This is a genomic window from Enterococcus avium ATCC 14025, assembly GCF_000406965.1.
GTDB lineage: Bacteria > Bacillota > Bacilli > Lactobacillales > Enterococcaceae > Enterococcus_A > Enterococcus_A avium.
In genome coordinates this window covers 151090-208760 of the sequence record NZ_KE136367.1, presented here as the reverse complement: position 1 = coordinate 208760, position 57671 = coordinate 151090, and the positions used below count along the sequence as shown (strand labels likewise).

General features: G+C 39.1%; 54 protein-coding genes and 1 pseudogene (1 of these 55 running past the window's edge). 36 read left to right on the top strand and 19 right to left on the bottom strand.

Going from position 1 to position 57671, the window contains the following annotated elements; genetic code table 11:
• Window positions 1-259 carry the 5' portion of a hypothetical protein gene (locus OMU_RS20345; RefSeq protein ID WP_016181747.1) on the bottom strand. Its footprint begins 152 nt before the window's first position, so 259 of the gene's 411 nt are visible here — the first part of the coding sequence; the start codon lies at window positions 257-259; the stop codon falls past the left edge of the window.
• Window positions 244-696, bottom strand: coding sequence for a LytTR family DNA-binding domain-containing protein (locus OMU_RS20340; protein ID WP_016181746.1), 453 nt, complete (start codon window positions 694-696; stop codon window positions 244-246). The genes OMU_RS20345 and OMU_RS20340 overlap by 16 nt, the downstream gene beginning before the upstream one ends.
• Window positions 697-900: 204 nt before the next feature.
• On the opposite strand from OMU_RS20340, the gene OMU_RS20335 reads away from it, so the two are divergent.
• The 13 genes from OMU_RS20335 to OMU_RS20280 all read left to right on the top strand — a co-directional run bounded on the left by OMU_RS20335 (window position 901) and on the right by OMU_RS20280 (window position 14235).
• Window positions 901-1431, top strand: coding sequence for a helix-turn-helix domain-containing protein (locus tag OMU_RS20335; protein WP_016181745.1), 531 nt, complete (start codon window positions 901-903; stop codon window positions 1429-1431).
• 135 nt (window positions 1432-1566) lie between these two features.
• Window positions 1567-1998, top strand: a complete 432-nt coding sequence (locus OMU_RS20330; RefSeq protein ID WP_016181744.1) for an effector binding domain-containing protein — start codon at window positions 1567-1569, stop codon at window positions 1996-1998.
• A gap of 385 nt (window positions 1999-2383) precedes the next feature.
• A complete protein-coding gene (locus OMU_RS20325; protein ID WP_016181743.1) occupies window positions 2384-3661 on the top strand; it encodes an L-lactate MFS transporter in 1278 nt (425 codons plus the stop codon).
• A 934-nt stretch (window positions 3662-4595) separates the two neighbouring features.
• Window positions 4596-5033, top strand: a complete 438-nt coding sequence (locus OMU_RS20320) for a MarR family winged helix-turn-helix transcriptional regulator (RefSeq protein WP_016181742.1) — start codon at window positions 4596-4598, stop codon at window positions 5031-5033.
• On the top strand, window positions 5034-6413 hold the full coding sequence (locus tag OMU_RS20315) for an MATE family efflux transporter (protein ID WP_016181741.1): 1380 nt from the start codon (window positions 5034-5036) through the stop codon (window positions 6411-6413).
• Between the two features lie 133 nt (window positions 6414-6546).
• Complete coding sequence (locus tag OMU_RS20310) at window positions 6547-6888, top strand: hypothetical protein (protein WP_016181740.1); 342 nt, start codon at window positions 6547-6549, stop codon at window positions 6886-6888.
• A gap of 59 nt (window positions 6889-6947) precedes the next feature.
• Window positions 6948-7382 carry a MarR family winged helix-turn-helix transcriptional regulator gene (locus OMU_RS20305; protein WP_016181739.1) on the top strand — a complete coding sequence of 145 codons (435 nt, stop codon included), beginning with the start codon at window positions 6948-6950 and terminating at the stop codon, window positions 7380-7382.
• Window positions 7383-7512: 130 nt separating this feature from the next.
• On the top strand, window positions 7513-9279 hold the full coding sequence (locus tag OMU_RS20300) for an ABC transporter ATP-binding protein (RefSeq protein ID WP_016181738.1): 1767 nt from the start codon (window positions 7513-7515) through the stop codon (window positions 9277-9279).
• Complete coding sequence (locus OMU_RS20295; RefSeq protein ID WP_016181737.1) at window positions 9272-11056, top strand: ABC transporter ATP-binding protein; 1785 nt, start codon at window positions 9272-9274, stop codon at window positions 11054-11056. The genes OMU_RS20300 and OMU_RS20295 overlap by 8 nt, the downstream gene beginning before the upstream one ends.
• Window positions 11057-11392: 336 nt before the next feature.
• Entirely contained in the window at window positions 11393-12916 is a 1524-nt protein-coding gene (locus OMU_RS20290; RefSeq protein WP_016181736.1) for a metal ABC transporter solute-binding protein, Zn/Mn family, read from the top strand.
• Between the two features lie 15 nt (window positions 12917-12931).
• The gene (locus OMU_RS23215; protein ID WP_016181735.1) at window positions 12932-13036 is read left to right on the top strand and encodes a putative metal homeostasis protein; all 105 of its coding nucleotides are present in this window, start codon (window positions 12932-12934) and stop codon (window positions 13034-13036) included.
• Window positions 13037-13173: 137 nt separating this feature from the next.
• On the top strand, window positions 13174-13563 hold the full coding sequence (locus OMU_RS20285; RefSeq protein ID WP_016181734.1) for an RrF2 family transcriptional regulator: 390 nt from the start codon (window positions 13174-13176) through the stop codon (window positions 13561-13563).
• 78 nt (window positions 13564-13641) lie between these two features.
• Window positions 13642-14235 (top strand): class I SAM-dependent methyltransferase, encoded by a 594-nt coding sequence (locus OMU_RS20280; RefSeq protein WP_016181733.1) that lies wholly within the window; start codon window positions 13642-13644, stop codon window positions 14233-14235.
• Window positions 14236-14288: 53 nt separating this feature from the next.
• On the opposite strand, the gene OMU_RS20275 is transcribed toward OMU_RS20280, so the two are convergent.
• The gene (locus OMU_RS20275) at window positions 14289-15128 is read right to left on the bottom strand and encodes an aldo/keto reductase (RefSeq protein ID WP_016181732.1); all 840 of its coding nucleotides are present in this window, start codon (window positions 15126-15128) and stop codon (window positions 14289-14291) included.
• 228 nt (window positions 15129-15356) lie between these two features.
• Here OMU_RS20275 and OMU_RS20270 point away from each other — a divergent pair, with 228 nt between their 5' ends.
• The 3 genes from OMU_RS20270 (at window position 15357) to OMU_RS20260 (ending at window position 17450) form a co-directional block, all read left to right on the top strand.
• Window positions 15357-15950 (top strand): Crp/Fnr family transcriptional regulator, encoded by a 594-nt coding sequence (locus OMU_RS20270; RefSeq protein WP_016181731.1) that lies wholly within the window; start codon window positions 15357-15359, stop codon window positions 15948-15950.
• A gap of 17 nt (window positions 15951-15967) precedes the next feature.
• Window positions 15968-16519 carry a YbhB/YbcL family Raf kinase inhibitor-like protein gene (locus tag OMU_RS20265; protein ID WP_016181730.1) on the top strand — a complete coding sequence of 184 codons (552 nt, stop codon included), beginning with the start codon at window positions 15968-15970 and terminating at the stop codon, window positions 16517-16519.
• A gap of 79 nt (window positions 16520-16598) precedes the next feature.
• Window positions 16599-17450 carry an arginase family protein gene (locus OMU_RS20260; protein WP_016181729.1) on the top strand — a complete coding sequence of 284 codons (852 nt, stop codon included), beginning with the start codon at window positions 16599-16601 and terminating at the stop codon, window positions 17448-17450.
• Between the two features lie 32 nt (window positions 17451-17482).
• Here OMU_RS20260 and OMU_RS20255 read toward each other — a convergent pair whose 3' ends face one another.
• The 6 genes from OMU_RS20255 to OMU_RS20235 form a co-directional block, all read right to left on the bottom strand.
• Window positions 17483-18601: a family 8 glycosyl hydrolase gene (locus OMU_RS20255; protein WP_016181728.1), complete on the bottom strand. Its 1119-nt coding sequence runs from the start codon at window positions 18599-18601 to the stop codon at window positions 17483-17485.
• Window positions 18602-18612: 11 nt separating this feature from the next.
• The gene (locus OMU_RS20250) at window positions 18613-19926 is read right to left on the bottom strand and encodes a glycosyltransferase family 2 protein (RefSeq protein ID WP_016181727.1); all 1314 of its coding nucleotides are present in this window, start codon (window positions 19924-19926) and stop codon (window positions 18613-18615) included.
• On the bottom strand, window positions 19926-20066 hold the full coding sequence (locus tag OMU_RS23505) for a hypothetical protein (RefSeq protein ID WP_016181726.1): 141 nt from the start codon (window positions 20064-20066) through the stop codon (window positions 19926-19928). Before OMU_RS23505 ends, OMU_RS20250 begins: the two co-directional genes overlap by 1 nt.
• A 13-nt stretch (window positions 20067-20079) precedes the next feature.
• A complete protein-coding gene (locus OMU_RS20245) occupies window positions 20080-20946 on the bottom strand; it encodes a nucleotidyl cyclase domain-containing protein (RefSeq protein WP_016181725.1) in 867 nt (288 codons plus the stop codon).
• 1 nt (window position 20947) lies between these two features.
• Window positions 20948-22093 (bottom strand): non-hydrolyzing UDP-N-acetylglucosamine 2-epimerase, encoded by a 1146-nt coding sequence (gene wecB / locus OMU_RS20240; RefSeq protein WP_016181724.1) that lies wholly within the window; start codon window positions 22091-22093, stop codon window positions 20948-20950.
• Window positions 22094-22491: 398 nt separating this feature from the next.
• The gene (locus OMU_RS20235; protein ID WP_016181723.1) at window positions 22492-22884 is read right to left on the bottom strand and encodes a YbaN family protein; all 393 of its coding nucleotides are present in this window, start codon (window positions 22882-22884) and stop codon (window positions 22492-22494) included.
• Between the two features lie 274 nt (window positions 22885-23158).
• Here OMU_RS20235 and OMU_RS20230 point away from each other — a divergent pair, with 274 nt between their 5' ends.
• Together OMU_RS20230 and OMU_RS20225 are read left to right on the top strand one after the other, a co-directional pair.
• Complete coding sequence (locus OMU_RS20230; protein WP_016181722.1) at window positions 23159-24313, top strand: CapA family protein; 1155 nt, start codon at window positions 23159-23161, stop codon at window positions 24311-24313.
• Between the two features lie 65 nt (window positions 24314-24378).
• Window positions 24379-25344 carry a helix-turn-helix transcriptional regulator gene (locus OMU_RS20225; protein ID WP_016181721.1) on the top strand — a complete coding sequence of 322 codons (966 nt, stop codon included), beginning with the start codon at window positions 24379-24381 and terminating at the stop codon, window positions 25342-25344.
• 148 nt (window positions 25345-25492) lie between these two features.
• Here OMU_RS20225 and OMU_RS23035 read toward each other — a convergent pair.
• Window positions 25493-25860 (bottom strand): annotated as a pseudogene (locus OMU_RS23035) (winged helix-turn-helix transcriptional regulator).
• Window positions 25861-26133: 273 nt separating this feature from the next.
• Between OMU_RS23035 and OMU_RS20215 the strand changes: the two are divergent.
• From OMU_RS20215 to OMU_RS20205, 3 genes are read left to right on the top strand one after another with little or no spacing between them, the layout of a single operon-like run.
• Window positions 26134-27222 carry an L-dopachrome tautomerase-related protein gene (locus OMU_RS20215; protein ID WP_016181719.1) on the top strand — a complete coding sequence of 363 codons (1089 nt, stop codon included), beginning with the start codon at window positions 26134-26136 and terminating at the stop codon, window positions 27220-27222.
• A gap of 12 nt (window positions 27223-27234) precedes the next feature.
• Window positions 27235-27891, top strand: a complete 657-nt coding sequence (locus tag OMU_RS20210) for an NAD(P)H-dependent oxidoreductase (protein ID WP_016181718.1) — start codon at window positions 27235-27237, stop codon at window positions 27889-27891.
• Between the two features lie 26 nt (window positions 27892-27917).
• The gene (locus tag OMU_RS20205; RefSeq protein WP_016181717.1) at window positions 27918-28949 is read left to right on the top strand and encodes a zinc-binding alcohol dehydrogenase family protein; all 1032 of its coding nucleotides are present in this window, start codon (window positions 27918-27920) and stop codon (window positions 28947-28949) included.
• A gap of 54 nt (window positions 28950-29003) precedes the next feature.
• Here the strand turns inward: OMU_RS20205 and OMU_RS20200 are convergent, their stop codons facing one another.
• The 4 genes from OMU_RS20200 to OMU_RS20185 all read right to left on the bottom strand — a co-directional run bounded on the left by OMU_RS20200 (window position 29004) and on the right by OMU_RS20185 (window position 36234).
• Entirely contained in the window at window positions 29004-31832 is a 2829-nt protein-coding gene (locus OMU_RS20200; protein ID WP_016181716.1) for a VaFE repeat-containing surface-anchored protein, read from the bottom strand.
• A 793-nt stretch (window positions 31833-32625) separates the two neighbouring features.
• Window positions 32626-33840, bottom strand: coding sequence for a chloride channel protein (locus OMU_RS20195; RefSeq protein WP_016181715.1), 1215 nt, complete (start codon window positions 33838-33840; stop codon window positions 32626-32628).
• A gap of 205 nt (window positions 33841-34045) precedes the next feature.
• The gene (locus OMU_RS20190) at window positions 34046-34888 is read right to left on the bottom strand and encodes an aldo/keto reductase (protein ID WP_016181714.1); all 843 of its coding nucleotides are present in this window, start codon (window positions 34886-34888) and stop codon (window positions 34046-34048) included.
• A 320-nt stretch (window positions 34889-35208) separates the two neighbouring features.
• Entirely contained in the window at window positions 35209-36234 is a 1026-nt protein-coding gene (locus tag OMU_RS20185) for an LLM class flavin-dependent oxidoreductase (protein WP_016181713.1), read from the bottom strand.
• 408 nt (window positions 36235-36642) lie between these two features.
• Here OMU_RS20185 and OMU_RS20180 point away from each other — a divergent pair, with 408 nt between their 5' ends.
• The 6 genes from OMU_RS20180 (at window position 36643) to OMU_RS20155 (ending at window position 43594) form a co-directional block, all read left to right on the top strand.
• Complete coding sequence (locus OMU_RS20180) at window positions 36643-37893, top strand: IS110 family RNA-guided transposase (protein ID WP_016178086.1); 1251 nt, start codon at window positions 36643-36645, stop codon at window positions 37891-37893.
• A gap of 414 nt (window positions 37894-38307) precedes the next feature.
• The gene (locus OMU_RS20175; protein WP_016181712.1) at window positions 38308-40233 is read left to right on the top strand and encodes a hypothetical protein; all 1926 of its coding nucleotides are present in this window, start codon (window positions 38308-38310) and stop codon (window positions 40231-40233) included.
• Between the two features lie 5 nt (window positions 40234-40238).
• On the top strand, window positions 40239-40685 hold the full coding sequence (locus OMU_RS20170) for a hypothetical protein (protein ID WP_218064666.1): 447 nt from the start codon (window positions 40239-40241) through the stop codon (window positions 40683-40685).
• A 2-nt stretch (window positions 40686-40687) separates the two neighbouring features.
• Window positions 40688-41533 carry a hypothetical protein gene (locus OMU_RS20165; RefSeq protein WP_016181710.1) on the top strand — a complete coding sequence of 282 codons (846 nt, stop codon included), beginning with the start codon at window positions 40688-40690 and terminating at the stop codon, window positions 41531-41533.
• A 370-nt stretch (window positions 41534-41903) separates the two neighbouring features.
• Window positions 41904-43067, top strand: a complete 1164-nt coding sequence (locus tag OMU_RS20160; protein WP_016181709.1) for an ImmA/IrrE family metallo-endopeptidase — start codon at window positions 41904-41906, stop codon at window positions 43065-43067.
• Window positions 43067-43594, top strand: coding sequence for a DUF4411 family protein (locus OMU_RS20155; protein ID WP_016181708.1), 528 nt, complete (start codon window positions 43067-43069; stop codon window positions 43592-43594). The genes OMU_RS20160 and OMU_RS20155 overlap by 1 nt, the downstream gene beginning before the upstream one ends.
• 114 nt (window positions 43595-43708) lie before the next feature.
• On the opposite strand, the gene OMU_RS20150 is transcribed toward OMU_RS20155, so the two are convergent.
• Together OMU_RS20150 and OMU_RS20145 are read right to left on the bottom strand one after the other, a co-directional pair.
• The gene (locus tag OMU_RS20150; RefSeq protein WP_016181707.1) at window positions 43709-44041 is read right to left on the bottom strand and encodes a hypothetical protein; all 333 of its coding nucleotides are present in this window, start codon (window positions 44039-44041) and stop codon (window positions 43709-43711) included.
• A 121-nt stretch (window positions 44042-44162) separates the two neighbouring features.
• On the bottom strand, window positions 44163-44705 hold the full coding sequence (locus OMU_RS20145; protein ID WP_016181706.1) for a GNAT family N-acetyltransferase: 543 nt from the start codon (window positions 44703-44705) through the stop codon (window positions 44163-44165).
• A gap of 243 nt (window positions 44706-44948) precedes the next feature.
• Here OMU_RS20145 and OMU_RS20140 point away from each other — a divergent pair, with 243 nt between their 5' ends.
• Entirely contained in the window at window positions 44949-45923 is a 975-nt protein-coding gene (locus OMU_RS20140) for a MerR family transcriptional regulator (RefSeq protein WP_016181705.1), read from the top strand.
• A 250-nt stretch (window positions 45924-46173) separates the two neighbouring features.
• Here the strand turns inward: OMU_RS20140 and OMU_RS20135 are convergent, their stop codons facing one another.
• Complete coding sequence (locus OMU_RS20135; RefSeq protein ID WP_016181704.1) at window positions 46174-46812, bottom strand: DUF2922 family protein; 639 nt, start codon at window positions 46810-46812, stop codon at window positions 46174-46176.
• Window positions 46813-46854: 42 nt separating this feature from the next.
• Window positions 46855-47238: a hypothetical protein gene (locus OMU_RS20130; protein ID WP_016181703.1), complete on the bottom strand. Its 384-nt coding sequence runs from the start codon at window positions 47236-47238 to the stop codon at window positions 46855-46857.
• A gap of 781 nt (window positions 47239-48019) precedes the next feature.
• On the opposite strand from OMU_RS20130, the gene OMU_RS20125 reads away from it, so the two are divergent.
• The 3 genes from OMU_RS20125 (at window position 48020) to OMU_RS20115 (ending at window position 50273) form a co-directional block, all read left to right on the top strand.
• Window positions 48020-48952, top strand: coding sequence for a PLP-dependent cysteine synthase family protein (locus OMU_RS20125; RefSeq protein ID WP_016181702.1), 933 nt, complete (start codon window positions 48020-48022; stop codon window positions 48950-48952).
• A gap of 199 nt (window positions 48953-49151) precedes the next feature.
• Complete coding sequence (locus OMU_RS20120; RefSeq protein ID WP_016181701.1) at window positions 49152-49808, top strand: class I SAM-dependent DNA methyltransferase; 657 nt, start codon at window positions 49152-49154, stop codon at window positions 49806-49808.
• The gene (locus OMU_RS20115) at window positions 49809-50273 is read left to right on the top strand and encodes an S-ribosylhomocysteine lyase (RefSeq protein WP_016181700.1); all 465 of its coding nucleotides are present in this window, start codon (window positions 49809-49811) and stop codon (window positions 50271-50273) included. It begins immediately after the preceding gene.
• Window positions 50274-50773: 500 nt separating this feature from the next.
• Here OMU_RS20115 and OMU_RS20110 read toward each other — a convergent pair whose 3' ends face one another.
• Window positions 50774-51661, bottom strand: coding sequence for a VOC family protein (locus tag OMU_RS20110; RefSeq protein WP_016181699.1), 888 nt, complete (start codon window positions 51659-51661; stop codon window positions 50774-50776).
• A 923-nt stretch (window positions 51662-52584) separates the two neighbouring features.
• On the opposite strand from OMU_RS20110, the gene OMU_RS20105 reads away from it, so the two are divergent.
• From OMU_RS20105 to OMU_RS20085, 5 genes are read left to right on the top strand one after another with little or no spacing between them, the layout of a single operon-like run.
• On the top strand, window positions 52585-54861 hold the full coding sequence (locus tag OMU_RS20105) for a lectin-like domain-containing protein (RefSeq protein ID WP_016181698.1): 2277 nt from the start codon (window positions 52585-52587) through the stop codon (window positions 54859-54861).
• Window positions 54862-54877: 16 nt separating this feature from the next.
• The gene (locus OMU_RS20100; protein WP_016181697.1) at window positions 54878-55249 is read left to right on the top strand and encodes an EF2685/EF0750 family sortase-dependent surface protein; all 372 of its coding nucleotides are present in this window, start codon (window positions 54878-54880) and stop codon (window positions 55247-55249) included.
• Window positions 55246-55830 (top strand): WxL domain-containing protein, encoded by a 585-nt coding sequence (locus tag OMU_RS20095; protein ID WP_016181696.1) that lies wholly within the window; start codon window positions 55246-55248, stop codon window positions 55828-55830. The genes OMU_RS20100 and OMU_RS20095 overlap by 4 nt, the downstream gene beginning before the upstream one ends.
• A 59-nt stretch (window positions 55831-55889) precedes the next feature.
• The gene (locus tag OMU_RS20090) at window positions 55890-56603 is read left to right on the top strand and encodes a WxL domain-containing protein (RefSeq protein WP_016181695.1); all 714 of its coding nucleotides are present in this window, start codon (window positions 55890-55892) and stop codon (window positions 56601-56603) included.
• An 18-nt stretch (window positions 56604-56621) separates the two neighbouring features.
• Window positions 56622-57401: a WxL domain-containing protein gene (locus OMU_RS20085; protein ID WP_016181694.1), complete on the top strand. Its 780-nt coding sequence runs from the start codon at window positions 56622-56624 to the stop codon at window positions 57399-57401.
• Window positions 57402-57671: the final 270 nt, after the last annotated feature.

Sequence of the window (57671 nt, the reverse complement as noted above, 5' to 3'; positions counted from 1 at the left end):
ACACGCCTGTATAAGCGCAAAGCGTATTTAACACTGTACAGATGACAACATTGATTGAAGCTTTAAAGGTCGAATAGTTCCATAAAAAAGGATAGACGATCCCGAATAAAAGGCCGATTAGAACGCTGATTCCAACGAGATTCCAGATATAATGAAAAGGAATTTTTGAAGAGAAATCCGTGAGTGAGCAAAGAATAGTGATCCAAATAAATGATCCGAAGCCTGCTTGAAAGAAATTATTTTTTAATTGTTTGAACATGATAGTTCCTCCTTGATTTTCTTGGCATAGTGACGACTGACAATATAAGTAGAATCTGTTTTGGTGTGAACTTCTAAACGCGCGTGCTCTCCTAATTGGAAGGATTGAACACAGTTTAGATTTAAAATCTGCGAATTATTAATGCGATAAAAATTTTGACTCTCTAAAGTAACCAATTTCTTAAGCCGTTTTTGCATGAGATAGTTCTGCTGATTGATTAAATGAACGTTGACTAAATGCCCCATAGTTTCAAAAGAGACTATTTGGTCTAGCGGTAATTTGATTGAACGGTTATTTTTGGGATCAATTGCCACAATTTCCTGTTCTTGTTGCAGCTGTTTTTCAAGACGTTCAAGTTTGGCCCTGTTTTCAGGATTCGCAAAAATGTCAATTTCGTTTAAGGCTTTTTCTTTCACCCAGGTAAAGTTGATGTTCATATGTTTCCCCCTTCTGTGACTTAAGCATAGCAAGGATTGTCAGCAGAAAGAATCTTTTTTTCGTTTGTTGCAGGAAAAGAGAAGTTTGTTGCAAAAATTGGCAATGTCAAATAGTTCTTGCGTCACAAAAACAATAAGTAAGTGGTGCTTTCTAGTATAATTTAGTTAGAAATCCTATCATCAAGTTAGGAAGGAGAAATCATCATGATCGCTAAGATTTTAAAAGCGCAAAGAAAAGAGCGGGGACTTACACAGCAAGAGGCGGCAAAAATTTTTCACGTGACACGCCAAACGATTTCGAATTGGGAGAATGAGAAAAATTATCCCGACATTCCAACGCTAGTTGCCATCAGTGATTATTATGAAGTTTCTCTTGATTATTTGATGAAAGGGGATGTGAAGTATATGGCTAAGATAAAGCAAGAGGCAAAGCTGTTGCAGTCGATTCAAGTGGGTTTATTTTCTGTAATTTGTGCAGTTGCGCTGCTACTTTTTTCATTTGTTGGATTTGTAGCAGCGATCAATGGCGGAAGTCTGGTTGGAATCATTCCGATTCAGCTGTCGTTAACGATCGCTATGGGCTGGGTATGTGTGATCCACTTTAAAAACCTGAAGGATGTAATGACTCCTTCGGTTAAAAACACTGTTAGTATGTTTTTGCTGGTTACGTTGTTTCTCATAATTTTATGCACAACACTCTTGATCCTGGCTGCGCTGGGCTATATTCATTTTTAAACAGACGATGTTGGTTTCTACAGGCATCTTTATTGCATTGACTAGGTTAGGACTATATATTTAGCGTGTAACGGATGACTCCCTGTTTTTTTAGCGAAAAATGGAAAGAACTTCAAAGAGAGAAGGAATCTAGTCATGTTTAAGACTGTTGAAAGAGAGGCCGTGACAGTTTACGGTTGGATTACAACTTTGAATGCGCCGAATTCTGCGAATGGATTGGCAGAAATGAGTAAACAGAAGATGCGGTCAAAAGAAGAATATGCCTCAAAGGTTGAAGAGAATCTGTTAGCTGTAAACGCAGTTATCGATGGTGAACAATGTTATCTGATTGGAAATACCGAAATCACAGAAACTCGTCCATCTGAGTTTGAATTGCCTGCGGGAACGTATGCCTGTTTTAACCTAAACTATAAAGACCAAGTAGAGTTGGATCAACTGATCGGTCGCAGCTACGGTGAATTGGCTCAAAGTGAAGATTTTCAAATTGCCGGAAATTTTAATTTAGAAGAGTACACAGGCGTAGGTAAGGTATTATTTTATGTACCTATTCAAAAAATGAAGAAGTAAGAGTGAGAAAAGGGATTTATTCTGAGTCTAGGGACTATCAAGGGAAATTCGATTGATAGTCTTTTTTTCAAGGTTAAAAAGTGAAGAAAGAGTCAAATTTATTAAAGCGGAAATAGGCGAGGAATGTGAAGAATTTTATTTTATAAGAGCATTTATCTGTATAGGGATAGATACATACAGAAATTAAATAGAATTCTTTTTTTTAACACAATCTCAATATTCGGAATATATAAAAAAATTAGTTGAATTTAACGAAATGAGAGCGTATACTCGTGTTTATTGAGTGCTAAAAATAAATATTTTTCAAACAAAAAAAGATAACGTTTGTTATCTATTTTTTGTCACACTCAAACACATAAATCAGCGGAAAATAGGAGGAAAAAAGATGCGCAGGGAAAAAAATAGATGGCTGATCGCTTTGTCAGGCGTAGCGATTCATCTATCTATCGGTTCAGCATACGCGTGGAGCGTATTCAAGGAACCAATTAAAGAGATGACCGGGTGGGATAAATCATCAATCTCTTTTGCATTTAGTTTAGCGATTTTCTGTTTAGGAACATCAGCGGCATTTATGGGGAAATTTGTAGAAAAATTTGGCCCAAGAAAGACAGGAACGGTCGCCTCGATTTTATTCGGTTTGGGAATTATCTCGACTGGCTTTGCGGTTTCTAGTCATTCGCTGCCAATGTTGTATCTGACTTATGGGATTATTGGCGGAATCGGTTTAGGAGCTGGGTATGTTACACCAGTATCAACCATGATCCGATGGTTCCCAGATAGAAAGGGCTTGGCTACTGGACTTGCCATCATGGGATTTGGTTTTGCTTCTATGATCACTGGACCGATCGCCCAACAGTTGATGGTGCGTGTCGGTGTTCCTTCGACTTTTTATATTTTAGGGATTGCGTATTTCTTAGTGATGTTCACCGCTTCACGGTATTTGGAAAAACCGCCAGTTGGCTGGACGCCAGAAGGCTTTGAAGCGCCCAATCCAAAAGAAGAAGTGAAAATTCAATATCGCGGCGTGCAACTGACCGCCAATCAAGCGATTAAAACAAAAACCTTTTGGCTATTATGGTTTATGCTATTTTTAAATATTACTTGCGGAATCTCGCTTGTTTCAGAAGCTTCACCAATGGCCCAAGAAATTACCGGAATGACTGCTGGCATGGCGGCTACGATGGTCGGTGTGATGGGTGTATTCAATGGGTGCGGCCGGTTGGTTTGGGCCTTGATCTCAGATGTCTTGGGACGTAAGAATGTCTTCACGATTCTTTTTGTGATTGATATTGTTGTGTTGTTAAGTTTATCAGTAGTAAGCTCGCCATTGCTGTTTGCCGCATTGATCTGTTTGTTGATGACTTGTTATGGTGCAGGCTTTTCGATTGTCCCTGCATATATTGGCGATGTCTTTGGTTCAAAGGAAGTCGGTGCGATTCACGGGTATATCTTAACTGCCTGGGCAGCGGCTGGGATGTTCGGTCCGATTTTTTTAGGGAAGATCACTGAAATGTTCCATTCATATACGAATGTTTTGCGAATATTCGCTGTTTTAGCATTGGTTGGTTTTGCAGCTTCCATGATCATTCGCGGATCAATTAAAGGTTTAGCGAAATCAACGGGTGATAAGACACCAAAAAGCTCGAATACTGAGCGTGCATAAAGAATCTATTCAAGGCGATTAAGACCAGCTGGTTTTAATCGCTTTTTTGCGAGTTTGGCTTTTCGCAGTATATAAAGTTTGAGATGAAGATGTCGTTTTTTATCAAAAACTGAACAAGTAGTTTAGCCAAATCGTATGCGCAGTGAGAACAAGACTAACTTTTTCGCTTTTTGAAAAAGTTAATCCATTAATATGAACTAGTTGCGAGTTTGGCTTTTTGCAGTTTATAAAGCTTGAGACGAGGATGTCGTTTTTTACCAAAAAAAGAACAAGCGGTCTAGCCAAATCGTATGCGTACGAAACTAAGAGCATTTTTCGCGTATTTCGAAAAATGCTTATCATTCTATTGAGCTAGCTGCGAGTTTGGCTTTTTGCAGCATATAAAGTTTGAGATGAAGATGTAGTTTTTTATCAAAAACTGAACAAGTAGTTTAGCCAAATCGTATGCGTACGAAACTAAGAGCATTTTTCGCGTATTTCGAAAAATGTTTACCGTTCTATTGAGCTAGTTGCGAGTTTGGCTTTTCGCAGCATATAAAGTTTGAGATGAAGATGTCGTTTTTTATCAAAAACTGAACAAGTAGTTCAGCCAAATCGTATGCGCAGTGAGAATAAGATTAACTTTTTCGCTTTTTGAAAAAGTTAGTCCATTAATACGAACTAGCTGCGAGTTTGGCTTTTTGCAGTTTGTTAAGGGGTGAGCTGTAGATGTAGCTTTTATCAAAAAAGAACAAGAGATTTAGTCAAATCGCATATGTGGCGAAAATGAATCCATTACATGTTTACCAACTGCCAATTACAGGTGTAACACGGGAAAAGCTCGCTTTTCATATTTATTAAAATTTCTTTTTGAACAATAGTTGACTACTCAACTAATTCTTGGTAAATTAGTTGAGTAGTCAACTATTGTTTTTTAAAAGAATCGGAGGGTATTATGAAACGAAGTGTCGGACGGTTGATTTCGATTTTGTATCGAAAAAATCAAATTTATTTGAATGCGGCGATGAAGCCGTTGAACATTACTACGGCAGAACAGCCGATCCTGATGTATCTTTATCGGCATAACGCAGTGACTCAGGAGGAAATCAGCACTTACTTGCAAGTAGATAAGGCACTGACGGCTCGGACGGTTCAATCACTGATTAAAAAGGGTCTGGTTACAAAGGAAAAGGATGAAAAGGACAAACGCTGCAATAAAATTTCTATGACACAAAAGGGTCTGGATATGCGAGAAGCGATGGTCGAAAAATTTGTTGGTTGGAATAAGATCATGCTAGAGGGAATGGATGAATCTAAGCGTAATCTGCTTTTTGAATTATTAGAGGAGATGGTCGAGAAAACCGAACAACATGATTTAAAGGGAGGAAATTAAATGGAAGCAGCGAATCCGTTAGGGACAGAAAAAATTCCCAAGCTATTAATGCAATTTTCTATTCCAGCAATCATTGGAATGGTAGTCAATGCGTTGTACAACGTAGTTGATCGGATCTATATCGGTCATGCACCTGGCTTGGGAGCAAATGGTTTGGCGGGAATCACAATCGGATTTCCGATTATGATTATTTTATTATCGATTGGTATTTTATTTGGTGTCGGGGGTGCGACGCTTTTTTCTATGAAGCTAGGTGCCGGAAAAACAGAGGAAGCTGAGCGTGCAATGGGAAATGCCTTTTCTTTACTGATAATTAGCGGGCTCCTATTTATGCTGATGGGGCATCTGTTTTTATCTCAAATGCTGACGACTTTTGGAGCTAGTAATAGCGTTCTTCCTTATGCCATCAGTTATATGCGGATTATTTTTTCAGGGGCTGTTTTTCAGATTGTTAGTATTGGTATGAATAACTTTTTACGAGCAGATGGACAACCTAAATTAGCCATGATCACGATGTTTATGGGCGCAGGCGTCAATATCATTCTTGATCCAGTCTTTATCTATGTTTTTGATATGGGGATGGCAGGCGCGGCGTTAGCTACAATCTTGTCACAGTTTATTTCAATGGTTTGGATTTTAAGTTATCTACTTAGTAAACGCAGCCATCATCAGATTCGACTTAAGAATATGCGAATCAAAGGGCGTGTCGCTGTGCGCATCACTACTTTGGGAATGCCTAGTTTTCTGTTGCAGTTGGGAAATAGCATTTTGAACGTCGTTTTGAATATGTCGTTATTGACCTACGGCGGAGATATTGCGGTATCTGGAATGGGAATCGTCAACAGTATTCAAACGATTCTATTGATGCCGATCACTGGACTTATTCAAGGTGCACAGCCGATCGTTAGTTTTAATTATGGGGCAAAAAAATTTGGTCGGGTAAAAGAAGCGCAAAAATATGCGATCACGGTCGCTACGACGATTGTGTGTATTGGTTGGTTAGCAACGAGGATCATGCCAGAACAGTTGGTGAGGCTATTCAATAATGAGCCTGAACTTCTGACGTTTGGAACGAAGGCCTTGCAAACATGGTTTTTGTGTTTGCCAGTTATCGGCTTCCAAATTGTCGCTTCGAATTTCTTTCAGGCCACAGGAAGAACCCGGTCGGCTATTTTCTTAACATTGACTCGTCAAATTATTTTATTAATTCCAGCAATTTTACTTTTTTCAAACACTTGGGGAATGGATGGCTTGCTGCATGCGGCACCTTTTGCTGATGCAAGCGCAGCGCTTTTGACGGGAATTCTTTATACGATTGGTATCAGACGCCTTAGCAAGGAAGAATCGGCGGTGTCTGATTTAGAGTATGAGGCAGAATAATTAGTAAAAAGGGTAATCAAATTGATTCTGATCAGTTTGATTGCTCTTTTTATTTGCTGTATTTTGTAAGTCGATAATCTATAATGTATTTTAAAAGAAGAACTTTATATAAAAATCAGGGGGCTGAAAAATAATGATCGTGGGAATCATTGAAAAAACGGAGGTAGAGACGGTTCTTTTATTATTAACTGTTTTAGGTTTGGTTGTCCTGCTTGTTAGTTCACAGGGCTATACTGGCGGGATCGGTTTTCGCGGCATTGCTTTTTTGAAATATGGCAAACGAATCTGGCAGTTTTCCAATCGTTTATTTGGCGGAATTTTGACGGGGTCATCCTTGATTCTGTATTTGTTCTTTAAATTAAGTGACATTTCTGCCGATAAAAAAGTACTTATCGCAACCATCGCTTGCTTTCTTTGTGCCTTAATCAGTGATGCGTTAACAATAATTTTTAAAAGAAGGCACAAGATAGGTTGACAAAAAATAAAAAACAATTTAAAATAGTTAGCATGATAACTATTTAAGGAGAGAGTCCCATGAGTCAGTCCGAATCAATTGGTTTTGAGGTTAGAGAACTATCATTGCTAATTGCCAGATATATTGAAAAAATGAGCAACGGTGGACATATTAGAGGGCCTCAAGGCTTTGCTTTGGGCTATTTAGTTCACAATCGCGACAAAGAAATTTATCAAAAAGATTTGGAAGAAAAATTATCGATTCGGAAGCCAACCGCCAGTAATCTAGTGGATCGCATGATCAAAAATGGTTTTTTGACCACCGCGCCTTCTCAAAAGGATAAACGGTTGAAGCGCTTGATCGTGACGGAAAAGGCAATTCAGACGACGATCGAAGTAGAGCAACAAATCGAAAATATCGAAAACATTTTGAAACAAGGTATTTCTGATGAAGAACTGACTCAGTTTTCCGCAACGATGGAAAAATTCAAACAAAATTTGAAATCCCATCTCTAATCTGACCGTTGAAGCGGTCAGATTTCATTTTTCGCAAATGGTTAGCATGCTAATTTTAAAAGATGTCACTATCCGTTTTTACATCCTTTCCAGACGGATGTACGACGAGAATCGAACAAGGAGGTTCCCTATGGTACAACTAATAAAAAGAACAAATACGAAAGAAAGACTACTGGTACTAGCGAGTGTCCTATTCATCCTTGGACAAGTATGGATGGACTTAAAGGTACCAGATTATATGTCGCAAATTACGACGCTGCTTCAAACTCCGAATACCGCTATCAGTGAAATCTTAAAACCAGGCGGCTGGATGGTCTTATTATCTTTAATGAGCTTTGTTTTTTCATCCATCGTCGGTTTGTTCGCTGCCAAAATTGCGGCGAGTTTAACTTGCCGGGTACGCCAAGACATGTTTGGCAAGGTGATGGATTATTCTACGCATGAGATTCAGCAATTTTCGATCCCTAGCTTGACCACACGGACGACGAATGATTTAACGCAAATTCAACAGGTGGTTGCGATGGGATTGCAATTGCTGATCAAGGGACCGATCACAGCAGTTTGGGCGATTTTGAAAATCGCTGGCAAGAATTGGCAGTGGACGACAACTACCGGCGTAGCCGTTCTGATCTTATTAATCATGTTGTCAGTCATCCTAACACTTGTGCAGCCAAGATTCCGAAAAGTCCAGCAATTGACAGATAAGGTAAATAGTATCACACGAGAAAATTTAACCGGACTACGAGTGGTACGTGCGTACAATGCTGAAGGTTATCAGGAAGAAAAATTTGAAGAGGCAAATCAAGAGCTAACTTCGACGAATTTGTTTGCTGGCCGAGTGATGGCTTTGATGAGCCCTGGTATGAGCTTGATCTCTAGCGGTTTAACACTAGCAGTTTATTGGATCGGCGCGTATATGATTCAGCAAGCAACGGGGATGGCGAAGCTGACCTTGTTCAGTGATATGATCGTGTTTTCTTCCTATGCGATGCAGGTGGTCATGAGTTTTGTTTTGATGTCGATGATCTTCATGATTTTGCCACGGGCAACGATTTCGGCCAAACGGATCAATGAGGTTTTAGATAAGGAATCCTCTGTTGAATTTCCGAATGAGGGCGAGAAAAAGCAGCCAGATATTAAAGGGACTGTTGAGTTTGATCATGTGACCTTCCGTTACCCAGATGCTTCTGAGCCAGTCGTTCATGACATCAATTTTAAAGCAGAACAAGGAGACACTGTGGCATTTATCGGTTCAACCGGGAGCGGAAAAAGTACGATCTTGAATTTGATTCCGCGCTTTTATGAAACCAGTGAAGGCACGATCTCAATTGACGGGCAACCGATCAATACTTATAGCCATGTGAATTTGAATGACATTGTCGGATATATTCCGCAAAAACCTGTTTTATTCAGCGGGACGATCCAATCGAACCTAGACTTTGGAATCAGCAGCAATGCTCCGTTAGATGAAAAAAAGATGGAAGAAGCCTTGTCAATCGCACAAGCTAGTGATTTTGTGAATGAAAAGGAAGACAAATTGAATAGTCACGTTGCGCAAAATGGTAGTAATTTTTCAGGAGGCCAAAAGCAGCGTCTGGCAATTGCGCGAGTGATCGCCCGTAAACCAGAAATCTTACTATTTGATGATTCCTTCTCGGCACTGGATTATAAGACGGATAAAAAATTACGAGAAGTTTTAAAAGAAAAATTGGCAGACACCACTAAACTTATTGTGGCGCAACGCATCAGCACTATCATGGATGCCGATCAAATCATCGTTTTAGATGAAGGACATATCATTGGGCAGGGGACCCATGAAGAATTACTGGAATCAAATGCAGTCTATCAAGAGATTGCGTATTCTCAGCTGTCGAAGGAGGAATTAGCACATGGATAATACTTTAGAAAATGCTCACACACCGGTGAAGGAACATCCATTGAGAGACAATGTTTTTAAAGCTCTGAACCAATATAAATGGCCGCTGCTCGTGGCGATCGTATTTGCGACAATTGGCAGTATCACTCAAATCGTTGGACCGAATCGATTAAGTGAAATCACTGATTTGATTACACAAGGCTTAGGTGGTTCAATCAATCTCACGCGAATCAGTCAGCTTGGTCTAGGATTGGTCATTTTATATGGGATCGGGTCAATTCTTTCCTACTTTCAAGGATTCATTGTAGCGACTGTCACGCAACGTTTTTCTAAACAAATGCGACGTCAGATATCTGAAAAAATCAATGCAGTTCCATTGAACTATTTTGATTCCCATAGTCAAGGAGATACCTTGAGCCGGGTGACGAATGACTTGGATACAGTTAGTCAGTCGTTAAATCAAAGCTTAAGTACATTGTTTCCATCCATCACCTTGTTTATCGGTTGTTTAGTCATGATGTTTCGGACAAATTTGCTGTTAACGATCACTTCAGTCGTTGCTGTTTTATTGGGCTTCGTGCTGATGGCGGTTATTATGGCAAAATCTCAAGTCCATTTTAATCAGCAACAGCAAAAATTGGCTGAGATAAATGGCTTTGCTGAAGAAGCTTACTCTGGACAACAAGTTATTAATGCGTACAGTGCCACAAAGGATATAAAAACTGAGTTCGAGGAAATGAACCGGAATTTTTATGGTAGTGTTTGGAAGGCTCAATTTCTTTCAGGTATCATGCAGCCATTAATGGGCTTCATCGGTAACTTTGGGTACGTGGCTGTCTGTGTTGTCGGAGCCGTTTTGGCTTTGAGAGGCGATATCACACTGGGAGTCATCGTCGCCTTTACCGTTTATATTCGTTTATTTTCACAACCGTTGTCCCAGTTAGCTCAAGCCTTTTCAAACTTACAGTCGGCAGGGGCCGCAATGAATCGGGTGTTTGAATTTTTAGAGGAAGATGAATTAGCCGATGAGTCAGAAAAAATTTCTCATTTAAAAAATGCGGAAGGAAATGTTCGTTTTGAAAATGTCAGCTTTGGTTACAATAAAGACCAAACAATCATTCATAATTTTAGTGTAGATGCCAAAGCAGGACAAAAAATCGCCATCGTTGGACCGACCGGTGCTGGGAAGACAACAATCGTTAATCTGCTGATGCGATTTTACGAGACAAATCGCGGAGTAATCAAGATCGATGGGGTCTCTACGAAAGACATGACTAGAGAAGAAGTGCATGATCAATTTTGTATGGTACTGCAAGATACATGGATGTTTGAAGGAACGATCAAAGAAAATTTGATTTATAATCAACAGCATGTTGCTGATGACACAGTTATTGATGCCTGTAAGGCAGTCGGGATCGATCATTTTATTCGAACACTTCCAAAAGGCTATGATACGTATTTGGATGATAGTGTTAGTTTGTCGGTAGGACAAAAACAATTAATGACGATTGCCCGAGCCCTTATCAAGGATGCTCCGATGTTGATTCTAGATGAAGCTACTAGCTCTGTTGATACGCGAACAGAAGAATTAATTCAAGCCGCAATGGACAAATTGATGAGTAATCGGACTTCCTTTGTGATTGCCCATCGCTTATCAACGATCCGCAATGCGGATCTGATTCTGGTAATGAAAGAAGGAAATATCATTGAACAAGGAAATCACGAAGAACTGATGGCGCAAAAAGGTTTTTATGCCGATTTGTATAATAGTCAGTTTGAAAAAGAGCAACTAGCATAAAGAAGACAGTGATTAAAATCGTTTGATTTTAATCGCTTTTTTTTTTTGCATCCGTTCGTTGAAAAATGATTCTCCATTCACATGAATAAAATTTCATGTTATTTTATCTTGACACTATTTTGACTGGATGATAAAGTATCGTTGTCGAATCGTAATCGTTACGATTTGTGATCCGCAAATTGTAATGGTCCAGCGAGGATGGTTAGCAAGGAAAGGGACCTAATTCTTTTAAGATTCTTTTGAAGGGTTTCGATCCAAATAATGGAATAGAGGTGAAGTGTGTTTTTTATTTAAATAGTCAATGAGAAAAATTTAAACGAGAGAAAGAGGTCTGAAATGAAAAAGAAATTAGGGATTCTACTGATCAGTCTACTTGCGCTTGTCGGTTTAGCCGCCTGCAAAGAAGCTAGTCAAGCGGAGTCTAAAAATAAAGAGAAGCAGTTAAAAATTGTCGCAACTTTTTACCCAATGTATGATTTTACTAAAAATATCGTTGGTGATGTAGGAGAAGTTTCTTTGTTGATACCCGCCGGAACGGAGCCCCATGATTATGAACCATCCGCCAAAGACATGGCAAAGATTACAGAAGCGGATGCGTTTGTTTATCACAATGAGAATATGGAAACCTGGGTACCAAGTGCAATCGACTCTTGGAAGAAAGGGAAACCGAATGTCATTGAAGGCACCAAGGAAATGCTGTTGCTACCAGGTGGTGAGGAAGAACATGATCACAGTCATGAAGAAGGTCATCATCATGAGTTAGATCCACATACATGGTTATCGCCGCATCAAGCGATCAAAGAAGTGACTTCGATCAAAAATCAGTTAATCAAACTGTATCCGGAGAAAAAAGCGATTTTTGAGACAAACGCTAAAAACTATTTAGCAAAGCTTGAAGACCTAGATAAAAACTATACAGATACACTTAAAGAGGCGAAGCAAAAGAATTTTGTCACACAGCATACTGCATTTAGCTATCTAGCTTTAGACTACGGTTTGAATCAGGTTGGAATTTCGGGGATCAATACAGATCAAGAACCCGACCCTTCACGTATTGCGGAGCTGAAACACTACGTCGAAGATAACGGGATCAACTATATTTATTTCGAAAATAATAATCAAGGAAAAGCCGCACAAACACTTGCTGATGAAACAAACGTTCAGTTGGAGGTGCTCAATCCGCTGGAAAGCTTAACTAAGAAACAGATGGATGCAGGTGAAAACTACGTATCGGTCATGAAAGAAAATTTGAAGGCATTAAAGAAAACTACGGATGTTGCGGGTAAAGAAATAAAGACTGAAAAGGAAACTGCGGCGGAGCAGACAATCTATAACGGCTATTTCAAAGATTCTCAAGTAAAAGACCGAAAGTTATCTGATTATTCCGGTGAATGGCAATCCGTTTATCCGTTATTGGAAAAAGGTACATTAGATCAAGTTTTTGATTACAAAGCCAAACTGAAGAAAGATAAAACAGCAGCAGAATATAAAGAATACTACAAAACTGGGTATAAAACCGATGTTGATGAAATCAAGATTACTGGTAAGCAGATGGATTTCATCGTTAACGGGAAACATCACAAATATACCTATAAGTATGCTGGATATGAAATTTTGACGTATGAAAAAGGCAATCGTGGTGTTCGTTTCACTTTTGAAACCGATGATCCGAATGCTGGAAACTACAAGTATGTTCAATTCAGTGATCACGGGATCGCACCAGAAAAAGCGGCTCATTTCCATATTTATTTTGGTGGAGAAAGTCAAAAAGCCTTATACGAAGAGCTCGATAACTGGCCAACCTATTATCCAGTAAACATGACAGGTCAGGAAATTGCACAGGAAATGCTGGCGCATTAAACGGAGGTAGAAATAATGGAGAAGGCTGATCTAGCAAGTGCCTATCGCCGTTTGAAAAGTCCTAATATCAAAACGCGTAAACGTGCGTTGAAAATCATTAAAGAAGCGAAAAGAAAATAAAGAAAAAAATCTGCCGTCTGATTTCGAAGAGGGTAGATTTTTCCTATAGGACTTTCTTTGGATAGTAGTTGACAAATTTATTTTAAATATATATTATAGATAAATAATATCTCTAATAAGAAATGGAGGGAAATGTTATGAAGTTTACCAAAGCCGCAAATATGGGACTGCATGTCATGGTCTATTTTGCTCAAAAGGATCAGATAGATAGTAATTTGAGTATTCATGACTTAGCGGATAAGTTTGAGGTTTCACCTTCCTATTTATCAAAAATTTTAACCCAATTAGCAAAGGCAAATTTGATTTCATCGGTTTCAGGGGTAAAAGGCGGTTATCGTTTAAAAAAGAATTCAGTGGAAATTTCTTTTTTGGATGTCATTCATGCAATCGATGGCTTTCCCGATGAAGTCAGCTGTTTGGCTAACAATCAGCATAGTTGTCCAATCAGTAAAGTTATCAACGAGGGTGAAGATAAAATGTGGGAATATTTTGACTCGATGAAGCTCAGCCAGCTATCTGCGCTTTAAATGAAGTTTAATGCTTCATTTTTAGAATAATTAGCGATATAAAATATCTATAATATAAAATGGAAAAGGATGATGAAAATGTCACACCATACTCACGAACACCATAATTTAGACAATGAAGAAAATTTCAAACGAATTGTCGCAGCTTTAGATAGTGAAAAGCGCAAGCAGCAATTGTCAGCTGAAGCAATCATCGGTTATTTGCCAGAACTAGCTGGGAAAACGGTCTTTGATGGCGGGGCTGGAACGGGATTTTTGACCCTACCGTTAGCAAAACAGGCCGAAAAGGTGATCGCTTTTGACCAATCACAAAAAATGCTGGAATTGATCCAAGAACGAGCAAGAAACGCACGGCTGACAAATATCACAAGTATGAGTGGTGATATTAAAGCAATCGACTTGCCAGACAGCTCAGTCGATATTGCGCTCGTTTCGGTGATGATTCATGAGGTTCATCCGTTTGAGGAGGCGTTGAAGGAGTTGGCGCGCATTATTAAGCCGGATGGACAGTTTGTTATTTTAGAGTTTGAATCAGAAACTATGCATGCCAATGGTGGGCATCGAATTCCGTCACATGTAATGAAGGAAAGTTTGGAAAAACTGCAATTGCCGATTATCCAACAATTAGTACCAGCAGAAGGAATGTATTTATTCATTGTAGGTAAAAAATAAGTCAAAAGCTGTTCCAAACTCGAAAATTACGAGCTTGAAGCAGCTTTTGTCTATTAAAAATCAAATACATCCGGATCTGGACCGCTCCGCAAGGCTTCATTCAGTTTGTTTAAGCGTTCCATATCGATGGTATCCAATGCAAAATCAAAGATATCCGCATTGCTTTGCATCCGTTGTTCATGCACGGATTTTACAACGAGCAAGATATCTTGCTGGATATCCCAGCGTAGGACGATTTGGGCAGGTGTTTTTTGATGCTTTTCAGCAATCGCTTTAACGACTGACTCATTTAGAATCTTTCCTTGCATCAATGGAGACCATGCTTGGATTTTAATGTCATGCTTTTTACAGAAATCCCGAAGTGGTTGTTGGGTTAATTTTGGATGCAACTCTACTTGATTGACTACGGGAACGATTTTTGCGAAGGACAGCAATTCTTCTAAATGATGGATTTCAAAATTGCTGACACCGATCGCTTTGATCTTTCCAGCTGCATATAAGTCTTCTAAAGCCTGCCAAGATTCTTTGAAGGCATTTTTGCCTGGCCAATGGATCAAGTATAGATCGAGATAATCTAAAGCTAAGCGGTTCAGTGTTTCTTCGAAAGCTTTGATTGTTTCGTCATAGGTTAAATGATTGTTCCAAACCTTTGATGTGACAAATAACTCTTCGCGGCTTAGTCCTGTTGCGGCCAAGCCTTCTTTGATACCGATTCCTGTTCCAACTTCATTTCCATAAATTTGAGCGGTATCGATTAATCGATAGCCATTGATGATCCCATTTTTAACGACCTCAGGGGTATCTTCGTCAGGAATTTGAAAAACGCCTAAACCTAATCCGGGAATTTTTGTTCCGTTGTTAAATGTTACTTTATCTGATAATGAATGAATCATGTGAAAGCCTCCTTATCGTTTCCTGAAGCTAGTATATTTGGCAAGTTTATTTCTGTATAGTACGTACTTTAAAGTTCTATAGTTACTAATTAGTAACTTTTGTACAGGAATGGGATAAGTTGGGTTAAAAAATTTTTATAGCTTTACAACAAATTCAATCACTTATCCTATGTTAATGACAGAGCTTTCCTCCTTCGTTACAATAAATAAAAAGCGAAGGAGCGGCCGATGAAGGAAATTGAGCAGATTATCAAGAACTTGGTGAAATGGTATGCCAAAATTCCGATTGAGGAAGAGATTCTTGGACAGTTAATTGATTTAGGAGAGTTTGTGGATTTTCCTGCTGGGGACTTAATTGTGGCGGCTGGCGATGAGGAAAATAAGCTCTATGTATTAGTGAATGGGTTGATCCGCAAGTATTATTTGGATTATCAGGGCAATGATATAACCCATCAGTTTTTAGAAACAGGACAGGTTTTCAGCACGCAGCATGTGGTGTTTAGCGGACGAGTCATGTGTAATTTCGAGGCAGTAGAACCGTGTCGATTGGTATGTTTTGATTATGCGCAGGTTCAAAAGCTGATGCTGGAAGCTTCTTCATTGAGCCAAGTTTATATCGGCATTCTGGAAGAAACTCTGCGCGTTAAATTAGTCCGAGAGACGGCCTTATTAACGGAAAGCGCCACGGAACGCTATGTGAAAATGAAGGCTGAGATTCCAGATATTGATCAGCGCGTCAGTCATGCTCATATTGCTTCTTACATTGGTGTGACGCCAGTATCTTTGAGTCGGATTCGGCGGACGTTAAGGGAAGAAAATTAATGAGAAGGAGCCGAAAAATGCTAGTAAGTATCCTTATTGTATTACTTATTTTAGTAGTGATCCTTTTGGCGGTTATTCGTCAAAAGGATTTTGTAATTGAAAATGTTCCTAAATTGACGGTAACAAGTCCGGCATTTAAAGCGAATGGCACGATTCCGGTTGATTACACTGGAAATGGAAAGGATAGTTCTCCGGAACTGCATCTTTCTGAGCTGGATGAACGAGCTGTTTCTTTAGCGATAATTATGGATGACATTGATCATCCCCTAGCCGGAGTTTATAATCATTGGCTGATTTGGAATCTTCCGGTGATGGATACGATTCCAGCGGAAATACCGCAAGGAGAACAAGTAGCTGCGTTGAATAATGCTGTGCAAGGAATGGGCTATGGGAAACATCGCTATCGCGGACCCAAGCCGCCATTTGGCAGGCATCGATACAAATATCATGTCTTTGCCTTGGATAAAAAGTTGGATTTACTTGCATCTTCTAAGAAAAAAGAACTATTGACTGCAATGGAGGGTCACATTCTACAATATGGTTATTTGGTAGGAGAATATGGAAAGTAAGCGGTCTGATTTGCATCAGCGAAGCGGTAAAAGGTAAGATGAAAGCAAGAGAATAAAAAAAGGTAGAGGAGAGAAATCATTGATTAAAACAATCCGTTTAAAAGTTCCTCAATGGCAGGGTGGAAATAATCCAACCTACTCACTTGGTTCAGATTTGCTTTCGTTTTTGGTGCCTAAAAATTTGGAGCACAAAGAAATCAACGTTCCTATTCCTGAATATGAAGTACCGCTGATAAGAGAAAATGGGGTGACAGCTCAAAGTATTGTGGCTGAGAATGTGGATCAGACAATGGCGATCATTCAAGAGGAGAAGCCTGATAAAATCATCACTTTAGGTGGCGATTGTCTAGTTTCGCAGGCGCCTTTTGATTACCTGCATGGAAAATATGGGGAGCGATTAGGGATTATTTGGATCGATGCTCATCCAGATATTTCGACGCCGGATATTTTTTACAATGAACATGCAATGGTTTTGGGGAATTTGTTGAAGGCTGGTGATCCTGTACTAGCAGAGAAGGTTCAGCATCCGTTTGCGGCCAAGGATATTTTATATGTTGGGCTTCAAACACCAACCTCAGATGAAAAAGCGATTTTGGAAGGATTGGGAATAGATTATCAGGTGCAAGATCAAGCGCGGATTGCTCCTAACGAAATCCAGGCGTGGCTAAGAAAACAACAGTTTACCAAAGTAGTTATTCATTTTGACCTGGATGTGTTAGATCCTAATGAATTTCGGATGTTGTATTTTTCAGAACCTGGAGTCACAGAGTATTCTGCTGCAGCCGGAAAGATGTCCTTATTAGAAGTGAAGGAGACCATGGAAGCTATTGCAGAGCAAAGCGAGATCGTAGGATTGACCATCGCGGAGCTGTTGCCATGGGATGTTCAAAACCTAAAGAATCTTTTGTATGATTTTGAGATTTTTCGATGAAGAAAAGACAGGAAGAAGCGCTCTTCCTGTCTTTATTTTGGGTTCATTTGCAGAGTTATCAGTGTTGTTAAGGTATCACCGTAGTAATCCTCGCCAGAAAGCCCATCGGTTATTACCCAGCCTTGTGAATTCATCAGGTTGCCATAGGCTTCCTTTTGGTTTGCGGCGTAAAGAATTGGTGCCGAAAAGCTTTTGGATTGGTTTGATGATAAGGCCTTCCCTGATAGAGTGTAGCCTTCATTAATCGTGTTTTTTTCTAAGAAGAAGTTCATCATCTTGCTTAAAACTTGATTGACATCTTTGTCATTCGAGCTAGCAAGTCGCCAAGGGATTCGACAGGCATTGGCGCCATAATTGCCATCATTAGCTCCAGCGATTTGATTCTTTTTTGCCGGAGTGACCGTGTCTTTTTCTACCCAAGCAAAGTCTGGCAGCAGTCCGGTTTTGTGCTGATTACTTAAATTTTCCAGTGCTTTTACCGAATTTTTCTTAAGGGTTCGCCAGAAATCATCACCACTAAATGCCGCGAAGGTATCAAAATAGCTGGGAACAATATCCGATGGTCGAATCAAGTTATAGGAGTCAGAATCCTTTGTGGCCCAATCACCGACAGTTAATAATTTGTTAGTAGAATTATAGTTTCTCGCTTTTATTCCTGAAAGCAGCTTTTGTGCCGCGGCTTTATAGTTTGTTTGACTATTGGGCCACTGTTTGCTTGCTTCGATCAAAGCATAAGCAATATCCAGATCGCCATCTGTAGCATTCGTCGCTTCTTTTTTTATTGGTTTATTTGCTTCATATGTTTGCTGCCAGCTCATTAGCGGATTATCTTTACTGATTTGAAAGTTCTTGTAGTATTGGTACAATTCATTGAAATCTTTTTCAGAAGCCCAACCACGTTTTACAGCCTCCATGGTAATCAGCATGCCATAGCCATGTCCTTCAGACAGTGAGATATCGATTTCTTCCTTGGGATTTGTTTTGACAAAGGTCCCTACAGAGCTTTTTTTCACATAAGTAGAGTGCCATTGCTGATAAGCTGACTTCTCTAATTTTTTCTGATTGTCGTTTATATTAAATAGTACCATTGCGATATAGCCCCAAAAAAGCAATGCCAATAGTGACCACATAATCGCAGGACGTCTGCGCATAAAATTGCCTCCTAATTATCGAAACGTTTTGTTTTATACCATTTGCTGCTATCACGTTGAAACATTTTATCTCCTATATAGGAAAAAAATGAGACGATGGAAATGCCTATGAATAGCAGGGAATAGGTAAAGTAAGATGCAATGGCATAAAAGAAATTCGCGGCGGTCGCCTGCCCAAACTGACTAGATAAGGCCAACTGAATTTGCAGCAAGTAGATCGCAAACATTAAAGCCCAGTTCACCAGTAAAAGAGCGCCGATCTGCCGATTACTTCCGCCAAAGGTAAAAATCGCATTGACCGAAGGAAACCAAATATGCAGAAGCATTGCAACTAGGTTGGCGACAAACATGATATTCGATAGAATAATCGCCGTTGTAAACCAAAAGAATGTATTGAAATAATAGATACTTTGTAAACGGATGCGCCAGTTGGAGCCGCCGAAGATATCCTTGAGATTGCTTACGATAACCTCGTAATTTCCCTTAGCCCAACGTTTCCGTTGTCGGTAATAAACGGATAAAGTCTTTGGTTCTTGCTGGAAGGCCTCGGAACGTGGAGCCAAAGCGATCAATTTGCCGCGCTTCATGATTTTAAAGCTTAATGCGGTGTCCTCAGTCAAGGCGCCATTGTCCCAACCACCCATTTTCCGGATCATCTCCGTTTGAATAATAAAATTAGTACCGGGGATCTGTCCAATTTTAAATAATTGCCATAAGCCTGTATGGATAATTCGTTGGCTGGTGACAATTTCCAAATTAATACAACGGGTCAAAAAGTTACGTTTATAATTTCTTGTTTTATTTCTGCCAAAGACCGCTCCGTGACGGTCTGGGTCTTCCAAAGCTCGTTCTACTAAGAAATGGAGCGCATTTTGCTCTGGCATGGCGTCTGCATCATAGACACAGAGGTATTCCCCATGGGCGATTTTTAAGGAATCGTTCAAGACACCAGCTTTTCCTCCAGTTCCTCTACGATCGATTACTTTAGTTAAATAGTAGCCCTCGTACTCTGGCTGCTGAAAGATGGTATGAACTCGATCATAAGTTTCATCGTCACAATTATCCGCAAATACTAGGATTTCCAGTTTTTCTCGAGGATAATTCATACTCAAAATTGCCTTTACGGTATCTTGGATGACAATTTCCTCATTATGTGCTGGAACCACAATTGTGATAAGCGGGTAGGAGCTGAGGGGCTCTAATTGATTTTTCGGTGGACGAATATTTTTTAGTAAGAAATAAACAGCTCCAAATAGAATGACCAAGGTAATAAGCAGCGAGCACCAGATTGAGATGACCCCAAACATTAATAAAATCGTACTCATTAGTAATCCCGCCTCCTAAAGTAACGCCAAATTCGGTCCTTGATGATCAATAAGCAGATAAATAAGACAATCGCGGCAACTAAGAAAATCCCCGTGACAATCTTGCTCGCTTCAAAGAAATAATTGAGTAATTGATCCATCTGTTTTTCCTCCTTATAAAATATATTCATCGGTCAAATCAGCCTCAGAGCGACGTTGTACGCGACTGATTACTTGCTCGGCGGTCAACTCTGTAGAGCCCTCAATGACAATCTCACCAAAACGAATGATCGTATTTTGTGAGCGCTCAGCATTTTTGAAGGGAAATAATGAGAACTGTATCTTGGTAATCTTATTCAATTCTTGGATGAACTCAAGGCTGTCACCTGATTGATAAATTGGAGACATGACCACGAAGGTTCCATTTCCTAAATAAAATTGATCTTCTTCAGGTAGTCGAATATCAACTAATTCTTGGGCCAACGCCTGCAATAATTGATCTGTCGCCTGATCATTTTGATACTTTAGCTGTTCAATGAAGTCAACAGTATAAAAGGAGACAACCAAACCACGACCAGTTTTAGCATACAAATTCATGGCACATTTAAATTTTTCAAAGCGTGATTCGAATTCTCCTTTATTGTACAAGCCTGTCGTTTCATTCAGGGTCGTCAAATAATGGCGCATTCTTGGCTGGAAAGCATTCATGCGTTGATTGAACAGCACGCTGTTTTTCGCCATCAGACCCAAAACAGCAAAGACTGGAATGACAATGATCAAATAGACTTTTTGCAGATTTGGCATTAGGATCGGAGTGTAATACAAAAGAAAGATTCCTGTAGAAATTACCAGCATAGAAAAAACTGCGACGGTAATCGTATTGCCTAAAAAGCCTACCAATAGCCCTAAAAAGGCTAAAAGGGAGAGGGTTACAACAGGAACAAATCCAAAACGATCATCTAAAATTAAATTTTGAATCAAGAAGACAGCGGCTAGTAAGATCGACATCCACTCGATTCGAATTCTTCGTAAATAGTTCATATCATTGTTCTCCTTGAAGGCTGAAATCTTCTGGGCGGTCTGCTAATTGAAAATAATGAGCGATTGCTTCAGTGATTCGCAGACTAGCTTTTCCGTCACCATAAGGATTGCTGGCTTTTGACATTTTCTCGTAGGCAGCGGAATCCTCAAATAATTCTCTGATAGTTTCGTAAACAGCTTGCGTTTTTGTTCCAACCAATCTGAGCGTGCCTGCTGCAACTCCTTCCGGCCGCTCTGTTTGGTCACGTAGGACTAGGACGGGAACCCCTAATGAAGGAGCCTCTTCTTGAACCCCGCCGGAATCCGTCAAAATCAAGTAGCTTTGTTTAGCATAGTTATGAAAATCAACTACATCTAAAGGTTCGATCAACGAAATGTTTTCTGCTTCGCCCAATATTTCTTTTGCCGCCTTTCGTACTGCTGGATTTTTGTGCATTGGAAAAATAAATTGAGTATCCGGATACTCATAGGCAGATTTATGGATCGCCTCGAACACAGAATACATTGGTGCGCCTTGATTCTCGCGCCGATGCATCGTGATTAAGACGATCCGTTTCTGACCTTTTGAAATTTCAACTGGAATTTCGTAATGGTCATCTAATGTATTCTTCATTGCATCAATAGCGGTGTTTCCCGTGACATAGATATGCTTTTCCGAATGATTTTCCTTGATCAGATTCTCTTTGCTTTTGAGTGTTGGTGCGAAATAAAGATCGGTTAGACTATCGGTTAATTGCCGATTCATTTCTTCTGGAAAAGGCGAGTATTTGTCCCACGTTCGCAGGCCAGCTTCGACATGACCGATTGGAATCTGCTGGTAAAAAGCACTCAAGGCTGCTGAAAAGGTTGTTGTAGTATCTCCGTGAACCAATAAAATATCAGGACGATCTTTTTGTAAAATAGCGGTCAATTTTTCCATGACACGACTGGTAATTTCGTTTAAGGTTTGTCCTTGCTGCATAATATTTAAATCATAGTCAGGAATGATTCCAAAGGTCTGCAAAACCTGATCAAGCATTTCTCGATGTTGCCCAGTAACAACTACTTTTACGTTGAAGCGTGCATCCGCAGCTAATTGTTTGGCCAAAGGAGCCATTTTTATCGCTTCTGGTCTTGTTCCAAAGACTAAGAAGACTTTTTTTCTCATGATATTCCTCCTGCGAAAGTCTAATATTTATGAACGAATAGACTATATTAAGCAAAAAATAAGACTCATCAGTTATAATTGTGAGCCAATTCATTTGAATATAAACATTCATTCACTTATTTTTATTTCCTACCTAGTATAGAAAACGTCTGTCATTTTGTCTTTTAAGAACACTCGATATTTTAAGAATGTTTCACAAGATAAGGGAAGCAAAGGAAATAACATAAAGACAAAAAAACAAGAAGAAACCGATCTTCTTGTCAGACTGTAGATAAAAGGTGCTTCAAGCTTGTAGTTTGGGTTTTGAGCAGCCTTTTTATCTGTTTTATTTTTAAATGTGTATTGCTCTTTATATCCTCCCAAAAAGAATAACGTCTATCTCTAAGGCAGTGGGTCGCTTAATCACTTGAATCGCTCATTTTTACTGTATCTTTTTTCCCCCGCAGATACCAGGTCAATCCGATGACGTGAGCGAGGTATAACACCACTAAACAAATTCGCATCAGTGTATTATCCACTAATAATCCTGGGATTAGAAAGACTACAAGGATCATTAAAAACATTTTGACCATCCCAGCGTTGGTGATTTTCTTTTTGAGGATCGGCTCATCCACAGTTCGTTGATAAAAAGAGGATTGAATGAATTTGTTGTAATATTTATCTGAACTGCGCAGCCAAAAGAAGGCCGTCAGCAAGTAAAAAACGGTCGTTGGCAAAAAGGGCAGGAAGATTCCCAAAGTTCCTAGTGCACATGTGATCGCACCAAAAGAAAAATAGATGATTTTTTTCACAAGTCTGCCTCCATTAATGAATTGAAAGAAAATGCTTACGGGCTAATCTTATGATAAATGAAATGAATCAGCAATCGTTTAACGGAAAAAATATTCTGCTAGATTCAAAAAGAAGCTGAATAAACAGAAGAGAAAATCATTTTCATTATTTCTTTTTTTAATAAAAAAGTTTATCTATCGAGTCATTTGCCGTAAAATTTTAGTTAAAAGAACTGTGTAATGTTGAGGGAGTCATTTGTTCGTTGTAAAGGCTAAAAGGGAGAGGAACCAGATTATGAAGCGCTTTTTAAAAATTAGTTTGCTGGTGTTAGTCATTCTCGGAGGGTGCGGGAACAAAGAAGCGGAAAACGAGACAAGAAATAAAACTTCAGAGGCATCGAAACCCAAAACAAGAAATAGGGTAAAGCTGACCTTCTCTGCGGTAGGGGATAATTTGATCCATGATTATATCTATGATCATCTCAGACAGCCCGAAGGCACCTATCGTTTTGATGAGATGTATGAACCAACACGCTATTTGAACGAGGATCGAGATGTTTCCTATATTAATTTGGAAACGATTTGTGCAGGAGAAGAGTTAGGATTGTCAGGATACCCGACTTTTAATGGTCCGACGCAGGTTTTAGATTCGCTGCATCAGGCGGGCTACAATTGGTTGTCTGCGGCGAGCAATCATACCCTGGACAAAGGCGAGGAAGGGATCATCAAACAATTAGAGTATTTGGAAAAATATCCTGATATCACTGTGACAGGGTCACAAAAATCACCTGAGGCAAAACGACTGCAGATCAAAAAGATCAAGGGTGTCAATGTCGGATTTATGTCCTACACTTTTGGCTTGAATGGGATTCCCCTGCCAGAGGGCAAAGACTATCTCGTTAATCTGATTGATGAGGAACAAATCAAAAAGGATATGGAGGAATTAACGAAGGAAAGTGATGTGCAAATCGTCAGTATGCACTGGGGAGAAGAATATCAATTTACTCCGAATGAAGAGCAAACGCATTTAGCACAGGTATTAAGCGATGCTGGCGTGGATGTAATTGTCGGGGGACATCCCCATGTGATTCAGCCGATGGATTATCTGACAGGAAAATCAGGGAATCAAACGTTGGTAATGTATTCTTTAGGAAACTTCATTTCTTCTCAAGCAGAAAATGATCGTATGCTGGGCGGTATGGGCCGCTGGACGATTGATTGCAATAAAAAGCAGAAAGATGTCAAGATCGAACAGGTCGAATTTTGGCCGACCATTACGTATATTGGCGACAATTATCAAACGTACAAAACCTATGCGCTAAAGGATTATACAAACGAGTTAGCCAATCAGCATATGATCCATGTCAATCAAGGGCAGGATTTGTCCCGCGAATACTTTATTGAGCGAACAAAGCAGATCATGAATGACAAAGTAAAGATTGTTTATTAACACCGCAAGTCAAATCAAGCGACAAGCTTTCCTGATTTCTATACTAAAGACAGGGTGGTGGAAGGATGTATGAATGGCAGCGGCAGATCCAACAGATTGTCGAGGAGATTGATTACTGTATCGAAGGCTACAATGATGAAGCATTGACACTGCGGAGGCTTGCTCGCAAAATGGGCTACTCTGAATTTTACGCGACGCGGAAATTTAAGGAAATTTCTGGGATGTCCTTTCGTGATTATTTGCGTCAGAGAAAATTAGCTTTTGCGTTAAAGGAAGTTCGCGACAAGCAGAAAAGCTTTTTGGATATCGCCTTTGATTATGGTTTTTCCTCGCATGAAGCCTTTACCCGTGCATTTAAAAGGATGTATGGAGTCGCTCCCAGTGAGTATCGCAGGGAGCCGAAGCCGGTGGTACTTCGAACCAGAATCAGCTCATTTGACCGCTACTTTTTAGGATTAGGAGAGATCGGCATGGTGAAATCTACCGACGATATCAAGACGTATTTTGTGACGATCCCAGCCCATAAGTTTCTGTATATCAAAAACAATCAGAGTAATGGCTATTGGGATTTTTGGGAGAAGCAAAGTCGGATTCCCGGACAGGATTGTGATACGATCAGCGGCTTATTGGATAGTATCAAAGGAAAGCTAGATGATAATGGCGGTCATAAACCTGACAGCAGCAGCGGTCAAGTGATGGCGTATATCAGTGATTTAGAAGGGCGCCTTTGTGACTGGGGCTTTTTGCGATCGGAATGCTACGGTGCTCGTTTACCTGCTGATTATCAAGGAAAGGTACCAGAGCAAATGCTGATGCTGGATGTTCCAGAAGCAGAGTATCTGGTTTTTGAACACGGTCCGTTTAATTACGAGCAGGAAAATCGCAGTGTCGAGGAAAAAGTAGAGCAAGCAATGGCAAGCTTCGATTTTTCGAACACTGAGTATCACTATGATACTACGCCAGGACGTGTGATCTACTTTTATCATGATCCAGAACGCTTTTGGAAATATGTAAGACCAGTCAAAAAATAAGCTAAAACAGCGAAGTTGATTTTTAGTCAACTCCGCTGTTTTTTTACTATAAGGAAAGTATAAAAGTTCCACATGAATAAATTGCTTTACAGCGGGTATATCCATGACCGGCTAAGCATGTTCGCGAAGCCTTCCTTATGTATAACGACTAATTACAAATCAAGCACTCTTTTTCCAATGTTCCGTTGTTGATTTGATTGAACTCGTTTCCCCATTGGTGCAGCATCTGGATGACCGACTTTAATGAATGGCCATAGTCAGTGATGTGGTAAGAGACCATCAAGGGTTTTTCTTGAATAACTTGGCGCTGATCAATCCATCACTCTCTAAATCCTTCAATTGCAGTGAGAGCATTCTGCGAGTGATGCCTGGGATTTTTTTCTGCAATTCATTATAGCGGTGCTCTCCTTCAAAAATAAGATGATACAATAGAACACTTTTCCATCTTCCTGAAATCAGCTGAAGCGTGGATTCGACAGAACAACCTTCTTCACAATTATAAATTTTTCGGACCATGTTGGGCCCTCCTCATAGACTGTAGCCGTCATTGTTAATTTAATACTATCTTTTTAACACAGACGAAAACAAGCGTCTATTATTTTATCTCCGAAAACGAAGGATAAGAAAAATTAAAAAAAGTCATAGGTATAAAAAAATTCCCTAATTTACATTTGTAGACACTGGTTTTATGATAGCTGTACAAAACAGGCGACTCCCCAAACTATGCGAAGAAAATTTCAGCAGCCTGTTAGTGTATATCATGTGCAGAATGAAAAGGAGAAGGATATTATGGGATTACCTACAGAAAACTATTTCGGTGAGCTAGAACAGGTTCATGCGTTTTACGGCGAAATGCCCACAGGTGTAAGTGTCAGTGAGACAGGCAGAATTTTTATTAATTTCCCTGAATGGGGCGATGATGTTCAAGCCACAGTTGTTGAGATCGTTGATGGAGAATTGGTGCCTTATCCAAGCAAAGAAGCCAATACTTTTGATCCAGCGAATTCTGAAAAAGGCTTTTTAAGTGTCCAAAGCATCGTTGCTGACGGAGAAGGAACCTTATGGATTTTAGATACAGCTGCGCCAAATTTTGATGTTCCGGTCGAAGGAGCTGCTAAATTAGTAGCGGTAGACCTTGCGACAAACACGATTCGTCGTGTATACACCTTTTGCAAAGAAGTAGTATTGGATTCGACCTATTTAAATGATGCCCGTATCGATCTTCGTCGCGGCAAAGAAGGCGTCGCTTATATTACCGATTCATCAATTACCGGCCCGGGCGCAATTATTGTGGTTGAGTTAGATACAGGAAATGCCTTCCGAATTTTAGATGGAACACCATCGACAGCGGTAGATCCAGATTTTCTACCGAAAGTCGAAGGGGAAATCTTAATGAATCGTGACGAAAATGGTGAGACTTCTCCTTGGCAGGTAGCCGCGGACGGAATCGCCTTATCACCAGATGGCAAGCTGCTTTATTATAGTCCCTTATCAAGTCGTCATCTTTATTCCATTGAGACAGATTTCATTTTTGATGAAAAAATCGAAGACGATGCGCTAGAAGCACATGTCAAAGACTGGGGAGAAAAGGGTGCCTCTGATGGCATGATTACGGCAATTGACGGGACCATCTATGCTGGTGACTATGAAAACAATGGGATTCGCGCGATTTATACTGATGGTACAATGGAAACCATCGCTCATGATCCAAGAATTTTATGGCCAGACACTTTATCGATTGGTCCAGATGAATACTTGTACTTCAATAGTAATCAGCTGCAACGTCAAGCGGGCTTCCATTATGGCAAAGACCTGCGGGAAAAACCATATAGCTTATTCCGGATCTTCATTGGCAAAAAGCCGGCTAAATCTAAGTAGGGAGAGAAACACATGAACAAAAGAGCAGAAATTTTAAATGCACACAAACACCGTTTTGCTACCAAAGCATTCGATAAAAGTAAGAAAATTAGCAACGAGGACTGGGAAACGATCATTGAAGCTGGTCGTTTATCACCAAGCTCCTTCGGTTATGAACCCTGGAAGTTTCTTTTGATCGAAAGCCAACAAGTCAAGGACGAGCTGCAAGAGAACGCTTGGGGCGCACGAAACAGTTTGAATGGCGCCAGTCATTTTCTGATCGTTCTGGCTAGAAAAAATCTGACTGGAAATAGTGAGCATGTCAAACATATGGTTGAGGATGTTTTTGGCGTTCCGTATTCAGAAGAATCTCCGCAAACGATTTTCTTCAATAATTTCCAAAAAAATGATTTTGATCTGTCCTCAGAGCGAGAACTATTCGACTGGGCGTCAAAACAAACCTATATTGCTTTAGCCAATATGATGACAACTGCCGCGTATCTGGATATCGACAGCTGCCCGATCGAAGGCTTCAATAAAGATGCGGTGGATCAGTATTTAGTTGAAAAGGGCTATGTTGATCCTGAAGAATTTGGTGTTTCTTATATGGCTGGTTTTGGTTACAGAGACCAAGCGATCCCAGAGAAAAAGCGCCAAAAATTAAGTGATGTTTACCAAGTGATTCAATAATCATAAATCATAGGAGGCCGATAATAATGTCTGAAAAAGAAATGATGCACGCTATAGGTTTTTTTGAGGGACTGCCAATTGATGATCCTAACAGCTTTATTGATACGAAGGAAGAAATTCCTAAAGCTGTCGGAAGAGATTTGTTAGTCAAGGTTCAAGCTGTCTCGGTCAATCCAGTGGATACGAAGCTGCGTCAAACGGCACGAACAAGTAATGCACTTCGGGTACTTGGTTTTGATGCTGTTGGTGAAGTGGCGGCTGTCGGGAATGAAGTAGAGAACTTTAAGGTAGGAGATCATGTTTTTTACGCGGGAACAACGACACGCCATGGGAGCAATCAAGAATACCAGATTGTCGATGAACGAATAGTGGCGTTAGCTCCTGAAAAACTAACAAAGGAAGAGGCAGCGTCATTGCCTTTAACTTCTTTGACAGCGTATGAATTACTATTCGACAAATTTAATATCGTGCCTCAAAAGGATTCGGCTAAGGGAAAATCAATCTTAGTGATCAATGGTGCCGGTGGAGTTGGTTCTATTTTGAATCAATTAGCAAAATGGGCTGGCCTAGAAGTATTCGCTACTTCAAATCCTAAGAATTTTGATTGGCTAAAAAAAGTCGGTGTCGATCATCCACTTGATTACCATCAGGACCTTAAAGCGCAGCTTAGAGAAATCGGAACGGATTCATTTGATTATATTGCCGTTTTATTTGATATCACGAAGTATCTAGATATCATCAAATCCATGATCAATCCTTTTGGTCATGTAGGAACAATTGTTGGAATCAAGGAACCACTAGAGCTTGCCGAGTGGAAAAATAAATCGGTGTCTTTCGATTGGGAGTATATGTTCGCGAAGACCGACTTTGGCTATGACCTTGAATCACAAGGCAATGCCTTAAAAACGATCGCTGAACTAGCTGATGCAGGGATTATTATTCCTACTGTCAGCAAAATCTATGATACAGGAATCAATGCAGAGAATTTAAAACAGGCTACCAAGGATGTGGAGTCCGGTCACATGCTAGGAAAAGTCGTTATCAGTGGTCCCTTTTAAAGAAATGTAATAAAAAAACAGGTTCTGAAGTGATTTCAGAACCTGTTTTATTCGTTAGCTTACTTTTTTCCTACGATAGTAGATAGCAAAAGCGAATGCTGCTAAGACCAAACCGATAATCGTGAGATATCCTGATTTACTAGAGCCTGTTTGTGGTAGGCTTGAGTCAGAACTAATCACGCTGGTACTTGAGCTAGGAAGTTTCTTTGATAAATAAGTATTCGATTTATCAGAAGGAATTAATGGATTGATAAATTTCACCGTTTGTTTTCCATCGTTGATATCCGCATGTGTGGCAATTTCGAAGTCTTCTCTTAGCAGTGATTCAAAGACGACGATTTCTCGTCCTTGCAGATTTCCTCCATTAAAGGTAAAGACGACAGACACTTTTCCGCTGACCAGATTTTTCTTTTCAGTTACAGTATCCTTAGCTTTATCTTTTGACACTTCTCCGACACCGGCAATGAAGGTCGTTGAGGCAGTAAGGGTTTTTCCATTCGCTGATAATGAACGTCCTGTTTTCTTATCCATCAAAATACCAGTGACTGTATAGACTTGGCCCTCAATCAGATTCTCGTAAGACACTTCATCGTTTAGCGTTACTTTTTCAGTTGGATCAAAAAGCTTCGTTCCATCGTTGGCATTGGTTGCATTTGTACCGATTTTTGGATCGGTGAATTTGATGGTTTGTTTTTCATCATTGATATCGGCATGAACAGCAACTTCTGTCTCATTTCGAGTAAGTGACTCAAAAACCACGACTTCCTTATTGTGCAGCTTCACGCCAGCAAAGGTGAAGGTAACATTTACTTTCCCGCTGACCAGATTTATTGGGACTTCATCAGCATCGACAGCTTCCTCTTTAGAGACCTCGCCAACGCCAGCAATAAAGGTCGTTGAAGCCGTGACTTTTTTATTATCGACTAATAATGGTTCACCAGTTGACTTGTCCATCAATGTTCCAGTAACAGTATAAACTTTTCCCTCAATCAGATTTTCGTAAGAGACCTCATCGTTGATCGTGATTTCTTTCAACGGTTCCACAATTTGTGTGCCATCATTTGCGTTAGTTGCCTGAGTACCGATTTTTGGATCAGTTACTTTGATCGTTTGCCCTTCATCGTCCAAATCTTTATGTTCTGTAACAAAACGATACTTCCCATCTACAGAGTGTTGACGCTCAAGTGTTTCGAAAACCACTAAATCGCCTGCGACTGAAGAAGCATCGAATTCAAAGACGACTTCAACCGTGCCATCGGCTGCTTCTGCTGTGAATTCTGTTTCTGCGGTGACTGTTTCTCCATCGACCATCAACGGCTGTCCGCTTGCTTTATCCATCAACACACCGGATACCTTATAGTTCTTGCCGATTTGCAGATTAGAATAAGCAACAGTATCTACGAAGGTTACTTTCTTCTCAGGGTCGACTAATTTTGACCCATCTGTCTGGTTCGTTGCGGTTGTTCCGATTTTTGGATCATCGAACTCGACTGTTTGCCCTTCATCAGTAAGATCACTATGAGTAGCCACTTGAATATTATCCGTCAGTAAATCTTCAAATACGACAACGGTTTTTCCAGCTAAAGCGGAAGCCTTGAAGGTGAATGACAAAGGAATCGTTCCATCTGGTTTTTCTGGAACAAAGGTCTTTTCGGCAGTCACTTCTTGACCATCCACTAGTAACGGTTCACCTGTTTCTTTATCCATCAATTTGCCTTTAACCGTGTATTCACGACCGTCTGTGTAGAGATTCTTGTAGTCCACATGATCGACAATCGTTACTTGTTCTTCTGGCGAGAGATTCTTGTCGCCATCTTCTTCATCGGTTGCGGCGGTTTTCACATCCGGTTCAACGACCGCGTTAAGTGAAAATTGCGTTGGATTATAGACTCTTCCTCGAACCACATTTTGCAGCGTGCTATGCTTATAGACAACGGTTGCCCCAACATAATCGCTATCAATATCAAAGGCGAACTTAAGCTCGCTGACATTTGTGGCTTCATTGGCGGTAATCGTCAACACATTGCCATTCTTTTTCACATCCATCTCCGCGGGTTTCGACACAAGCTTATACGCGGATAAACTCTTGTTTGTATCTGTTAACGTCAGTGTCTGCCCAACATCGATCTTGATGTTTTGACCTGCGAAAATCGGTTTTGTGTAGAAAGGACGAATCTTTTCTTCAATTTCGGTCTTGAATTTATTATAGCCAGCTAAGCTTACATGACCTTCAGAGTCAGAAACCGATTTTAGACCAATCCCAGTCGCCAGCTCTTGAGTATACTTTTCAGTGTAAAAGGCGTTTTCAACCGATTTTTGCTTTTCGTAGCCAAAGTAAGCAGCTAACGAAATACGTTGAAGTTTCGTTGAAGTGTCTTCTCCAAGGGTAAATCCTGAATTTTCTCCCGCATAAAGGGGTGCACCAGGTTCGATACACCATAAGCGCTCTCCGTCGTTATCATGTTTTGAAAACCAGCGTGATCCTTCTTCGCCATTGGAATATACCCAGCTGACGGATTTGATGTTATAATCGGCATCGATATAGACATCACTCGCTCCTCTGGTAAGCGAAGAAGTTCGATAGCCGTATCTTTCTTCAAGCACACTCAAAACTTCTTTTAAATCTTCGCGAACATCAGTGCCATTTGTTGACTTCAGCTTGCCATTCTCGCTAAACGTATAATCGTTTTGTGCTAAGTATTCATCTACGGGCATCTCCGCGTCTGTTTGCTCTTCACTTGGCGTTGTATCAATAACTTCACTTATTTCATTTGTTGCTGTTGTCTCTTCGCTTGCAAAGGCCGCAATCGGTTGTGCAGCGAAGTTGGAAAGCGCTAAGACTAACATCAGTTTATTCATTATTTTTCCGCTAAGTTTTTTCATCTTCTTCCCATTTCTCCCTTCTGTTTTTGACATCAGATCTTATTTATTCCCTATAGAGCCACTCCTTCCATTTATTGACAAATAATTTATTTAATTAGTGATAGTGAATACTAAAAAATAACAACGTCTTATCTTCATTATAAATTGTTTATTTATTACTCCGTGACAGATTTTCTAGGCTTTTTTCCATTTTATGCCCCTTAACGACGACAGCATTTTTTATTAAAACGAAAAATAAAACTGTGTCGTTCATTGTTATAAATATTGAGAATAAATACTGTAAAATATCTCGATTTGATAGGTATCTGAGAGGAATAGTTAGAAAGAAAAATGAAAATGTCCTGTTTCGGTGTATTGAATAATTTTGACAAAAAGATAGTTATATAAATAATTCAAATGGAAATTATTTGATTTCCATCATTTTCCATGCTAATTCGGTGGGTTTTCTCCGATATTTGGTTTAGTTTTGGTGCGTGGATGACAATTTTATTTATTTATTTTCTTTTTATGTCTCTTGTCCTCGTGAAAATAAAGAAGAGGTGGTATAACTAATGCGGTTAATGAGAGAGAACGATTTTTATATTTTTAGCGAGGGAGCTGTTCAATAATTTTGTTGTAGGTATGTTCTTTATCAGCTGCGAGATAATGATGACACAACAAAAAAACAGCCCATAAAAGGCTAGGCTGCTCTAGAGAATTTGAGAAAAATCGTTGGACCGGAATGGCGCTGCCGTTTATTCGTGAATAGGAGCTAATCCGAAAGTCCAAAGACTTTTGATCAGCTCCTGCCTGATCATCTTCTTTTAGCTTGGATATATTCTTCAAAGCGTTTCATACCAAGACAGCTGATAAGAATAAAGGGGAAAAATTGAATTGGAAATAAGAAAAGCAATAACGCGGCACATACATAAGGCTGGCGGAGAATAATAGTGGTACTAGCTGCCACAGCTACACCCACGATTAAGCCTGGTGTATAAGGAATCAATCGGACTACAGCAAAGCCGATTGCAGTGCTAGAAAAGATTGCCGGAAAAATCTTACCACCTCGCCAACCAAAGGAAAAGCAAAGATTCGTCAAAAAAGCCTTTCCGATCCCCAATAACAATAGATTGATGAAGGAGAGCTGAAGTGCCTGTTTGGAAAGGGGCAATAGCTGCTGTTCACCAGAAAATAGAAAATACGGCGACCACAAAGCAAATATCCCGATACAGAGTCCGGCAATCAACGCAGAAATAACTAGATTATCAATTTTTGCAGCCAGACGGTCAGTCAGCTTCTCAAGTTCCAAAAAGAGAACACCGAATAAACCACCGATCAACCAACTAACAGGGGAGAAGACTATTGCCTGCCATTTCCAAGAAATATTTTTGGGGAAATGCAGTGAAAAAATACTTTCTTCTGGAAATAATCGTTTAATAAGAAGGAATCCTAAAAGTCCGAAGCCTGTACTAAGTGCATAGAGGATCGTTTTTTTTACTTTATCATTACCTGTTGGCGGATTATTTTGCTCAAATACTTCACTGACACCAGCCAACGGTGCGCGAAAAATAGCGGCTAACATTGTTCCAATACCTAATTCTAATAGTTCTTCTTTGCGTTGTAGAGTTAGCTTTAGTCGGTCACCCATCCAAGTGATCAAGCCCCCCATAATTCCAGCAAGTGCGGCTTCGGGTCCTAGGCTGGCACCAAACATCAAGACGATGATTGCTGACAAGAAATTTTTGCCTATTTGTTTTTTGTAGGTTACCCGCTTCTTTTGTTTGAATTCACTTAATGTTTCATGCATAGTTGTCGGGTATCGTCCAATTTTAGTTTGAATAAGACCAACCAAGCAGCCGCCGATTAATCCAACAAGTATCGGATAAAAGGGGATCGATAAGGTTTCTGGAATAGTTGTCCATACAACGTCTATCATAAGGTTTGTGAATGACAAAAAAACAGCGGACATTATTCCCACCAACAAGCCTAAAACACAGCTATATCCGACAAATAATGTAGAAAAGCGCATATGACACCTTCTTTCTTGAAAAGTGGTTTTAAGATCTGAACGGGTTCCTGAATTGATCCTGGCCTTCTATAGTCACAGCGCGAGTATCACTCTAAAAAATCCTGTTGTTTTCTTATTAACAATCCTAACATAAGTGAATCCTATCGCCAGTTAATCAAGCAAAAAATCCGCAGTCAAAGAGACTGCGGGTTAAAAATAGAGAAGTCTAGTCTCTGCTCATTGAATTTTTCAAAAATTCTTCATCATTAGGGTCACCAGAACCGCGTTGGTTTTTATCGATCGCTGCGATGAGGCTCATTTCTTCATCTGTTAATGTGAAGTCAAAGACATTGATATTTTGCGCAATCCGTTCTGCGTGAACCGATTTTGGAATCACAATGATTTCTCGTTGCAAGTGCCAGCGCAAAATGACTTGAGCAACTGATTTATTGTGAGCTTCAGCGATTTTCACTAACGTTGGATCGTCTAAAACATTGCTCTTACCTTGACCAAGCGGGCCCCAAGCTTCGTGAGCGATATCCAAGCTTCTCAAATACTTGTTCAATTCCTTTTGCTGGAAGTAGGGATGAGTTTCGATTTGGTCAACAGCGGGTTTTACTTTTGCCGTCGTTAATAATTTTTCCAAATGTGGTTTTTCAAAATTAGAAACCCCGATGGATTTGATCAAGCCATCGTTGTATAAATCTTCCATTGCTCGCCATTTTTCGTTGTAGCCGTCACTTGGCCAGTGGATCAAGTAAAGATCCAAGTAATCTGTTTGCAATTTCTTCAAAGATTCGTGGAAAGCTGCGATTGTTTCATCGTAAGTCCTATTGCTGTTCCAAACTTTTGAAGTGATGTACAGGTCTTCACGCTTTACATCACTCTCAGCCAGTGCTTCACCGAGCCATGCTTCATTGTGATAGATCGCTGCCGTATCAAAGTGACGATAGCCTTCTTTTAATGCAGCGGCTACTGATCGTTTCAAATCATCTGCATCTTGAACTTTAAAAACACCTAGGCCCAATTGAGGGATCGTCTGACCATTGTTTAGCTTTAACTGTTCCATTAAGAAAACCTCCTAAATATAGTCGTTCTATGTACAAGTATACCTCTGTGTTGACGATATCGTAACAAATTTGTTTGGTGAAAACGAATGGGTTGTATCTGTATTTGTTTTTGTATTTAATTAACGCTCTATAGCCAACTCTAAATAACATTCCGCACTTCAGTCGGGATTTTCAGATGATCTTCAATTATTCAGACCAATCCTACAAGACTTATAAGATAGTTCATATTGAATCTGTATTGATTGTAAAATAAATACTAAAACCTTAAAACAGGAGCAAATCTGAAAAATTAGATTTGCTCCTGTTTCTAATAGTATATTTATCTCCAGCCTAAATCAGGGGCGACATCTTTTACAATCGTTTCAAGTAAGTGCATATTGTAATCTACTCCCAAGGTGTTCGGGATCGTAACTAACACCGTATCCGCTTCTTTGATCGCTTCGTCCTCAGCTAATTCCTTAACGATCTTATCTGGTTCACCCGCAAAGGTTTTCCCAAAGATTGTAGGATTTTGATGATAAGCCAAGAAACCAACTTGATCATATTTTGCATCGTCGCCTTGATGACCGAATAGCTGACGATCCATATCTGTAGTAATCGGTTGAATCGAACGGGTGACTAATGTTCGTGGCTCGAAGTCGTGACCAGCTGTTTTCCAAGCTTCCTTGTATGCCCGCAGCTGTTTAGCTTGTTGGATATGGAAGGGTTCGTTGGTTTCGTAGTTTACCAACGTTGACGATTGCAGGTTCATTCCATGCTGCGCTGCCCAAACGGCAGTTTGAGTTGAACCAGCACCCCACCAAATTCGATGGCGTAAGCCTTCTGAATAAGGCTCCAAGCGTAATTTTCCAGGTGCTTGCGGGAACATTGGCTGCGGATTTTGTTCAGCGAAACGTTCGCCTTCGATCAATTTTAAAAATTCCAATGTCCGTTCACGAGTAATATCCTTAATCTCTTCTTCGCTGTAGTCGTAGCCGAAATATTTCCAACCATCAAGAACCTGCTCAGGTGAGCCACGCCCCACGCCTAATTGCACTCTTCCTTGAGTGATAATATCTGTAAGTCCAGCATTTTCTGCCATCATATAAGGATTTTCATAACGCATATCAATCAAACCAGTGCCAATCTCAATTTTGCTGGTTTTCGCACCGATTGCTGATAATAATGGGAAAGGCGAGCCAATTTGATCCGCAAAATGATGCACGCGGTAATACGCACCATCGATTCCGATCTTTTCCGCTTCCACCGCTAGATCAATCGATTGCAGATAAGAATCCTGCGCCGTTTTAACAAGTGAACCTTGGTCCATCCAATGACCAAAACTCAAAAAGCCGATTTTTTTCATGAAGATGACCTCCTCGTAAAATAGTTTTTGTCTAATACTTTTTAATCAAAATGCTTCTGAATCGAAAAATTTATTGAATAACACATTCCTTGCGGAATTTGTTTCGTTATTGTGTGATTTCTCAGAGTACAATGGATTCATGGAAAGGATCCAACGGGAATTTGCTATGCCCTCCTGTAGCTTTGTCTACCTTGCAAAGTCTGTTACCCGAACCACTGTTATCACTACCAACTCATTAGCTGTTTCGATAATGGACTAGACTTTCAGATAGTAGTTTGGAAGGCAGCTTCTAGCTCTTTTATCACCGTATTCTATTAGGCGAGGTTGTGGTTACACAGTGAGCTTCTGGGAAATCCCACAGTATCGAAGCATTTTCCAAAATTTAGATCGAAAGGAGGTCCTTCTTCCATGAAATTATTTGTCGGTATTGACGTTAGTTCTGAAAAGTTAGATGTCTGTTTCCTAACTGACGACGATCAGTTGTCTACATTGTCTGAAATCTCAGTCTCCAATGACATTGAAGGTGCTTCATTAACACGAGAAATGATTCTTGAGTTCAATGAGAATTACCTATTTGATCAAATTATAATTGGCATGGAATCAACGTCCATGTACAGTTTCCATCCTTCAATGTTTTTTCATGAAGACGAGGAACTAAAAAAGCTCAATACGCTTGTAACTATCGAAAATCCTTTTCGAATTAAACAATTTAGACGCATGTTTGATGAAGACAAAACAGATCGTAATGACGCGCTAAGAATTGCTGACTTTCTACGCATTCAACGTTTTACCACGTCTCCTATTAAAGAAGAAAAATACATGGCGTTACAGCGTCTGACCCGAACTCGTTATCAATTAATTAAGCAACTAACTCGTACAAAGCAACACTTTCTTGAAAATCTAACGTACAAATGCAACACACTTGTTCGTGAAATGAAAGACGAATCTACTAGTCTTTTTAGTGCTACAGTGATTTCTCTAATGACAGAAGACTTCACGTTAGATGAACTGGCTGAGCTTCCTTTGGAAGCTTTCAGTGACTTAATCCAAGAAAAAGGAAGAGGTCGTTTCAAACAACCCGAGAAAATTGCCAAGGCTATTCAACGAGCCATCAGATCAAGCTATCGCTTAGGCACTGTAGCCCAAGAATCTATTGATATTGTTCTGGGCGTTCTTGTTTGTGAAATGCGGGCTCTTGAAAAGAATATCAAAGAGCTGGATAAAGCAATTGAACAATTAGTTATAGTCATTCCAGAATATCAATGTTTAACCAGTATTCCAGGAATTGGAAAAGTCTACGCTGCTGGTTTGATCGCTGAAATTGGTCAAATCGAACGATTTGAAGATCAAACAAAATTGGCGAAGTACGCTGGATTAAGTTGGAAAGTTAAACAATCTGGAAACTATCAGTCTCAAAATACACCTCTGACCAAGCAAGGGAATCGATATTTTCGTTATTACTTAGTTGAAGCTGCCAACTCAGTAAAAAATTATCTTCCTGAATATAAAGCTTTTTATCAAAGCAAGTATAAAGAGGTACCTAAACACCAACACAAACGAGCACTCGTCTTAACCGCAAGAAAATTTACGCGTTTGGTGGATACGCTACTACGTAACCATCAACTCTACACGCCACCAAGGAGCGTGATAGATAAATAACAATTTGTTATTGACGCAAATCCTTGAAACGCCCGAAAAAAATTGATTTTAGTCGGGTTTAGTTCAGTGCGCTTCAAAATAGTCTATTCAATAAAAATAATCTCAAATTTCATCTTGACTTATCACCATTAGACTTTGTACTCTTTGAAATTACTTACTTTTAATAAGTTAAATAGATTCTACTACGATCGACTTTAAAAAGCGAGGATTTGTTCTTGGAACGTACTAAAGATTCCTCGGTTAAACAAAGAAAATCTTATTTGTTAAATATTTTGTAAACCACAACCTACAATTGATATACTGTACCTTGTTACAGAGACAGTATTATTAGAAATCTTCCCATTATATAGGTGATTATTTTGGTTTTAATTGAGACTAGACAGATGATTTCTCAAACCTTAAAGGAGGTACATTGTGGGAAATAATAAGAAAAAATATTTATTGATAGATCTAATAAAGAAAAAAATTTCCTTTTTCTTGAATAAGAATCAATTTAAAATAACGTGGCGTATTGAGGATAGAAATGTCGATCGAACAATAGATATGTTTGTTGCTCGACAATTACTGCTAAAGATTCTAAAAGTATCTTTAGTAGTAGGGAGCGTTATCATGTTAGATCGTTTTCTATTGAAACGATTTGAAGTTATAACAATCAATAGTTCTGATTTACTAAACTACATTATTGGAGGTCTAGGAATTGCGGGTATATTTTTGGGGCTATACGGCTCAAACATTATGAGTATATATTCTGCTAAATATACAGATGCACCAAAAAGAATAAGGGAGTTATTTGAAAAAGATAGGTTAACAACGAAAATAGTAAATACTATTTCCAATTATTTCTTTTCATGCACATTGACGTTGTTTTTATTGGTATTAAAAATCAAAATTGGTTTAGTTTATGTTTTATGGTTGTCCTTATATACTTTAGTGATTCTTGTTTCATATAGAGAATTAGGGAATTCATCGTTAAGACTAGTGGAAAGTTTCAACTTGGCTTCTGAACCTATACAAAACTTAAATAGAGTAATGGGCTTTTTCAATTATAAATATAAAGGAATGATGAGTGATGTTTCATTACAAAACCATTTGAAGAAAATCGCATCCAAAAACGTTATGGATTTAAATTTAATTGCACAATACAATATTGATAGCGGTGAAAAAATCAACAAAACTGCAGTAGATTTTTCAATAAGATTATTAGCTGTTATTTTTAAATATTGGGAGTATTGTGATTCTATTCCATATAATTCGAAATGGTTTAAAGAGAGTTTAGTATATCCTAGATGGCATTTAGCCAACGCAAGCTCCTTAGACGTTTATATAGAAACCGGCTCCCATCTTTCACCAGAAATGAAAATAAATGATGAATGGTTTGAAGAAGAGATACTGGACATTGAAAAGAGCATAATAGGATATCTGACATCGAACAAAGACACTAAAGCACTGGTTTCGGTTTTACAAGTCTTAAATTCAAATGTCTCTAAGGCAGACTCTTTAAAAAAAATTGAGATCATCGTAAAGTTTACACGAAAGATACATAGTTTATTAAATACTGTTATAGTTGCAGAACATGCAAAAGAATATGATGAACAAAAGTTAGAGTTAATTGAAACGTTTTTAGTTCTATATCGTAGTTTGATAGCACAAAGTAATATCATCATAGAAAGTATTGACTTTGATGAAATTTACTTTCAATTTAAAAATAAAGAAAAATTTTCAGAAATTATCAATAATGAAAAATATTGGAAGTTATTTAATGGAATAGAGACAGAAGAGAATATAGAAAAGAGACAAATAACTTCTAAAGAATACCTAACTGGATTGATTAAACTAGATAAAGAATTCTATGTTAAAAGATTTATAGAAAAAAACATACTCGCTACTTATGATAATGTTGTTGAATATGGGAAGTTATTATTTGAAGATAAATATTTCTTTGAATCATACGTTGTATTTAATCATCTGAGTTTATGCAAGAAACAGATGGACGTTATTTTATCCAATTATAGTAATGATTTGGGTGAAGAGCCTGTAGTAAAAAAAGAACAAGACAATAAAAATCGTTTTCAAATAGTAGATGAATATTTATTTAAGTGCTCTTTAAGAGTATACGCTAAAGTTAACGATTTAAAAGTTGAGTTTCCAGACGTCATAGGATATCTATTTAATATTTATACTGAAAAAACATTAAGTTCAATTTTTGAGAATGATGTGGAATTATTTACAAGGGAAATTGGGCAGTTCAAAGAAATTAGTGAATATCAATTTTTTAACATACAGAATTCAATAACGGATAAAAAAATTATAATGTTGCAGTGTTTCTATCTCCCAAAATAGAATACATGATGATTTGTGGTTACGCTTGTTTATGGGGAGATATTTCACAGAATAGTGATTGGGAGAGAGCAGTTAAAGATAATCTTGAAAATATGCACAATCCTCAAAAAACAATAGAAGAATGTTTAAGACAGGTTAGTTTTTGTACTGCACAAAGAGATTTAGGTATTCTATCAACTAGTTATAGAGGATTGTTGCACACTAAATGGAGTATGGACTTTATGAATCATGTTGCTGATAGTAACATATTAATTTATGAGGAGGGAATGTTTGGGCAACGATTATTACAAACAGATAATAAAATGTTGGAACGGTTCTTAGGAAAGACAAAGAGATCATTTAACTCATTAAATTATCCGATTTATGAATACTATGCCGTTAAGGTGTTGAATGATTATTTGGATAATGAGTCGAAATATATTTCACATACTAAGTGGGAGGAAGACAGGTAATTATGGAAAATAAATTTATAATAAAAAAGCCACAGCTCTTTGTCCCGAAAAAAAGGAGGTATATAGATTCTTTTTATGGACATATGCTGATAGAGGATTTTACAAACCTTTATAGTATAGATAAAAAAGGTTGTGAAATAATTGAAAATAGCGTTTTTTTTAGACATTTTGAAAAATATCAATTTCAAGAAGAATTATCAAATATTTTTTTTGCTTTGTTGATGGAAGGAAAAGCCTATTTGAAAATAGTACATTTAGAAGAAAGTGATAGTTACCCTTATAGACTCTTCTTGATAAATAATAGAGGTGTTTTTTATGGAATGAAAAATGCTTATTTTATTACTAAGGACTATCAAGGAAGATTAAAAATATACAAAGTAAAAAAAACTAAGGTTAAAAAAATTGATTTAAAGAAGTTTGGATTAACTAAATATAACTTGAGAAGAATGTTCAAAAATTTGTTTAAACTATCAGATATGAAACTTCTTAATTATAGTGAATTTGTTAAAAATAATGACATTGAGAACTACATGAAAAGAATAGATTTTTATGCTTTAAAGTATACGAAATGCGTAAATTGGAATGTACGTGGACTCTTGAATCTGTTGCTAGGTCAAAATAAATATTATGCATGGCACAGAGAATTAGAATTTAGAATATTAAAAATAAAAATCTATAGAGATGTAGTTCATAGTGTTAATGAATTAGCCGTTTCTCTTAATGAAGAGGTATTCTTTTCGGATAAAGAAATTGAAAAACTTTTGTCTTTTTATGAAACTTATCGTGATAAGTTTTTAAAAAATGAACTGAGTATGGAAGAAATGGAATCAGCTGTTTATAATTTATAATCCACAATTTTACTTACCAGAAAGACTGATCTGAGGTTTATTCAAATCAGTCTTTCTAGTTAACCGATCTGATTATGATCGTTTCATATAAATATTTTCTCCAACACGCTGATACATAAATAGTCAGCCTTGGGCAGGGGATGTAGGTAGACGATTTTTTGCTCAGTTCATCTGCTTATAATTATTTTAACTTTAGGATTAGGATCAGTACTTTGTCTGAAATAATTTTGAGTTGACGTTGAAGCTCATTGAAGCGAACGACTGAGTATTTTTCCAAACAATATAGGATGGTCATTTTATACATACAAATTCTAGATACATTATTTACAAACATTTGTGGTAAGATTGAGTTGTAATGGAGGTGAAAATAATGGCAAAAGGAATTATTGTAAAGCCAACTATTATTCAATGGGCAATACAATCTTCTGGTAAAAGTATTGTTCAAGTTTCTCAAAAATTCTCTAAAATTGATGAGTGGGTATCTACTGAAAGTGAGTTAAGTGTCAGTGAACTGAATAAGCTAAGTAAGGAATTACGAATCCCTTTCGGCTATTTTTTTCTAAAAAAACCACCAGTTGAAGAGGTCGATTTATTAAAATATCGAACGATTGATAATGAAGAACATGATAAACCAAGTAGAGATTTGATTGATACGATTAAACTCATGGAAACACGGCAGAGCTTTATGAGAGAAACGTTGATAGAAGATGGTTTTTTACCACTTGAAATTGTAGGAAGCGCGAATGTGAATGATGATCCCAAGAAATTGTCTAAAAAAATTATTGCGCAACTTGGTTTAGCTAGTGATTGGAATAGAAAGAGTAATGACACATTTAATGTACTTAGAAAAGCTAGTAGTGACTTAGGTATTCTCGTTATGCAAAATGGGATTGTTGGTAATAATCCTCATAGATCGCTAGATATTTCTGAGTTTAGAGCGTTTGTACTTATTGATGCCTATGCGCCGTTGATTTTTCTAAATGCAAAAGATAGTTTAAATGGAAGAATATTCTCCTTGTGTCATGAGTTGGTTCATGTTTGGTTGGGTGTTAATGAATTGTATAATGACTCCTTTTATCGTGACCAGACTTACTTAAATGAAAAACTAGAAAGATTTTGTAATGAAGTGGCGGCGGAGATGCTGCTACCAACAAAATTACTGATTCGCGTGTTCAAAAGGGATGTAGATGCGTATTCTAATGTAAAGAGTATTTCTAGTCAGTTTAGTGTAAGTGCTTTAATGGTTTGTATAAAGATCAAGCAGCAAAACTTAGTTACCAAGAAGACATTTGATGAACTGTTGGGCGTGTTAGTGGAAGAAATGCACGATAATTTACTTGCTAAAGAACAAAGTGAAAAAAAATCGGGTGGAAATTACTACAATACGCAAGGCTCGAGACTGGACTTAAATTTTGTTCATTCTGTAAATAGGAAAGCAAAAGAAGGGAAAATCTTATATACAGAAGCCTACGATCTTTTAGGAGCAAAAGGTAAAACTTATGATAATTTGGTGAATCATATGGAGGGGCGATAATGAAGAAGTATCTAATTGACAGCAACAGTTTAATATCACCCTACCGAACGTTTTATCAATTTGATTTGGTTCCTTCTTTTTGGAAATGGTTTAAAAAGACCTATGATCAGTCTATTTATCTAGTGGACAAAGTTCGAGATGAACTGTGTCACGCCAAAAAGAATAAAGATGATTTACAGATTTGGGTTGAGGAAAATTGCTTAGCCAAGGGGAAAATAATCTTGCCCAATAGTGATAGTATCGTATTGAACGAGTATGCAACGGTACTGAATTATGTAGCTGAATCCCCTTTTTATAAACAAAAAAGCTATGATGAGTGGGCTGCTTTTGAAAAGGCTGATCCTTGGTTAATTGCCTTAGCAAAAGCTTATGACTACACAATTGTGACAATGGAAGAGCGTAATCTGAACTTGAATTCTAAAAATCCTACAAGCAAAGAGCCACGAATACCAGATGTGTGCGCAGCTTTAGGAGTCGAGTGCATCAACTTGTATGACTTGATGCGCGAAGTTCAATGTGTCATCTGATTACAACTAGATATAAGTAGTACAAAAAGAACACAATCATTTTTACAAATACTAAAAAGCCGAACGACCAAGCACTATCATCGATAGTCACAAAGTCGCTCGGCTTTTCAACGTCTAATTCTCATTCACAATCTTCTGAATCGCCTCCGCCAAATGGCGAATCACATTTGGTGCGCTAGTGCGGAAGTCATCGATAAACGATCCCGACAGACTATCAACGGTACCGACTTGTTTGTTCATGATATCAAAGATGGCAAGGGTTTTATCTTCGGGCTGCCATTTCACTTTCCAGTAGGGACCTTCTAGATCGCCATCTAGGATTTGCTGGCTATTATCGAGTACGGCTTGTTGGATGACTTCTTCTTCGGTGATTTTATCGCCTTTTTCTTTGAAGTAATTTAGTTTTTGTTCGACTTCATACATATTTTCGGGAACTAATGAGTACATGATCGGGACTCCTTTTCTCGCTTATTTGCGAGGCTTTACTTTCTTTTGTTATATACAACTTCGGCTAAATCTGCAAAGAAAAACCCTTATACCGCACTTTTGGTATAAGGGTTTGGATCGTCTATTCTCGCCAATATTCTGGCCGCATAAATTCATCACAACAGCGCACGGTTCTGGCGTAGTCTTCGATCGGAAAATCAGCCTTCAACGCTTGAACCATCCAAGCGTCTTCTTTGCCTTTTTCTACTGGATAAGGCGCTTGGAAATCGAGTGGCAACGCGGGCTTGAAGCCATGCTTTGGATAGTACTCGATATGACCTAAGACAAAGACTAACTCAACGTGCTTTTGCTGCAGCAGGCGCAGTCCTTCTTTGATCAATTGTCCGCCGATTCCTTGCTTTTGATAATCGGGCATAACGGCTAAAGGACCCAAGATCATGACCAAAAGCTGTTCGTGATTCGTGAGTGCTGCTTTCGTAAACAGGATATGTCCGACAGGTTTATCCTCATCAAATGCTAAAAGAGATAAAAGCGGCTGAGCGGTTGGTTCGGCCAATAGCTTCTCAGTCAAATCGGCCTCGTCTACTTCTCCAAAGGCGTGTTTTTCGATGAGATAAATCGTTTCGTTGTCTGCTTTAGTTGTTTCTCGAATCGTTAGTTTCATTATTTTGCTCTCCTCATATAAATGGATTTTTTAGCTGAATGAAGAGCAAATCACCGATAATAAACACAAGTTAGTCAAACAAGAGCCTCCTTTGTTTTGATAGCTCCATTATAAAAGAGACCGGTTACAACTACAAGTGACGGTAAAGCTTCTGCTTGATTGCCTAGGAAAAGTTCAAAAATAGCTTGACTCTTCCTTTGGGTAAGCCTTCATAATGAAGTAAGTCAGGAAAGGAGATGAACGATGAATAATTTAGTCAAAATCAGAGAGGTATCCAGTAAATACAATATTACTGCGCGTGCGCTGCGTTATTATGAAGATATGGGTATCCTGAATAGTACTCGCAGCGAGGGGTCCACGTATCGGATGTACGACGAAGAAGCCGTTCGACGGATCGAACAGATTCTTATTTTACGCAAATTGAACATCAGCATAAAGGACATCCAGCGGATTTTCAAAGCTTCCGGCTCGGATGTTGTGCTGGAGGTTTTAGGTAGAAAGGTCAACGCGATTGACGATGAGGTCTCTTTGCTGAATGAACTGAAAGGTATTGTGCTTGATTTTATCGAGGAAATAGAAAAAATGAATTTTTCGGATAATGCCGATATCAAGCAGCTCTATAACAAGGCCAAGGACATCGAGACACAGATTGTCAATGTAGACTATATTGGCAAACCAGCAAATATCAATCGTTTGATCGAGATCACGGATAAATTGGATAAGAAGGTTCCCGATGTGATGGTGATCAGAATTCCATCCTTTAGGGCAGTCACCTCTGGCGAACGCACCTTTGAAGAGATCTTCAAAAAAGGCGGCTATATGTTTCAGCTGTGGCAGCATTTTCCGCTGTATCGTCCAGTTATTTTTGACTGTTTGGACTTTATGCTGGTAAATGAAGACAAAGCCACTATGATATGCGCGGTTAAAGAAGGCGTCAGTGAAGCCGATGTGAGCCCGCTTGAGCTGATTGATTTTCCAGGTGGTCTGTATGCGATGGCCGTCAGTATTGACGAAGACGATGAGAGCATCCAGAAAGTCCAAGACAAAATTTTTCAGTGGGTAGAAGGAACAAACTTTGAAGTGGATAAAGCCCGCAATTTTATGTTCAATATGCCTTATTTGGACGAAGAAAATGCGTACCAAAAGGACATCGAGAAAGGTCTGGGCTATCGCCAAATGCAACGCTATGTTCCGATAAGATTGAAGGACGGGCTGTAGAATCTTCCTGTAGCGGGTCATCTGGTCCAGATCAATCAAGCTGAGAGTAATCAGGGACACGTTGAATCCAAGCATAGCTAAAAAGCTGCTAAATAGACAATTCAAGAGTGTTCCTCCAAATGTAGTAGGTAAAAGGTTCATCAAACATACCGTCGCTTTCTAACATATTTTCACACCCCCTGAGACCGTGATCGCAGGGGGGGATTGTTTTGCTTCCTACGCATGAATGACAGGATTTAATTGTGAAGGGTTATTCTCGTGGTGTGCTCTCTGGCGCTTCTTTGTTTCGAGTTCGATTCTTGATTTTTTGAATCCAGCGAAACAGTCCTTTGCCTTCCTTAGTGCTCTGTACTTCAGTGTCAGGAATTTGCTCTATATTTGACTCTGCTTCATCGCCAATAATTTGCTTGTCATTGATTGGCGGAAGGGCCTCATGGTTGATCGTGATAGAGTTCGAGGTATCTACCGTTTCAATGTGTTCATACTGACGTTCACGTGCTTGGCTTAAGACAGGGATGCTAGGTCTAGGTCGCAACAACTTGGTTGGCAGGGTTTCTTTTACTTTGTCAGATTCATCAGTGACTTCAAAAGAGCAAACCTTTTTACGGGTGGCGTCCTTCATTTTTTCTGCTTCAGGTTGTGTTTCTTCGTGGTCATGCTCTAAATCAAAAATCATGGTTTCAATCGTGGTGACGAACTTCGCCGATAAGACGGAATCAAATAGTTTTACGCCATCTTGTTCAAAAAGGTCGAGTGTCGTTAATAGTTCGCAAGCTTCTTTGATTTCTTCTGCCGGCAAGCTGGTGTCCACACCTTTGTAGCGCCAGTTGTGCTTGCCACCGTTATTCTTCGTAAATAATGCAACTAAATCTGTCGTTTCGGTTCTCATCGAATCCTTCCTTTCTTGTTTTTATGCGTAGGGTGTTTTATCTCAGGTCTCCGTCGTTTCTTCTGGACGGACAGCCGAAATGAGTGAACGAACAGCAGAGACGACTTTCTTGCCAAAGTTTCTTATGGGAAAGACTCTTAAGGTTAGTCGTTTCCACTCAGATTCCATGAAGTAATCTTTGAAATAATAGAAGAAGCGTTTCATCGTACGTGTGGCTTTGGTATTCATAAACAGGTAGCGGACAAGATCCTCTAGAATGTGGGCGAACTCTTGCGCGCCAAGCTTGAAGCGTACGCGTAAGGCTAAGATATACTTGATGGTTAAACTACTATTTTGTGTTTCTTGGTAATACTCCATGATGCGTTTTTCTAGTGTTTCTGGTTTTAGTGAGAATGTTTGATTGTATGTCAAAAGCTGTTCATTCATTAGGGTTTCCTCCTCGTGGGTGTGTTATATGATCGTTCAGTGTTTTTCTATTTGAGAAAAGGAAGCAGCGTCCTGCATAGCCTTATTATTTTTGTTAACTACACGATACGAGATTTAGCAAAAAGATGCGAATCGCAAAATAACCGTTACCCCCCTCAATTTGACACGTTTTAGGGTGAAAAGTGGCTTTTTTACCCCGAAAATGGTTATTTTAGGGGGGGTAAGTGTCAAATTGCGATTTGAAATGATTTTCAATTTAGAGTATAATTAAAGTTTTTGTTCAATTAGAATGTTTAGGTCTTAGAAACATTGAAAGACTGTTTGAATCACTCGAAGTTGAGGGGCTAATTCTAAGTTGTCGCTTGATATGATTGATCGAAAAGGAGTATGAGTATAGTCGAGGGTTTAGGTAAAAGGTATTTCTATTCATTCGATTAAAACCCCATGAGTCTTTCCTTTGACAGTAATCGCTATCTATGGTAATTTTTTAACTATTCTAAATGGTCTAAAAATTTTTGGAGGTATAGTCATGACATTCAGCAAACAGTTCGCAACTGAATCTTGCTGTTGTTGTATGGTGCTAAAAAGCAGCATACCGTTTTGTCATGTCTATTAACTGCCCAATTTTCGATTATTTTGGCTACCTGTATACCCGTTGAACGGGAATTTACAGGAGCAATATAGTGGAAGCTCAAGGTGCTGATTAATAGTCGGCGCCTTTTTTTGTTACCTAAAATTGAACGACAAACATGCGAAAAAAATAAATACGAGGAGAGCAATGATGATTATTAATTCTATCCAAGCGGCAATCGGACATACTCCGCTGCTGCGATTCACTCACCATCAATTTGAAGAAATTCCCGAAGGTTCAGCGATTTATGCGAAGCTGGAATATTTGAATCCAGGGGGAAGCATCAAAGATCGGCTAGGTGTTTATCTAATTGAAGAAGGCTTCAAACAGGGCAGGATCAAAGAAGGGACGACTATTATTGAACCGACCGCTGGGAATACGGGGATTGGCGTGGCCCTTGCAGCGTTGGAGGCGGGCTTACCGACGATTTTTGTAGTTCCAGAAAAGTTCAGTTTGGAGAAGCAAGCGTTGATGCGAGCTTTAGGAGCGGAAATTGTCCATACGCCAATTGCTGAAGGGATCAGTGGTGCGATCGAAGAAGCGAAAAGACTGCATGAGGAACTTGCTGACAGTTATCTACCCTTACAGTTTGAAAATCCCGCCAATCCAGAAGCGTATTATCGCTCGTTGGCACCGGAATTGGTTGAGGATCTTGGAGAAGGTATCACCAGCTTTGTAGCAGGAATCGGTAGTGGCGGGACCTTTAGCGGGGTGGCGCGGTATCTATTAGAACGAAATTCCGCGATTCGCTTGATTGGTGTGGAACCTGAAGGCTCGATCCTGAACGGTGGAGATAGTCATGGGCATGAGATTGAAGGGATCGGTGTTGAGTTTATTCCGACATTTCTAAACGAGTTACCGATCAGCTGCTTTGCTACGATTAGTGATGACGAAGGCTTTGCGATGACCCGAAAGCTAGCGAAGGAGCATGGAATTTTGATTGGCAGCTCATCGGGAGCCGCGATGGTAGGGGCCTTGGCAGAGGTTGCTAGCTTGCCTGCGGGAAGTCAAGTGGTGACGATTTTTCCCGATGCAGGAGATCGTTATCTATCAAAGGAGATTTATTTGAGAGAAGCTTATTAAGGATTATCCAGTAGTCTAATTTGCCAAGTTATGGCTATTATGAGTTGGCAAAAAAATGCGTGAAAACAACAGAAAGGAAACTTGCTGCTGGCGCAGGAGTATTACATGACAGAAAGGAAAAGCAAAAGGGCTTTGGAGGTGTGACTGATAGAGCCTAAAAAGTGAGTGATAGAAATAAAAATAGAGAGAGGTTAACAACATGGGATTGGAGTTTATGCCGATCTTTGAGGAGTGGGCAGTGGTCTACGACGATGAGGTGAATGGCGGAAATCCTGAATATCAGGAAGTTTTCGCTAATTACTGGCAGATACTGGATGAAATCAATGCTGCTTCGGGGGAGGTAGTATTAGAGTTCGGTAGTGGAACAGGCAATTTAACCGAAAAACTAGTCGTTGCTGGCAAGACCGTTTATCCAGTCGAGCCATCACCGGAAATGCGAAATATCGCAGCGGAAAAACCAGCGTTACACGAGACCACCTTTTTCGCTGGCGATATGGAAAAATTCCCTGTACCCAATGAACCAATAGATACGATCGCTTCAAATCTGGTCTTTCACCATTTGACCACAGAGGAAAAGGCGCGAGCGATCCAACGCTACAGTCAGCTATTAACTACTGGCGGAAAGATCGTTTTTGGAGATACGATGTTCCTATCGCAGAAGACGTATACGGAAATCTTGGAAGTAGAAAAAGCAGCAGGACGAGCCAACTTAGCAGCTGATCTCGAACGGGAATACTATTCCTTAATGAGTGAGCTGGAAGAACTATTCCGAATGAATGGCTTCCAAACAAGGTATAAACAAATGAATCGCTTTGTTTGGTTAGTTATCGCAGAAAAAATAATGGAGGCAGAATAAATGAAAATGAATGTTGAGAGCTTCAATTTGGATCACACAAAGGTAAAGGCGCCCTATATTCGGGTGGCAGATAAGAAGACCGGAGCGAATGGTGATTTGATCGTCAAATACGATGTCCGCCTAAAACAGCCAAATCAAGCCTATATGGATATGGCGGCGCTACATTCGTTAGAGCATTTAACGGCAGAGCTAATTCGTAACCACGCAGATTACATCGTGGACTGGTCGCCAATGGGCTGCCAAACAGGTTTTTATTTAACCGTTTTGAATCACGACAATATCGATGAAATCATGGACGTAGTAGCGTTGACAATGCAAGACGTGTTAACGGCTACCGAAGTTCCCGCAAGCAATCCAGTGCAATGCGGCTGGGCAGCGAACCATACGTTGGAAGGTGCACAGGACTTAGCGAAAGAATTTTTAAGTAAGCGTGGGGAATGGTCTGTCATTTTTATGAATGAATAAGTGTTTTTAATTGGAGACTGACTCATGAATGAGTTGGTCTTTTTTTTGATGTATCATAGCTATTTGTGTTGTCCGTTATCTGTTCTTTGGATAATAATCGTTATTTTTAAAAGTTTGAGAGGCTAGTAATTCTTTTTTTAAACAAAATTTTTCATTTTTATTAAAAATTTGGGATTTTGTGTATTTACTGACTTAAAGTCTTATAAATAGCCGTTTTCTATAAAAAAGCTCGTGATATAGCGCGTTGCTGGCGTTAATGTTTACGGCTAGAATAATAACGGATGTGATTAAATCGATTTTTTGAAACGAATATTTATCAAATAATAAGATCAAATTATGAGCAGAAGATTATCAAGCTACAGGAATGAATAACTATTGAAGTAAATCCTATCTAGAGGGAGCCTGACAGGATGGTCTAGCAGAACAGCCTTTCCATTTTAGGTAAAAATAGGAAAAAGAGCGTGAAATCAACGGAAATTCGTGATTCACGCTTCTTCTGATCATCTTTCTGGATAAATATTGGCTTCAATTTCATCACGCTGTTTCGCTAAAAATGGTGGTAAAGCTAGACTTTCTCCTAATTTTTCCAGTGGCTCATCAAGTGTAAAACCAGGGGTCAAAGTCGCAAACTCTATACGATTTCCGCCAGGCTCACGAATGTAAAGGCTTTTAAAGTAACCACGGGAAACTAGCTTTTCGATCTGCCAGCCTTGTTTTTCTGCTCGTTGATACAACTCATTTAAGGCGGTATCATCAACAACCGCAAAAGCGATATGATCTGCACTGCCTCGTCCCATGTGACTAGGCTTGTTAGCTTCAGTAGGCAAGATTTCGAGAAAATCCGTCGCGTTCAATTGAATTCGCTGATTAACTGTTGCCCACCCAAGAAACGTCTCGAAAAAAGCACTAGTCGCTTGAGGATCGCTAACGTGGAGCTGACTAGAATGCAATCCTATGATTTGTTTATCTGCTGGAACGTCATTGTTGACTTGATGATCCATCGCCAATGGCGGTAAATCCGTCTCAGTTAAGATGATTTCTACCTGATCGGGGTCAAAAAAGTGAATTTGGCGATCATTTACAGAATAGTCGATAGAATATTTGTTCAACCGTTCTTGCCAATAAGCCATGCTAGTTTGCGGAAGCTTCAGACCTATTGTGGAAATGAAGTTTTGATTTTCGTAGCGATGTCCTAGGCTAGGGATAATAAAAAAGGTTACGACACTGCCGGGCGCTCCTTGATAATCGCCGTAGTAGTAATGAAGCATCCGATGATTATCTTGATTGACTGTATTTTTAACAAAGCGCATCCCTAGAATTTCTGTATAAAAATGGACATTTTCATGACTGTCTTTGGTTAATAATGAAATATGATGAAATGCTGGCATAAAATCCCCTTCTTTTTTGCTTACTTTTGATAAGTTTAAAAGAAAGGTGAAAAATGAGCAAGTCAAGCGGCTCGGTAGAGTAATTAGTGATGGATAAAAATAATGGCAGCCGTCATTTTCAGTAAACGTTTTCTTTTTTTGTAGGAAGTATTTGTTCTTCTCGTGTTTCTATTAGTTATTCTTAGAGTTCCTTTTTGATTCTTATATCCCTTAAAAGGATGTTTTCTTATTTTGTTAATAACAAGAAGTAAGTTCAGATTTACACCTAAAGTTGCTCTGTAATTTAATCTATAGTTAATGCTTGATATATAGAAAATTCCTTTTCTTTTTTCTTAAGGATGGGGAATAGCTAAGCAATAAAATCATAACGAAAATAAATAAAATAATATACAAAAAATAATTGTTTATATTTTCTGTAAATTAGAGGTGTTCTATAGCAAAGTTGAAACATAATTGTTTTTCCAACTTGAAGCAAACTTTTTGGAAAAAGTCCTAACCCTTTTATTAATAATATATTTGACGAATTATACATATAGATAATTCATGTATAGGGAAACAAATTTCTAATAAGTATATTTTTGGATTTGTTCTTTTTATAAATGATTAAATGATTAGAAAATAGGGCATAATTCTGCTTAATTACCATGATATTAACATGTTTTACAAAGCGGAAAATGTTATTATTAATTTTTAAAAGCAATATTATGATATCTTATGTAAGCGGTTATATGTATGTCTATAAACATATTTCTTAAATTTTATTTCGAAATAAGTTGATTTAAAAAGACCTTCCTTTGTTTTTTTTTTAATTTACAAAAAAAAAAAAGAAAAATGAAGAAATCAATTTCTGTTATTGTCATTACAGAAAGGAGGTCTAAGGATATAAAAGAGAACAGTTATTTTATAAAGAGAGGAGGATGCAAATGCAGAGACTGAGAAAGCTTACAGTATTTTTCATCCTAACTTTCATTGCCCTATCCCAAGTTTCGCTTGTCAGTGCGGAAACTTCTGAGCGAATCATTGAAAGCTCTAGTAATGAAAGTAGTTCAGAATCGTCAGAAGATCCAGAAGAACCGAAGGAATCCGTTAAAGAAAGCGATAAAAGTGACGAAGACGCTGAAATTGTTCGTACATCGGAATCGGAAGAGTTACCTACTTCTGAGAAAGAGGAGACTGTGACTAGTAGTTATGGTCCGGCAAAGAATAAAAGGACGCTAGTTAGGCCCTTTTTGGTAGGCACAGCGGATAATCCTTCAAATGTTCACCCTAGTTGGGGAGAGCTTGGAGATTATCACAATCCGAATGGATACGAAAGCGGTGTAAACATTTCGAATGTTTTTCGACCAGGTATCTCAAGTTCAGGACTGCCGCCGCAGGTATATGAGAATGGTAAGGTGCTGACGATTACGAAGGATCAGAAAAGTCAGCTGGGTGCTGTCTGGTCCAAGAATAAAATCGATCTGTCGTATGATTTTGCCTTTCGATTTGATATTTACTTAGGCTTAAAGAAAAGAAAAACTACAAGCCCTTCTAGTGAAATGGGAACAGGTGATGGGATGACCTTCACTTTTACAAATGATCCGCGAATTGGAACTGCTGATGAAACAAGCGTGATCGGTTCTGGCGGGAAGGCGTTAGGTGCTTATGGCGTCGGTAGTGCGGGAAGAAATTATGTTCGCAATGCCATCTCAGTTGAGTACGATACGTTTTATAACGATGACCAGGATTCCGGCCTTTCAGCTACTGATCGTCGATATGGACATATCGGAGTTGTCAAACCTGCTGAAACAACACCCAAGGGGCATCTCGCAGTAACGAATTCTAATTTTTGGCTGTCATTTGGTGGGACGTATTACGATAATAGGCTCCTTCCAGGCTGGCGTTCAATGGTGGTTGCTTGGCATGCGGCTAGTCGTACGTTAATGATCCGTGAAGAAAATGATGTAGATGACGGCATTCCGCCAATCAGCTACACCTTCAAGGATGAACAAGAAATGCTATCGACATTTGGTGGTTCGAAGGAAGTTTACTTCGGCTTTACTGGTTCAACAGGGTCGTTGGCACAAACCAATGCCTTGATGATCCGCGAAATGCCAACAGCAATCAAAAGTCAAGAAGCAACAATTCAAAATGTCACGCAAAATTCATCTGTTGGTACGGATGTGACTGCGCAGCGTGGGGATAAGTTAGAAATCAAGGATTCCATTAAAATCAAGAAAAATTCCTTTGGTTCTAAGAATGTCACCATTGAAACGACTTTACCATATGGTCTCGATTTTGATGACAAGTTGAATCTGAGATTGAATGGTACTGAGATTCCTGAAACGCTTTACGAAATTAGTGGTCAAAAGCTTAAATTTCCTAATTTGAATCTGGAAAACACGAGCAACGATCTGCTGAAGGAGTATGTGATTGCCTTCAATGCGAAGGTAAGCGAGGGCGCAGCAATCGGGAAGTCATTGAACACGAATTTTCATCTGACCAATCCCGATGCCTTAGAGGTAGATTACACGTCAAATAATGTCTCGGTAACAGTAGAGGATCCGCCTGCTGCAAATCTAGTCCTTCATCATAAGAAAGCTGACTCTAAAAGTGTTGAGACGGAAACAATCTCAATGCCAATTGGGAAAAAATTTCGTTTGATCGATTACAAAAAAGCGACATCCGATTATCAAGACTATGTTTATACGGGACTTGAGGGTGGCGATTCAGATGAAACCGAACATGAAATGACCTCAGCTGGTGCAGAATTTACGCTCTTGTATAAGCCAAAGGGTGAATTTAAAATGACGGTTCCAAAGATTTTTAACTTTGGCTCATACCCCATTCAGCAAAAAGAAATCAATGCGACAAAACCTAAAGGATACGAAGCAGATGGCAGTACACAAACTGATTTGAGTATTAAGGATACGCGTTATCAAAAATCAAAATGGACGCTTTCTTTAGCTCAAAGCAAACCGATTCAATTAGAAGGGGACGGTGATCGTAAATCACTAGCAGATACGTTGTACTATTCGGATGCTCAAATTAATCAAAATGCTTCAGTTGTTGAATCGGATACATTTACGACTGATACTATTTTGAATATCAGCAGCAGTTGGACAGACACTAAGGGCTTGATGATGAAAATACCGTTTAGTAAGCAATACAAAGGCGTCTATACAGGTGAGCTAACCTGGACGTATGCTTTAGCACCATAGACTGGAGGTTTGAGAGATGCAAGTTAAGAAAAAACCTAAATGGCTATTGATCAGTTGCTTAATGATTTCTTTTTTCTTTCATTCAACAAGCCTAGGTGCTTATGCAGAAGAAAAACAAGAATATAGCAGTAATGGCAGTGTAACGTTATATGGAGAATATAAGTTTGAGGAAGAATCAGCTAATCCGAAAGACAAAAAAGAATTACCAGGGACATCTGGTAATGGGAACGACTATGTTGATCGTGGAGCAAGCACGTCTTCTTTACCCGATACTATTCCACAATTAGGGGATTCTAGCTATGTAAGAGCTAAAATTTTCGGCACACTGATTTTAGGAATGATCGGATGCATGATAGTAAAAGAACGAAAAAAAGGAGTGCAAGCATGAAGAAAACAAAATTATTGGTATTGGCACTAATCTTAGGGTCTATCTCTACAGGTGCTATTTCAGCAAATGCTGAAGAAGCAACTGGAAAAATCGAATTTATTCAAGGAGCCGGATCTAATGGAGATGATCTTTACATTGATCATGTATCCAAGTTAGATTTTGGGCAAAAATCAATTAGTTTGACTGATCAAGATTATAAGAGCACTGGACATACATTTTCAGTCGTAGACCTAACGGGTATTTATTCAGGCTGGAGTTTGTCAGTTAAGCAAAATGCCCAATTTAAAGGAAATGGGGGAAATGGGAAAGATTTGTCAGGGGCAACTTTATCATTGACTGACGTAGGAACCCCAGTTGGAGTAACAGGTGTGACAGCACCTTCTAAAATCAATCCAACAATCAAATTTGCGAATTTCAATCAAGATCAAATAATCGTGCAAGCTGCTAAAAATGAAGGAAGAGGTCAATGGACCTTTAATCATAATGCAAATTTACATGTGCCAAAAACAGCCTTAGCTGAAAAAACAACGTACCAAACAACCATGACTTGGACATTGGAGCAAGCTCCTACAGCGCCTTAATTAAGGAGCGAAGTTAGTCATATAAACATAAAAAATTTTTATAATCTCAGGAGGAAAACATGAAAAAAATTACAATTTTATTAACAGGACTTTTATTAAGCTCAGCTGTATTAGGCAGTCTATCAGTGGATGCAGCTACGTATTCATCGAATGGTGTCGTGAATTTTGAAAAGGACGATACTCCAACTCCCCCAGTTGATCCAGTTGATCCAGATCCAAACAAGCCGGTTGATCCAGTTGATCCAACTGATCCAAATGGCCCAGAGCCTGGTACCCCTGGACCATTGTCAATTGACTATGCATCAAGCTTTGACTTTGGTACACAAAAAATCTCAACTCAAACACATACTTATAATGCCGCATTGCAAAAGTACAAAAATGGAACCCCTGCTGATGGCCCTAACTATGTGCAAGTAACGGATAAAACTGGTCTTTATACAGGTTGGGACTTAACCGTTAAACAAGAATCACAATTTAAAAAAGGAACGACTGATTTAACAGGTGCAGCTATGACGTTGAATAAGATCAAAGCTAAAAGTATCAGCGGATCTGCTGCTCCTACAACTTCCACTAAAGTAGATCTAAATCCTGGTGACGAGCATAGTATTGCCTCTGCCGCTGCAGGACAAGGTAAAGGAACTTGGGCTTTCCATTTTGGCGAAAATGCAACGGATGCAGCCGATGCGGTTAGATTAACAGTACCAGGGACTGCCAATGCAGAAGTTGGGAAATACACGACTAGCCTAACTTGGAAATTAGTGGCAAAACCTTAATTTAATAGGAGGCAAAATATGAGAGCAGTAACAAAGTTTATCATTACCGCAGCAAGTTTATCGATTTTTGCCTCAATTCAAACAGCTGCACATGCGCAAGAACAATTTTATCCAAGTGAGGGTGATGTAGGCTTTACATCAGGGAATGAAATTACACCACCCGTTGATCCAAATGATCCCGACCCGAATAAGCCGATACGTCCAATTGATCCAACTAATCCCAATGGTCCAAAGCCAGGAACGCCCGGGCCGCTGTCAGTCGATTTCGTTTCCAGCTTAGACTTTGGTGAGCAAGAAATCACGAATAAAGATCGAACATATTACGCTAGAGCGCAACGTTACGTTGACACGGAATATTTAAGCCCAAATTATGTGCAGGTGACAGATACGAGAGGTGAGTATACTGGCTGGCAATTATTAGTTAGACAAACCAATCAGTTTCATGCGGAGAAGGCAGTGAAGTATCACACGTTAACGGGTGCAAGAATCACTTTGAAAAATCCGGAAAGTGCTAGTGTATCTGATAGTCCGGCTCCAGTGCTTAATCCTCAAATTTATTTAGAAGGCGATAATCGTTCAAATGTAGTCATGCAGGCGAGCGAAAATGCTGGGATTGGTACATGGGTAAACCGCTGGGGAACTGTCGAATGGGTAGAAGAGAAAGATCAAGAAGATAAAGTGAAAGAAATACCTGTAATCAAGTCGGTGGAACTTTCTCTGCCTGGAAAAACACCAAAAGAAGCTGTTAACTATTCGACAAATTTGGTTTGGACATTAACAAGCAGCCCGATTGATTAATACTTGTCATTAAAACGAATAAGGATGTCAGTTGCGAGTTCCACTACGTATTTTTAATACGTTAGTGGAATCGTATGTCGACGATAATAAGAGAATTTGATTCAAATTTACACATCTTTATTAGAGTCAGTTCAACTTTTAGCAGGAGATATAGCTAGAGAAGTATTAGGCAAAAATGTTTCATAAATGGACTGAATACTTTAGTTGAATGATATATGGCATTCGAATAGAACTAATTTTTCCGTGAAAAATTAATTCATTAAAACGAAT

Coding starts and splice junctions, on each gene's coding strand:
- OMU_RS20340 (WP_016181746.1), bottom strand. CDS start 696: ATGAACATCAACTTTACCTGGGTGAAAGAAAAAGCCTTAAACGAAATT.
- OMU_RS20335 (WP_016181745.1), top strand. CDS start 901: ATGATCGCTAAGATTTTAAAAGCGCAAAGAAAAGAGCGGGGACTTACA.
- OMU_RS20330 (WP_016181744.1), top strand. CDS start 1,567: ATGTTTAAGACTGTTGAAAGAGAGGCCGTGACAGTTTACGGTTGGATT.
- OMU_RS20325 (WP_016181743.1), top strand. CDS start 2,384: ATGCGCAGGGAAAAAAATAGATGGCTGATCGCTTTGTCAGGCGTAGCG.
- OMU_RS20320 (WP_016181742.1), top strand. CDS start 4,596: ATGAAACGAAGTGTCGGACGGTTGATTTCGATTTTGTATCGAAAAAAT.
- OMU_RS20315 (WP_016181741.1), top strand. CDS start 5,034: ATGGAAGCAGCGAATCCGTTAGGGACAGAAAAAATTCCCAAGCTATTA.
- OMU_RS20310 (WP_016181740.1), top strand. CDS start 6,547: ATGATCGTGGGAATCATTGAAAAAACGGAGGTAGAGACGGTTCTTTTA.
- OMU_RS20305 (WP_016181739.1), top strand. CDS start 6,948: ATGAGTCAGTCCGAATCAATTGGTTTTGAGGTTAGAGAACTATCATTG.
- OMU_RS20300 (WP_016181738.1), top strand. CDS start 7,513: ATGGTACAACTAATAAAAAGAACAAATACGAAAGAAAGACTACTGGTA.
- OMU_RS20295 (WP_016181737.1), top strand. CDS start 9,272: ATGGATAATACTTTAGAAAATGCTCACACACCGGTGAAGGAACATCCA.
- OMU_RS20290 (WP_016181736.1), top strand. CDS start 11,393: ATGAAAAAGAAATTAGGGATTCTACTGATCAGTCTACTTGCGCTTGTC.
- OMU_RS23215 (WP_016181735.1), top strand. CDS start 12,932: ATGGAGAAGGCTGATCTAGCAAGTGCCTATCGCCGTTTGAAAAGTCCT.
- OMU_RS20285 (WP_016181734.1), top strand. CDS start 13,174: ATGAAGTTTACCAAAGCCGCAAATATGGGACTGCATGTCATGGTCTAT.
- OMU_RS20280 (WP_016181733.1), top strand. CDS start 13,642: ATGTCACACCATACTCACGAACACCATAATTTAGACAATGAAGAAAAT.
- OMU_RS20275 (WP_016181732.1), bottom strand. CDS start 15,128: ATGATTCATTCATTATCAGATAAAGTAACATTTAACAACGGAACAAAA.
- OMU_RS20270 (WP_016181731.1), top strand. CDS start 15,357: ATGAAGGAAATTGAGCAGATTATCAAGAACTTGGTGAAATGGTATGCC.
- OMU_RS20265 (WP_016181730.1), top strand. CDS start 15,968: ATGCTAGTAAGTATCCTTATTGTATTACTTATTTTAGTAGTGATCCTT.
- OMU_RS20255 (WP_016181728.1), bottom strand. CDS start 18,601: ATGCGCAGACGTCCTGCGATTATGTGGTCACTATTGGCATTGCTTTTT.
- OMU_RS20250 (WP_016181727.1), bottom strand. CDS start 19,926: ATGAGTACGATTTTATTAATGTTTGGGGTCATCTCAATCTGGTGCTCG.
- OMU_RS23505 (WP_016181726.1), bottom strand. CDS start 20,066: ATGGATCAATTACTCAATTATTTCTTTGAAGCGAGCAAGATTGTCACG.
- OMU_RS20245 (WP_016181725.1), bottom strand. CDS start 20,946: ATGAACTATTTACGAAGAATTCGAATCGAGTGGATGTCGATCTTACTA.
- wecB (WP_016181724.1), bottom strand. CDS start 22,093: ATGAGAAAAAAAGTCTTCTTAGTCTTTGGAACAAGACCAGAAGCGATA.
- OMU_RS20230 (WP_016181722.1), top strand. CDS start 23,159: ATGAAGCGCTTTTTAAAAATTAGTTTGCTGGTGTTAGTCATTCTCGGA.
- OMU_RS20225 (WP_016181721.1), top strand. CDS start 24,379: ATGTATGAATGGCAGCGGCAGATCCAACAGATTGTCGAGGAGATTGAT.
- OMU_RS20215 (WP_016181719.1), top strand. CDS start 26,134: ATGGGATTACCTACAGAAAACTATTTCGGTGAGCTAGAACAGGTTCAT.
- OMU_RS20210 (WP_016181718.1), top strand. CDS start 27,235: ATGAACAAAAGAGCAGAAATTTTAAATGCACACAAACACCGTTTTGCT.
- OMU_RS20205 (WP_016181717.1), top strand. CDS start 27,918: ATGTCTGAAAAAGAAATGATGCACGCTATAGGTTTTTTTGAGGGACTG.
- OMU_RS20200 (WP_016181716.1), bottom strand. CDS start 31,832: ATGAAAAAACTTAGCGGAAAAATAATGAATAAACTGATGTTAGTCTTA.
- OMU_RS20195 (WP_016181715.1), bottom strand. CDS start 33,840: ATGCGCTTTTCTACATTATTTGTCGGATATAGCTGTGTTTTAGGCTTG.
- OMU_RS20190 (WP_016181714.1), bottom strand. CDS start 34,888: ATGGAACAGTTAAAGCTAAACAATGGTCAGACGATCCCTCAATTGGGC.
- OMU_RS20185 (WP_016181713.1), bottom strand. CDS start 36,234: ATGAAAAAAATCGGCTTTTTGAGTTTTGGTCATTGGATGGACCAAGGT.
- OMU_RS20180 (WP_016178086.1), top strand. CDS start 36,643: ATGAAATTATTTGTCGGTATTGACGTTAGTTCTGAAAAGTTAGATGTC.
- OMU_RS20170 (WP_218064666.1), top strand. CDS start 40,239: ATGATGATTTGTGGTTACGCTTGTTTATGGGGAGATATTTCACAGAAT.
- OMU_RS20165 (WP_016181710.1), top strand. CDS start 40,688: ATGGAAAATAAATTTATAATAAAAAAGCCACAGCTCTTTGTCCCGAAA.
- OMU_RS20160 (WP_016181709.1), top strand. CDS start 41,904: ATGGCAAAAGGAATTATTGTAAAGCCAACTATTATTCAATGGGCAATA.
- OMU_RS20155 (WP_016181708.1), top strand. CDS start 43,067: ATGAAGAAGTATCTAATTGACAGCAACAGTTTAATATCACCCTACCGA.
- OMU_RS20150 (WP_016181707.1), bottom strand. CDS start 44,041: ATGTACTCATTAGTTCCCGAAAATATGTATGAAGTCGAACAAAAACTA.
- OMU_RS20145 (WP_016181706.1), bottom strand. CDS start 44,705: ATGAAACTAACGATTCGAGAAACAACTAAAGCAGACAACGAAACGATT.
- OMU_RS20140 (WP_016181705.1), top strand. CDS start 44,949: ATGAATAATTTAGTCAAAATCAGAGAGGTATCCAGTAAATACAATATT.
- OMU_RS20135 (WP_016181704.1), bottom strand. CDS start 46,812: ATGAGAACCGAAACGACAGATTTAGTTGCATTATTTACGAAGAATAAC.
- OMU_RS20130 (WP_016181703.1), bottom strand. CDS start 47,238: ATGAATGAACAGCTTTTGACATACAATCAAACATTCTCACTAAAACCA.
- OMU_RS20125 (WP_016181702.1), top strand. CDS start 48,020: ATGATTATTAATTCTATCCAAGCGGCAATCGGACATACTCCGCTGCTG.
- OMU_RS20120 (WP_016181701.1), top strand. CDS start 49,152: ATGGGATTGGAGTTTATGCCGATCTTTGAGGAGTGGGCAGTGGTCTAC.
- OMU_RS20115 (WP_016181700.1), top strand. CDS start 49,809: ATGAAAATGAATGTTGAGAGCTTCAATTTGGATCACACAAAGGTAAAG.
- OMU_RS20110 (WP_016181699.1), bottom strand. CDS start 51,661: ATGCCAGCATTTCATCATATTTCATTATTAACCAAAGACAGTCATGAA.
- OMU_RS20105 (WP_016181698.1), top strand. CDS start 52,585: ATGCAGAGACTGAGAAAGCTTACAGTATTTTTCATCCTAACTTTCATT.
- OMU_RS20100 (WP_016181697.1), top strand. CDS start 54,878: ATGCAAGTTAAGAAAAAACCTAAATGGCTATTGATCAGTTGCTTAATG.
- OMU_RS20095 (WP_016181696.1), top strand. CDS start 55,246: ATGAAGAAAACAAAATTATTGGTATTGGCACTAATCTTAGGGTCTATC.
- OMU_RS20090 (WP_016181695.1), top strand. CDS start 55,890: ATGAAAAAAATTACAATTTTATTAACAGGACTTTTATTAAGCTCAGCT.
- OMU_RS20085 (WP_016181694.1), top strand. CDS start 56,622: ATGAGAGCAGTAACAAAGTTTATCATTACCGCAGCAAGTTTATCGATT.